Source organism: Pseudomonas entomophila L48 (assembly GCF_000026105.1).
GTDB lineage: Bacteria > Pseudomonadota > Gammaproteobacteria > Pseudomonadales > Pseudomonadaceae > Aquipseudomonas > Aquipseudomonas entomophila.
On the sequence record NC_008027.1, the window covers coordinates 3916268 to 3972827 of the forward strand.

The following is a 56560-nucleotide window of genomic DNA, read 5'->3' on the forward strand; positions in this document are numbered from 1 at the left end:
GGTCGTCGCCCTGGCGCTCGCACTCAATGCCGATCAACCCGGCATAGGGAATCAGCGCCAGCAAGGGCTGGTAGTCACCGCGTGCATGGGCGGCGTTCAATTGCTGACGGACGTCTGCGGGAATCATTCGCGCGGCTCCTTCAGGCTGTTGCCGAACCGAATGCCACCTTTGACCTCGGCCCCCAGGCGCATGAAGGTACCCACCACCTGGCAGATCGGCTGATCAGGGTCGTCCTGATAGGCGCTGCCACGGGTGAAGATCACATCGCGGGTGACCCGGTAGCACTTGGCGTGGCCATAGATGTCCTTGCCTGCTTCGGCCGGGTGCATGTAGTCGATGCGCAGGTCCAGGGTCGGGCATACCTCGAAGCGCGGCAGCGCGCACAGGGTGGCCATGCCGCAGGTGGTGTCCATCAGGGTGGTCAAGGCGCCCCCGTGCACGGCCCCGGTCTGCGGGTTGCCGACAATGGCCGGCGACCAGGGCAGTACCAGGGTCATGCCCTGCGCGTCGGCATGGTGCACGCGCATCTGCAGTAACTGGCAATGTTTCAAGGCTGAGAGAAAACGCTCGGCCATTGCCGTCAATGGAGTCTCGTTCATTGTCCACCGCTGCATAAATTCGGTAAAAAGTCTATATAGGTCGGGCAGTTATATATCTGTAACCTTTGTGGAACTTATCCGCCCGGGGTGAACTCGAAGGAACAAGTAAAGTTATTCCACCCAGGAGATACACCCCATGCGTAAACCTTTTGCTTTTGCTCTGATGCTGGCCGCTGCCATGGGCCTGGCTGCTTGCGACAAGGCGAGCGAAGACAAAGCCCAGGACGCACAGCAACACGCCGAGCAAGCCCAGGAAAAAATGGGCGAAGCTCAGGATAAGATGAACGAAGCCGCCAAGGAAAACGCCGAAGCCGCCAAAGATCAGGCCGAAGCGCAGCAGAAAGCCGCCGAGGAAGCCGCTCCGGCCGCGCCAACTGCCCCAGCCGAGCCGGCCAAGCAGTAATCGCCCCGAACGAAAAAACCCGACTTGCGTCGGGTTTTTTTATGCCTGTCACTTTTGATTGAAACGTTTCAGTTGGTCGCCCCCGAAGTGTCCCTGGGCAACTCGGTGGGGACATTTTCCGTTGGCGTGAACACCATGACTTCCAGCACACGAGAATGGAATTCACGGCGATAAAGAATAAACACCACGGCCACGCTCATGACCATGAACAACCAGGGGCTGATGAACCAGCACAACATGACCATGCCGAAGTAATAGGAACGCAGCCCAAGGTTGAACTGGTTGGCCGCCAGCGACAGCACCCCCGCCGCTCGCGAGGCGAATGCCCTGCGCTCCTGCTCGCTGACTTGACGCTCGCCGATCATCGGCGCCGACCCTACCAGTACCGCGGCGAAGTTGTATTGGCGCATGCACCAGCTGAAGGTGAAGAAGGCATAGACGAAGACCATCGCCAGGCATAGCAGCTTGATCTCCGACATGCCCTGGGAGGCCTGCTGCACCAACGGCAGGTCGGCCAGCAGCGACAAGGCGCGGTCGGACGCACCGAGCACGGTGAGAATGCCAGCCAGGATGATCAGCGTGCTGGACGCGAAGAACGAAGCATTGCGCTCGAGGTTGCCGATCACGCTGGCGTCGGCGATGCGGTTGTCGCGCAGCAGCATGCGACGCATCCAGTCCTCGCGATACAGGTGCAGCACACTGGCCAGGCAGGCCGTGTCGCGGCCCTTCCAGATGGCGTAGCGGGTATAGCCACCCCAGCAGATGGCGAACCATAGCGCGGCCAGCAGGTTGCCCAGGTTGTTTTGGATGAAGGTCATGCAGTTATCCCACAAAAGAGAAACAGACCGGTTTTCGACGCCGGGTAGCGCCAAAAGACACGCCGTCGAGTAAAAATCGCAAGGCACAGGCAACAAAAAACCCCGCTCCTCAAGGGAAGCGGGGTTTCGATATCCACCGTTGGTGGGCGCCCTTCGGCTTGTGGCCAGCGCCCTGCCCTTCAGGCTTCAATCCATCAAGCCAACGCCTCGCGTGGCTTGCCCAGCATACGATCGCAAACCACGGCGGCGGCCAGGGTGACCACCGAAGGCACCAGCCAGGCCATGCCTTCGTTGCTGAACGGCAAGTGAGCCAAGGCGTCAGGCAGCACATGGGCAAAGCTGCTGCCCTTGATCGCGTCGACAACACCGAACACCAGCGACACCAGCATGACCGGCGCCAGGATGCGGGTTGGCGAGTTCCACAGGTCCTTCACGAAGCTCAGGCCCACCACCACGATGCAAGGCGGGTAGATCGCCGTCAGCACGGGAATCGAGAACATGATCAGCTTGGTCAGGCCCAGGTTCGAGATCACCAGCGAGAAGCCAGCCAGGATCACCACCAGGGCGCGGTACGACAGCGGCAGGATCTGGCTGAAGTACTCGGCGCAGGCGCAGGTCAGGCCAACGGCGGTCACCAGGCAGGCCAGTGCGATCAGCACGGCCAGGAAGCCGCTGCCCAGCGAACCGAAGGTGTGCTGCACATAGGCATGCAAGACCATCGCGCCGTTGGTAGCGTCGGCTGCGATGTCATGGCTGCCCGCACCAAGGCGGAACAGGCTGACATACACCAGCACCAGGCCCACGCCTGCAATCAGGCCAGCGATGATGGCATAGCGGGTGATCAGCTTCGGCGACTCGACCCCACGCGAGCGGATGGCGTTGACGATGACGATACCGAAGACCAGGGCCCCCAGTGTGTCCATGGTCAGGTAGCCATCGGAGAAGCCTTTGGAGAACGCGGCGGCGGCGTAGGCCGGCTGAGCTTCGCCAATCGTGCCGGCCGGCAATGCGAACGCCGCGATGCCCAGCACCGCCAAGGCGATGATCTTCAACGGCGCGAGGAAACGGCCCACGGTGTCGAGCAGCTTGCCCGGGTACATGGACACGGCCAGCACCACGGCGAAGTACACCACGCTGTAGATGAGCAGCGCGGTCGGGCTTTCACCGGTCAGCGGTGCAACACCCACTTCGAACGACACGGTCGCGGTACGCGGGGTGGCGAACAGCGGGCCGACCGACAGGTAGCACACAGCTGCCAGCAGGCCACCGAAGAACTTGCCGATCGGGCTGCTCAGCGCGTCCATGCCACCACCGACCTTGGCCAGGGCGACCACGGTGATGACCGGCAGGCCCACGGCGGTGACCAGGAAGCCAAGCGCCGCCATCCACACGTGCGGACCGGATTGCAGGCCGACGATGGGCGGGAAGATGATGTTGCCGGCGCCTACGAAAAGCGCAAACGTCATAAAGCCAAGCGCCAGGATATCCTGGCCTTTTAACACTTTCATTTAAGGAAATACCACACTGCTGAAATCGGGAGTCGGAGGGGATTTCCCACAGGATTAAGGGAAATGCTGCCCGGCTTGGTAAGCCAGACCCGTTTAGCGTGTCGTTCCCTTTTGGGGTACGGGCACAGAGTGAACGCGTAGCCTACCTGTTTTGCCCGACAAACGCACTGGCCCAGTGCTGCTTGTCCGATGTGCGTATGTGTTTGTCGTCTTGTTGAATGTGCCAGGCGACAGTTTATTGCGCATTTGGGTGAATGTCTGGTTGAAAACCCTGATTGAGGTGATCGAATTTTCCTAGGCGTGGGAGCGGCCTTGTGTCGCGAAAGGGCCGCAGAGCGGCCCCAGGGTTCCAACGTCGATGCAACTGCCGCAGGGGCCGTTACGCGGCCCTTTCGCGACACAAGGCCGCTCCCACAAAAAAGCGCGAAGCAAAACGACAAAGGCCACCCGAAGGTGGCCTTTGTGCGCGTGGGGGGTACTACGTGTTACTTACTTCTTGACTTCCCAGCCAGTCAGCTCGGCCAGGGCCTTGCCGATGTCAGCCAGGGAACGCACGGTTTTCACACCGGCGTCCTGCAGGGCGGCGAACTTCTCGTCCGCAGTACCCTTGCCACCAGAGATGATGGCGCCAGCGTGGCCCATGCGCTTGCCAGCAGGTGCGGTAACACCGGCGATGTAAGACACGACAGGCTTGGTCACGTTGGCCTTGATGTAGGCCGCGGCTTCTTCTTCAGCGGAACCGCCGATCTCACCGATCATGACGATCGCTTCGGTCTTCGGGTCTTCCTGGAACAGCTTCAGGATGTCGATGAAGTTGGAGCCCGGGATCGGGTCACCGCCGATGCCGACGCAGGTCGACTGGCCGAAGCCGGCGTCGGTGGTCTGCTTCACAGCTTCGTAGGTCAGGGTGCCGGAACGCGAAACGATACCGACCTTGCCTGGCAGGTGGATGTGGCCTGGCATGATGCCGATCTTGCACTCGCCCGGGGTGATGACACCTGGGCAGTTAGGGCCGATCAGGGTCACGCCCAGCTCGTCGCACTTGACCTTGGCGTCCAGCATGTCGAGGGTAGGGATACCCTCGGTGATGCAGACGATCAGCTTGATGCCACCGAAGGCGGCTTCCAGGATGGAGTCCTTGCAGAAAGGAGCCGGTACGTAGATGACCGACGCGTCAGCGCCGGTGGCTTCTACAGCTTCTTTCACGGTGTTGAACACCGGCAGGCCCAGGTGGGTGGTGCCACCCTTGCCTGGGGTGACGCCGCCGACCATCTTGGTGCCGTAGGCAATGGCTTGTTCGGAGTGGAAAGTACCCTGCGAGCCGGTGAAGCCCTGGCAGATGACTTTGGTGTCTTTATTGATCAGGACGCTCATTACTTGCCCTCCGCAGCTTTGACAACTTGTTGAGCAGCGTCGGTCAGGCTGGTTGCCGCAATGATGTTCAAACCGCTTTCTGCCAGTACTTTAGCGCCCAGTTCGGCGTTGTTGCCTTCGAGGCGAACGACGACCGGAACCTTGACGCCGACTTCTTTCACAGCGCCGATGATGCCTTCGGCAATCATGTCGCAGCGAACGATGCCGCCGAAGATGTTGACCAGGACGGCCGCGACATTGCTGTCGGACAGAATGATCTTGAACGCTTCGGTAACGCGCTCTTTGGTAGCGCCGCCGCCCACGTCGAGGAAGTTGGCTGGCTTGCCACCGTGCAGGTTGACGATGTCCATGGTACCCATGGCCAGGCCGGCACCGTTGACCATGCAGCCGATGTTGCCTTCGAGGGCAACGTAGTTCAGTTCGAACTTGGCGGCGTGGGCTTCACGGGCGTCGTCCTGCGACGGGTCGTGGAAGGTCTTCAGCTTAGGCTGACGGTACATGGCGTTGGCGTCGATGTTGATCTTGGCATCGAGGCAGTGCAGGTCGCCGTCGGCCTTGATCACCAGCGGGTTCACTTCCAGCAGGGCCAGGTCGTGATCCTTGAACAGCTTGGCCAGGCCTACGAAGATCTTGGCGAACTGTTGTACTTGCTTGCCTTCCAGACCCAGCTGGAACGCCAGTTCACGACCTTGGAACGGCTGAGCGCCGACCAGCGGATCGATGGTGGCCTTGAGGATCTTCTCAGGAGTCTCGTGAGCGACCTTCTCGATGTCCACGCCACCTTCGGTGGAAGCCATGAACACGATGCGGCGGCTCGAACGGTCCACTACAGCGCCCAGGTACAGCTCTTTGGCGATGTCAGTGCAGGATTCGACCAGGATCTTGGAAACTGGCTGACCATTGGCGTCGGTCTGGTAGGTTACCAGGTTCTTGCCCAGCCACTGTGCAGCGAACGCCTTGGCGTCTTCCTTGCTGCGAACCAGCTTTACGCCGCCCGCTTTACCGCGACCACCGGCGTGGACCTGGGCTTTGACGACCCACTCCGAACCGCCGATCTTGTCGCAGGCTTCTGCCGCTTGCTCAGGGGTATCGACTGCGAAACCCTTGGAAACTGGCAGGCCGTATTCAGCGAACAGCTGCTTACCCTGATACTCGTGAAGATTCATGCTTTTTACCGTCTTCGTTAGGTACTGCGCTTCGGCGCTGCGCCATTACTGGCGCCGCACCACCTGTGACCGTTGACCCCGGGTTTTCCCGTGTGATCCGGTCCGGCGGACGTTCCGCGGTGAGTCTTGCACGCAAGACCCACGACGGGCAGACCGCCGTGGTTTCTTATAATTAACGCTTCTTACGGTTGGCGACGTGAATGGCACCGCCATTCACCGCCAGCGCTGCTTCATGCAGCGCTTCGGACAGGGTCGGATGGCTGAAGACCATCATGCCCAGGTCCTCGGCACTGGTGCCGAATTCCATTGCGATCGCGCCCTGCTGCACCAGCTCCGCAGCCGATGGGCCGATCACGTGAACGCCCAGTACGCGGTCGGTCTTGGCGTCGGCGATGACCTTGACGAAACCGCCGGTATCGTTGGCTGCCATCGCACGGCCGCTGGCCGCGAACGGGAAGGTGCCCACGTTAACCTCAACGCCTTCGGCTTTCAACGCCTGTTCGGTCTTGCCGACCCACGCGATTTCCGGGTGGGTGTAGATGACCGACGGGATCAGGTCGTAGTTCATCTGGGCTTTGTGGCCCTTGATGCGCTCGACGACCATGATGCCCTCTTCCGAGGCCTTGTGCGCCAGCATCATGCCACGCACCACGTCACCGATGGCGTAGACGCCCGGTACGCTGGTGGCGCAGTGATCGTCGACGAAGATGTAGCCGCGCTCGTCGATGGTCACGCCGCTGTCGGCGGCCAGCAGGTCGGTGGTCACCGGACGACGGCCGACCGCGACGATCAGCTTGTCGAAGGTGATCTTCTGCTCGCCTTCGGCGTTGGTGTAGGTGACTTCGACTTCGTTACCGTTGACTTTCGAGCCGGTGACGCGAGCGCCCAGCTTGATGTCCAGGCCTTGCTTGGTCAGGGTTTTCTGGGCTTCTTTCGACACAGCGGTGTCGGCAGCCATCAGGAAGGTGTCCAGGGCTTCCAGGACGGTGACTTCGGCACCCAGGCGAGCCCAGACCGAACCCAGTTCCAGGCCGATCACGCCAGCGCCGATGACGCCCAGGCGCTTGGGAACCGATTGGAATTCCAGGGCGCCGGTGGAGTCGACGATGACGTTCTGGTCGACCGGAGCCGGCGGAATGTCGATCGGACGCGAGCCGGAGGCCAGGATCACGTTCTCGGCTTCGATGATTTCAGTGGTGCCGTCAGCCTTGGTGACTTCGACTTTCTTGCCGGCCAGCAGCTTGCCGTGGCCCTGGATCGAAGTGACGCCGTTGGCCTTGAACAGGGTGGCGACGCCACCGGTCAGGTTCTTGACGATGCCAGCCTTGCGGCCAACCATCGCAGCCACGTCCATCTTCACTTCGCCAGTGGAGATGCCGTGCACGTTGAAGCTCTCTTTGGCTTCCTTGTACTTCCAGGAGCTGTCCAGCAGGGCCTTGGAAGGAATGCAACCCACGTTCAGGCAGGTACCGCCCAGGGCCAGCTTGCCCTCGGCGTCGGTGTATTTCTCGATGCAGGCGGTGCTGAAGCCGAGCTGTGCGGCCTTGATCGCGGCCACGTAGCCGCCAGGACCTGCACCAATCACTACCACGTCGAATTTCTGGGTCATAAACGATTCCTTTTTAGCTTCAAGCTACGAGCGGCAAGCCGCCAGGCGCACGTGCTTCGGGAGAAGCGCGGCGCCCGCGGCTTGCGCTGCGATTTAGATGTCCAGCAGCAGGCGAGACGGATCTTCCAGCAGGTTCTTGATGGTCACCAGGAAGGTTACCGCTTCCTTGCCGTCGATCAGGCGGTGGTCGTAGGACAGCGCCAGGTACATCATCGGGCGGATCACCACTTGGCCATTGATGGCCATCGGGCGCTGGATGATGTTGTGCATACCCAGGATCGCGGCCTGCGGCGGGTTGACGATCGGGGTCGACATCATCGAGCCGAAGGTACCACCGTTGGTGATGGTGAAGGTACCGCCAGTCATCTCTTCGATGGCCAGCTTGCCGTCACGGGCCTTCTTGCCGAAGGTGGCGATGCCGTTCTCGATCTCGGCCAGCGACATCGATTCGGCGTTGCGCAGTACCGGAACCACCAGGCCGCGGTCGCTGGAAACAGCGACGCCGACGTCAGCGAAACCGTGGTAGACGATGTCGTTGCCGTCGATCGAGGCGTTGACCGCCGGGAAGCGCTTCAGCGCTTCGGTGGCCGCCTTGACGAAGAACGACATGAAGCCCAGGCGCACGCCGTTGTGGGTCTTCTCGAACAGGTCCTTGTACTTCGAACGCAGGGCCATGACTTCGGTCATGTCGACTTCGTTGAAGGTGGTCAGCATGGCCATGTTCGACTGGGCTTCGACCAGACGCTCGGCGATCTTGGCGCGCAGACGAGTCATCGGTACGCGCTTCTCGGTGCGGTCGCCAGCGGCAACGACAACCGGAGCGGCGGCAGCAGCGGCAGGCTTGGCGGCCGGAGCAGGTGCCGATTTCTTGTTGGCGACAGCAGCGACGACGTCTTCCTTGGTGATGCGACCGCCCTTGCCGGTGCCGGCAACGGTAGCCAGGTCGATACCGTTCTCTTCAGCCAGCTTGCGCGCGGCTGGAGCGGCGACCGGGTCGTCTTCGCCAGCGTCGGCGGCAGCGGCAGCCGGCGCAGCAGCGGCCGGAGCGGCCGCAGGAGCCGCGGCGGCGGCGCCACCTTCAACGATCGAGCCCAGGACTTCGTCGGACAGGACGGTGTCGCCCTCGCCCTTGACGATGGCGCCCAGCACGCCGTCGGCGGTGGCCAGGACTTCCAGGACGACCTTGTCGGTCTCGATGTCGACGATCAGCTCGTCACGCTTGACGGCGTCGCCCGGCTGCTTGTGCCAGGTGGCAACGGTGCCATCGGCAACCGATTCCGGGAAGGTTGGGGCTTTGATCTCGATAGCCATTATCTGTGTTTCCTTAAATTCGGTTTCAGGTGCGCGAAGGCGTTAGACAGTGAACGCGTCTTGCAGCAGTTTTTCCTGCTGTTCGGCGTGCTTCGATGCGTAACCACAGGCTGGCGCGGCGGAAGCGTCGCGGCCGGCGTATTCCAGGACCAGCGCCTTGTTGTGGCGGCCCAGGATACGGCGCATGTGGTGCTGGCTGCTGTACCAGGCGCCCTGGTTCATCGGCTCTTCCTGACACCAGACCGCATGCTTGAGGTTGGTGTACGGGGCGAGGATTTCGACCAGGTCGTCCTCAGGGAACGGATACAGCTGCTCGATACGCACGATGGCGATGTCTTCGCGGCCTTCGGCACGGCGTTTTTCCAGCAGGTCGTAGTAGACCTTGCCGCTGGCCAGCACCAGGCGCTCGACCTTGGCCGGATCCAGGGTGTCGATTTCCGGGATCACGGTCTGGAACGAGCCTTCGGCCAAGTCTTCCAAGGTCGAGATGGCCAGCTTGTGGCGCAGCAGCGACTTCGGTGTCAGCACGACCAGCGGCTTGCGCAGTGGGCGGATCACCTGGCGACGCAGCAGGTGGTAGATCTGTGCCGGGGTGGTCGGTACGCAAACCTGGATGTTGTGCTCGGCGCACAGTTGCAGGTAACGCTCCAGACGTGCGGAGGAGTGCTCCGGCCCCTGCCCTTCATAACCGTGCGGCAGCAGCATGGTCAGACCGCACAGACGGCCCCACTTGTGCTCGCCGCTGGTGATGAACTGGTCGATCACCACTTGCGCACCGTTGGCGAAGTCGCCGAACTGGGCTTCCCAGATCACCAGCGCGTTCGGCGTGGTGGTGGAGTAGCCGTATTCGAAGGCCAGTACCGCTTCCTCGGACAGGAACGAATCGTACAGGTCGAAACGTGGCTGGCCTGGGAACAGGTTCTGCAGCGGGATGTAGGTGCTGGCGTCCTTCTGGTTGTGCAGCACCGCGTGACGGTGCGAGAAGGTGCCACGGCCGATGTCCTGGCCGGTCATGCGGATCGGGTGACCTTCGAACTGCAGCGTGGCGTAGGCCATGGTCTCCGCGTAACCCCAGTTGATCGGCAAGCCACCGGCCTGCATCTTCTGGCGGTCTTCGTAGATCTTCGCCACCTGGCGCTGGACGACGAAGCCTTCCGGCAGTTCCAGCAGCTTGGCCGAGAGGTCCTGAAGGGTCTTGAGGTCGAAGCGGGTGTCGTGGCGCGCGGTCCAGGCGTGACCCAGGTACGGACGCCAGTCGACGAACAGCTCGCGGTTGGGTTCCTTGACCAGGCTCTTCACTACGTGCAGGCCGTTGTCCAGCGCGTTGCGGTACTCGTCGATCTTGGCCTGGGCGCGCTCGGCATCGATGCGACCGGCCTGGATCAGCGCGTCGGCGTACAGCTCGCGGGTGGTGCGCTGCTTGCTGATCTGCTGGTACATCAGCGGCTGGGTGCCGTTGGGTTCGTCGGCCTCGTTGTGGCCGCGACGACGGTAGCAGACCAGGTCGATGACCACGTCACGCTTGAACTGCATGCGGTAGTCGACGGCCAGCTGGGTGACGAACAGCACCGCTTCCGGATCGTCGCCGTTCACGTGCAGGATCGGCGCCTGGATCATCTTGGCGACGTCGGTGGCGTACTCGGTGGAGCGCGCGTCCAACGGGTTGCTGATGGTGAAACCGACTTGGTTGTTGATCACGATGTGCACGGTGCCGCCGGTCTTGAAACCGCGGGTCTGCGACATCTGGAAGGTTTCCATGACCACGCCCTGGCCGGCGAACGCAGCGTCACCGTGGATCGAGATCGGCAGGACCTTGTCACCCACGGTGTCGTTGCGACGGTCCTGACGGGCGCGAACCGAACCTTCCACCACTGGCGAGACGATTTCCAGGTGGGAGGGGTTGAACGCCATGGCCAGGTGAACTTCGCCACCGGGGGTCATCACGTTGGAGGAGAAGCCCTGGTGATACTTCACGTCACCGGAGCCCAGCTCATTCATCTTCTTGCCTTCGAACTCGTCGAACAGCTCGCGCGGGTTCTTGCCGAAGGTGTTGACGAGCACGTTCAGGCGGCCACGGTGGGCCATGCCGATCACGACTTCCTTGGTGCCGTAGGAGCCGGAGCGCTGGATCATTTCGTCCAGCATCGGGATCAGGCTTTCGCCCCCCTCCAGACCGAAGCGCTTGGTGCCTGGGTACTTGGTGCCCAGGTACTTCTCCAGGCCCTCACCGGCCGTGACGCGCTCGAGCAGATGGGTCTGCACATCGGCGGAGAATTCCGGACGGCCACGCACGCTTTCCAGGCGCTGCTGGAACCAGCTGCGCTGCTCGGAATCGACGATGTGGGTGAACTCGGCGCCAATGGTGCGACAATATGTCTTCTGCAGCGCTTCGAAGATTTCGCGTAGGCTCGCTTCCTCTTTGCCGATGAACAGGTCGCCGGCACGGAAGGTCGTATCAAGATCGGCATTGGTCAAGCCGTAGTGATTGATCGACAGGTCTACAGGCGCAGGACGCTGCCACAACCCCAACGGGTCGAGCTTGGCAGCCTGATGGCCGCGCATACGATAGGCCTGGATCAGTCGCAGCACTTCAACCTGCTTCTTCTCGTGTTCACTGCTCACGCTCCCGGCGGAAACCGGTTGGGCGCGGCGCTGGTTCTTTGCCAGCAGTACGAAATGGTCGCGGATCGTCGAGTGCGATACATCGGTAGCGGTGCTGCCGTCGGCGGGCAACTTCTGGAAGTAAGTGCGCCACTCTTCTGGCACAGCGTTAGGGTCGTGCAGGTAGAGCTCATAAAGCTCTTCCACATATGCAGCGTTACCACCTGAAAGGTGGGCGCTATCCCACATGCGCTGCATCACGCTTTCTTGCATGCTTGGTCACCCTCGGTTAGGGGACTGATCGGCGAGAGCCACAGCAAACCTGGAAAAGTCCGAACACAGCGACTGAACCACGCCACCTGGATCCTGCTGATTTTCCGGGTACCAGCCCGGAAGCCCCTGCTGGTCTCATATCTTCATAGGTAATGAGCGCGGGCTTTGTGGGCCCTTGCTCGGGTTTTACCGCAGTGCGGACTCAGCGCCCGCACCTCGGCTTACTGCAGGTACAACGTTTGAATCAGGTGCCGCTTTGCAGCAGCATGTTACGTACGTGGCCGATTGCCTTGGTCGGGTTCAGACCCTTCGGGCAGACGTTCACGCAGTTCATGATCCCGCGGCAGCGGAATACGCTGAACGGGTCATCCAGGGACGCCAGGCGCTCCTGGGTCTTGGTGTCACGGCTGTCGGCCAGGAAACGATAGGCCTGCAGCAAGGCGGCGGGGCCCAGGAACTTGTCCGGGTTCCACCAGAACGATGGGCAGGAGGTCGAGCAGCAGGCGCACAGGATGCACTCGTACAGACCGTCCAGCTTGTCGCGATCTTCCGGCGACTGCAGACGCTCGATGGCCGGGGCCGGCGTGTCGTTCTGCAGGAATGGCTTCACCTTCTCGTACTGCTTGTAGAAGATGCTCATATCGACGACCAGGTCACGGATAACCGGCAGACCTGGCAGCGGGCGCAGGATCAACTTGTTACCTTTTACGACAGCGGACAGCGGCGTGATGCACGCCAGGCCGTTCTTGCCGTTGATGTTCATGCCGTCGGAACCGCACACGCCTTCACGGCAGGAGCGACGGTACGAGAAGCCCTCGTCCTGCTCCTTGATCAGCGCCAGCACGTCCAGGACCATCAGATCCTTGCCGCCAGTGTCGACCTGGAAGGTCTGCATCTTGGGGGCCGAATCGGTGTCCGGGTTGTAACGATAAACTTCGACTTGCAACATAGCGGCCACCCTTAGTAAGTCCGGACTTTTGGTTCGAAGGCAGGAACTGTCTTCGGCGCAAAGTTGACGCCACGCTTGGCGACGCGCTTCTCACCCGGGTAGTACAGGGTGTGGCACAGCCAGTTCTCGTCGTCACGGTCTTCGAAGTCTTCACGGGCGTGCGCGCCGCGGGACTCTTTACGGGCTTCAGCGGCAATCGCGGTCGCTTCGGCGACTTCCAGCAGGTTCTGCAGCTCCAGCGCTTCGATACGCGCGGTGTTGAAGGCCTGGGACTTGTCGTTGATCTTGACGTTGGCGATGCGATCACGCAGGCCGGCCAGCTGCTCGATACCCTTCTGCATGTATTCGCCGGTACGGAATACACCGAAGTAGTTCTGCATGCAGCTCTGCAGCTCGCGCTTGAGGCTGGCGACGTCTTCGCCGGTGGTGCGCTCGTTGAGCTTGTTCAGGCGGTTCAGGGCTACTTCGACGTCGGTGTCGCTGGCATCGCGGTACTCGACGCCGTCGCTCAGCGCCTTCTCCAGGTGCAGGCCGGCGGCACGGCCGAAGACCACCAGGTCGAGCAGCGAGTTGCCGCCCAGGCGGTTGGCACCGTGAACCGATACGCACGCCACTTCACCCACGGCGAACAGACCCGGGATGATGTGGTCGTTGCCTTCGGCGTCCATGGTGATGGCCTGGCCATGAATGTTGGTGGCAACGCCGCCCATCATGTAGTGGCAGGTCGGGATGACCGGCACCGGCGCGACCACAGGGTCGACGTGGGCGAAGGTCTTCGACAGCTCGCAGATACCTGGCAGGCGGCTGTGCAGCACTTCCTCGCCCAGGTGGTCCAGCTTCAGCAGCACGTGGTCCTTGTTCGGGCCCACGCCGTTGCCGGCGATGATCTCTTTGACCATGGAACGGGCAACCACGTCGCGGCCGGCCAGGTCTTTCGCGTTTGGCGCGTAACGCTCCATGAAGCGCTCGCCGTGGGCGTTGATCAGGTAGCCACCCTCACCGCGGCAGCCTTCGGTAACCAGTACACCGGCGCCGGCGATACCGGTCGGGTGGAACTGCCACATCTCGATGTCCTGCACCGGCACGCCGGCACGCAGGGCCATGCCGACACCGTCGCCGGTGTTGATCAGGGCGTTGGTGGTGGAGGCGTAGATACGGCCGGCACCGCCAGTGGCCAGTACGGTGGCCTTGGACTTGATGTACATGGTTTCGCCGGTTTCGATGCAGATCGCGATCACACCGACGAAGGCGCCGTCCTGGTTCTTGACCAAGTCAACGGCGTAGTACTCGTTGAGGAAGGTGGTACCCGCTTTCAGGTTACCCTGATAGAGAGTGTGCAGCAGCGCGTGACCGGTACGGTCGGAAGCGGCGCAGGTACGGGCGGCCTGGCCACCTTTACCGAAGTCCTTGGACTGGCCACCGAACGGACGCTGGTAGATACGGCCGGTTTCGGTACGCGAGAACGGCAGGCCCATGTGGTCCAGTTCGAAGACCGCGGCCGGGCCTTCCTGACACATGTATTCAATAGCGTCCTGGTCACCGATGTAGTCGGAACCCTTGACGGTATCGTACATGTGCCAGCGCCAGTCGTCGTTCGGGTCGGCCGAAGCGATGGCGCAGGTGATGCCGCCCTGGGCGGAAACGGTGTGCGAACGGGTCGGGAACACCTTGGTGACTACGGCAGTCTTGTGGCCGCCTTGAGCCAGTTGCAGCGCTGCGCGCATGCCTGCCCCGCCGCCACCGATGATGATGGCGTCGAAGGAAATGGTTGGAATGTTAGCCATGAATCAGATACCCCAGAGAATCTGCACACCCCAGACGAAGTAAGCGAACATTGCTACGCCGCATACCGCCTGGAACAGGAAACGAATTGCAGTCGCCGACTTGCCGAACGACATCGGCGTCAGGTAGTCGGTGGCAATGGTCCACATGCCGACCCAGGCGTGGGCGCCCAGGGCAACGAGGGCCAGCAGACTGAAGATACGCATCGCGTTGTTGGAGAACAGACCGTGCCACTGGGCGTAATCGATGCCCGGGTGCGCGGCGAGGTAGCCGATCAGGAAAATGAAGTAAGCCGCGAGAACGACCGCCGAGACGCGCTGCGCCATCCAGTCGTAGAGGCCCGAACGCGAGAGGTTCGTGACGTTAGTTACCATACCCAAACTCCTGCCAGAACGATCAGCACCACGGAGATGACGATCACGATTTTCGAGCCCAGCTTGCCGCCTTCCAGCGTCTCACCGATGCCCATGTCCATGATCAGGTGGCGCACACCTGCCACGAGGTGATACAGCAGGCCGGACAGCAGGCCCCAGGTCACCAGTTTGGCCAGCGGACTGGTCAGACACGCCTTCACCTCGGCAAAGCCTTCCTCGCTACCCAGCGATTTGCCCAATGCGTACAGCATGATGGCAAGGCCGAGGAACAGGATGACGCCGGAGATACGGTGAAGAATGGACGTGTACGCGGTGATCGGGAGTTTGATGGTCCTTAGGTCTAGGTTTACAGGTCGTTGGCTTTTCACGGCTTTTTTCACACTGAAGAGCCCCTAGCTAACAGGGCAAAGTTGTTGGTAAGTGTACTGGTCAGGTACCCACCACCCAGGAGAGCGACGACACCCAGCAGGACGGGCTTGAAAGCCCCTGGGAGTCGGCTGCCGAGTATAGACAGTTAGGCTGCTCATGACAACGTGAGGGACTCGCCCGAATAGCGCATTGCCTTTAATGAACAAAAGGCGTAAATGGGCGGGAATTTCGCGAAAAACCAGGCTCCAGAGGCTGTTTCAACCAGCCTTTAGGCAAATTGACATTCGAATTTATCCCTCTATAGTGGTGCGGGCCCTGCGTGGGGGGTCTGTCTGATGATTTCAAGCATTAATAGGAGGCCACATGGCTGACAAAAAAGCGCAGTTGGTCATCGAGGGCAATGCCCCCGTCGAGCTGCCCATTTTAACCGGCACCGTTGGTCCCGATGTTATCGACGTCCGCGGGTTGGGGGCATCCGGCCACTTCACCTTCGACCCCGGCTTCATGGCGACCGCCTCGTGCGAGTCGAAGATCACCTACATCGACGGTGACAAGGGCATCCTGCTGCATCGCGGCTACCCCATCGAGCAACTGGCCGAGCAATCGGACTACCTCGAAACCTGCTACCTGCTGCTGAACGGCGAACTCCCCAACGCCGAACAGAAAGCCCAGTTCGTCAGCACCGTGAAGAACCACACCATGGTTCACGAGCAGCTGAAATCCTTCTTCAACGGCTTCCGTCGCGATGCTCACCCGATGGCGGTGATGTGCGGCGTGGTCGGCGCGCTGTCGGCGTTCTATCACGACTCGCTGGACATCAATAACGCGCAGCACCGCGAAATCTCCGCCGTGCGCCTGGTCGCGAAAATGCCGACCCTGGCGGCGATGGTCTACAAGTACTCCATGGGCCAACCCATGATGTACCCGCGCAACGACCTGTCGTATGCGGAAAACTTCCTGCACATGATGTTCAACACCCCGTGCGAGATCAAACCGATCAGCCCGGTGCTGGCCAAGGCGATGGACCGGATCTTCATCCTCCACGCCGACCACGAGCAGAACGCCTCCACCTCCACCGTGCGCCTGGCAGGCTCCTCGGGTGCCAACCCGTTCGCCTGTATCGCCGCCGGCATCGCCGCACTGTGGGGCCCGGCCCACGGCGGTGCGAACGAAGCCGTACTGACCATGCTCGATGAAATTGGCGATGTCTCGAACATCGACAAGTACATCGCCAAGGCCAAGGACAAGAACGACCCGTTCAAGCTCATGGGCTTCGGTCACCGCGTGTACAAGAACCGCGACCCGCGCGCCACCGTGATGAAGAAGACCTGCGACGAAGTCCTGGGCGAGCTGGGCATCAAGAACGACCCGCAGCTCGAACTGGCCATGCGCCTGGAAGAGATCGCCCTCACCGATCCGTACTTCATCGAGCGCTCGCTGTACCCGAACGTCGACTTCTATTCGGGCATCATCCTGAAGGCCATCGGCATTCCAACCAGCATGTTCACCGTAATCTTCGCCCTGGCGCGTACCGTGGGCTGGATCTCGCACTGGAAAGAAATGCTCTCCGGCCCGTACAAGATCGGCCGTCCACGCCAGCTGTACACCGGCTATGAGCAGCGTGACATCGTCGAGCTGAAAGACCGCAAGTAAGCGCCCGTCGCTGTAACGCAAAAGCCCCGGCAGTGATGCCGGGGCTTTTTCATTTCACCCTGTAGGAGCCGGCCTTGCCGGCGAACCAGGCGACGCGGTGAATGGCACCGGCCATGCCGGTGTTCGCCGGCAAGGCCGGCTCCTACAGGCCTGCAACCCTCACGGCTTCTCAGCCTTCTCGCGCAACCCCTTGAGGGTATTGAACGGCGCATCCACCACGAACTTGTTGGCCACCATCGCCGGCACGCTACCACCCGGCTCGGTGTGCACCTGGTAGATCACCTCGGTGCTTTCACCCTTGGGTACCAGCTTCCAGAAGCCCTGCACCTGAGCCACACGCACGAAACCATCGGTCTCGGGCAGGTACTTTGGCTGCTCCTCAAGCTTGCGCGTCAGGCTGCCGTCAGCTTCCTGGACCGTGGTCACGTGCAGGATCGAGTCACGCGGCGTCACCGGCCATGGCGTGTTGAACTGGGTGTAGGTCCAGCTCTGGTCGCCTTCCTGCTTGAGCAGTTTCTGCGACTTGCACTCGTGAATCCAGGCACAGGCCCCCGCCACATCTTCCTGCAGCGCCCTGACCTTGGCCAACGGCGCCTTGATCACGGTCACGCCACGGTAGGCCTTGTACTTGGAGCCCGGCACTTCGCTCAGCGAGACCTTGATGCCCTCCTCGTCCTTGGCCACCTGCCAGTTCTCGGCCCAGGCGCTCGGCGCCAGCAGGACACCCATGCCACACAGCAGTACGATACGCTTGATCGATCTCATCATCTTTTTCCTTGTTGTCGAAGATCCAACCTGTCACGCCGCCGTCATTTGCTCCAGCCACCCGATGATGCGAATGGCGTCGTCACGATCATTGCCACAGATATCCACTTCCGCCTTGAAGCCACCGCACACCTTCGGCCGCTCGGGCCTGCCGAACAGTTCGCAGAGGTTTTCGACATTCAGGTGCAGGCAGCGCTCGCCCGCCGGCTTGCCCTGGGGCATGCCGGGGATCGGCGAACTGATGGACGGGGCGATGCAGCAGGCACCACAGCCCTCGCGGCATTTCATGACAACAGGACTCCCAGGAGCAAAACGGGACGAACGTCCCTGGATACTAACCGCTCAAACATACGTTTGAAATTGCCGAACGGATGAATTCACCCGTGACCCGGCAGTCAGTTGCGAAATTCGAAATCGATTGCGGCACCTTCCACGTCGTGGCGCGCGTCGTTGCGAAGCTGCAATTGCATTTCGTTGCTGATCAGCCGGCCATTGAGCTGGAACGGGCTGTCGTCGGACTCGGGCTTGGTCGGAAACATGGACGGCAGCAGCGCCTTGCGCGGCGGCGGCGGCACATCGCCGACATCGGGCTTGAGCTGACGAACCATGTCGACCGGCAGACTCAGGTCCAGCTTGGGCGCCGGCAGCGGCTTGGCGACAGCCTTGCTGACTGACTTGGGCTTCGCTTTGGGCTTTGGCTTCACGGCAGGCTTCGTGGCAGGCTTTGCCGGTTTGGCGACCTTGCCCGTCGCAGCCTGCGCCTTGGCCGCAGGCTCCGCAGCCTGGGCCATGCCCACTGACAACCAGGGCAATACGCAGCACAGGATGAGGGCAAACGGTCGAAGCGCTTTCATAGATACCGGGAACAGGCTGGAAAAGCGCGTATGCTCGCTGTTCCACGCGCGTCTGACAAGACTACAAAAGTGAGGCCGTCGATTCCCTGCACAATTGACTGGCCAGCAACCCTAGCGCAACCACCGCGCGCTCGGCCTCTTTGTTCCACGGGAAGCCGCAATTGAGACGAATACAGTGGTTGAACTGTTCGGTGTTGCTGAAGATCAGGCCCGGCGCAATGCTGATACCCTGCTCCAACGCTCGAACATGCAGTTCTTGCGTATTGACCCGCCCAGGCAAGCTGACCCAAAGAATGAAACCACCTGTTGGTCGCGTCATCTGCGTACCTTCCGGGAAGTGCTGCTGCACGGCCAACTGGTAGGCACTGAGGTTCTTACGGTACTCCTGGCGGATAAACCGCAGATGGCGATCATAGCCACCGTTCTCCAGATAGGCCGCCACCCCCATCTGGGTCACGCTACAGGCTGAATGCGTGGTGAAAGTCTGCAATCGCTGAATTTCATCCTGGTATCGCCCGGCAATCATCCAGCCAACCCGCACGCCTGGTGAAAGCGTCTTGGAAAAGCTCGAACAATAGATCACCCGGTCCAGGCGATCGAACGCCTTGAGTGCCTTGGTCCGGCCTTGCTCGAACATCAGCTCGCCATAGATGTCGTCCTCGACGATCTGGATGTCGAAGTCCGAGGCCAGGCGCAACAGTTGCTTCTGCCGCTCCTCGGGCATGGTGCCGCCCAGCGGATTGCTGAGGCGCGCGGTCAGGACCAGCGCCTTGATCGACCACTGGTTGGCCGCCAACTGCAAAGCCTCGAGGCTGATGCCGGTGGAGGGGTCACTGGGAATCTCGATGACCTTCAAGCCCAGCAGGTCGGCAAGTTGCAGCAACCCATAGTAAGTCGGCGACTCGGCGGCGATCAGGTCTCCTGGCCGGGTCAGCACCCGCAACGACATTTGCAGGGCATCGACACAGCCGTGAGTGACCACCACCTCGCGCGGATCGACCAGCACGCCTGCGTCGCGCATGCGTATCGCGATCTGCCGACGCAGCGGTTCGAAGCCTGGGCTGAACATGTAGCTGAAGGCACGCGGGCTATGGAACCGGGTGACCTTGGCCAATTGCTGGTGCAAGGCGCGCACCGGCAGGTAGTCCACATGGGGAACTGCTGCGCCAAAGGGGAACACACCATCACGACGCGCCTCGACCAGCACCTGCTGGATGATGCTGGCCCGCGTGACCAACCCTGGGCGTTCGACCCGGGCGATATCCGGAGTCTGGGCGGTCAGCGCCGGGGTCTGGTGCACGTAGTAGCCCGACTGCGGCCGCGCCCGGATCAGCCCCTGGTCCTCGAGGTTGGCATAGGCCTGCAGCACGGTGGCATGGCTGACATTCAGCTGCGCGCTCATCTTGCGCACCGAGGGCACGCGCTCACCGGGCTGGTAGACACCGCGACGGATATCATCGGCCAGTTGCTGGGCAATGCGCTGGTACAGCAGCAGATTGGTCATGGCATGTTCTCGAAGCGCGGACGGGATCGTTGTTCTTGTGCGACTCACTGCGGAGCCAGAATACCGTAACAGTTGAGAAGTGTACTGGGACAGATCGGAGAATAGTCAACAATACAGTTGCGTGACAGTGAAAAAGTGAGCGACTACGTCGAAGCGCCGACGAACGCGCAAAATGGCTTTGGCTTTGGCTTTGGCTTTGGCTTTGGCTTTGGCTTTGGCTTTGGCTTTGGCTTTGGTGATCAGGAGGTTAGCCGCACCGTCAGCTAGCGACAGCTGCGCCCGCCCAGGCGCCGCCCGTAACTTCGCGATTTCAGGAGGCTGAGCGCAGGCGTCTGGAGGGCCAGGTGCGCAGCACCCTTCGGCGTTAGCCGAAGGCGCGAGATGTAGACTTGCGCAGCAAGTCGTAGGCCGCGCGGGCCTGGAAGGCGCCGGAGCGAAGGGACCCGGAGCGTAGCGGAGGGCCGTATGAATGGAGCGCATGTACGGGTCACCCACATGGGTTACACAAAAGTTCACTCACATAGGTGACAACACCTTGAGTGTTACATAACCATCAGTGGCATCCCGCACATCGACCCGGCCAAGAATGATGGGACCGAAAATAACATCCCAAACGCCATCCCCGACCTGCTCCAGGCCAATGGTCTGGTGCTTGAGCACATAACCTACGTAGATCCTCAAGCCACGGCGGTTGATGATGCCGCAGCTATCCGCTGGCAAGCTCTCGATATGGCTGGGATAGGTCATCTCGGGGAGTTTTTCAGGGAATGGGCGTGGCGAGGGTTGGTAGCAAGACGCCGGTGTTTTCTGCTTCAACGCTTCATGCAAGCGCTCGTGATTATAGTGCTGCCGAAAGCGATCAAAGTGCCATTGTTGAGCCTCCCAGGCCACTGCCGGCGGCGATGGCAGCGTGCTCTTGAGCGTTCGATGCATGCGTTCGTGGCGGCCATTTTGCTCAGGCCGACCAGGCGCAATGCGCTCGGGAATGATGCCTAGACGCAGCCACCAGATCGACAACTGGGAAAGTCCCGCACGCCCCTTGCTGGCAAACGGCACACCGTTATCGGTACGAATCCGCTCAGGCAGGCCATTCTCCCGGAACACTTGGGTGAAAACGGCCTGCGTTTCCAGAAGATTGGTGTTGGGCATGCTGTGGCAGGCGAGCAGGAAGCGACTGGCGTGATCCATGATCGTCAGCGGATAGCACCAGACGCCTGCACCTGTCAGAAATTGGCCTTTGTAGTCCGCACTGAACAGTTGGTTAGGCAACTCTGCCTTCTCCAGGGGCTTGGGATAGACCGCTACCCGCTGACGTAAGCGGCGTGGTTTGACCAACTCGGCCTTCTTGAGGATGTTGTAGATCGCTGTCTTCGAGGGCGGCGCCTGATCAGGGAAACGCTCCTGCAGCGCCGCCTGGATCTTTTTCGGACCCGGTTCCGTTTCGCCTCGACTGCGCAGTTCGATGATAGCTTCGCGAACTGCAGCGGGTACAACCCAGTCCTGGGTCAACCGGCGGCGGCTGCGTTCTTCCAGCCCCGAAGGCCCCTCTTTCTCATATCGCTCGACCCATTTGTAGCCGGTCTTTCGGCTGATCTCGTAGGCCTGGCACAGGGCACTGAAACTGGGTGCCCCCTGCAGGTAATCCGCGATGAAAAGCATTTTCAGGTCCATAGGTTTCAGCTCTCGCCAAGGCATGGTCAGATCCTCGAAAACCGACCCTGCCAGTTAAAGACTGTTACCTATGTGCATGAACTGATTTGTAACCCATGTGGGTGAGTCATACCCGCAGCGTTTTTTGGTTACTTTTTGTCGCGTTTGACAAAAAGTGACCCGCCGTAAGGGCGGAAAGGTGACTGCGAGTCGCTATAGCAAATGGATATGCACATGGCTGTAGAGACCTACTTGGTTTTGACTTTGACTTTGACTTTGAATTTGACTTTGACTTTGACTTTGACTTTGACTTTGACTTCCAGAGTATTGGCCTGAAGTCTGCGAGCATATCCATTGACGATAGAGACGCTGACTCACCTTTTCGCCTTTACGGCGACCTTCTTTTGCACGCGGGCAAAAGAAGGCAAAAACCGCTGGCTCCGTTCATACGGCCCCTACGCTTCGCTCCGGGGTTCCCTCACTCCGGCCTTGCTCCCGCGTGGACGCACTGAAGGGCCATCCATGGCCCATCAGTGCTCGACGGGCATCCATGCCCGTCGCCCCGCTACGCAAGTCCTACGTTCGGCCTCCTGAAGTCGCATTTGGCGGCGCCTGAACTATCGCGCACTTAGAAGCAAGATCAAGATCAAGATCAAGATCAAGATCAAGATCAAGATCAAGATCAAGATCAAGATCAAGATCAAGAAATCTAAAGTTACTTTTCAGACTGGTAGTTATCTATTGATTATTCCAGCCCATTCACGGGCAAACCCGTTCCCACAGGATGTGCGTAGTTTCTGTGGGAACGGGCTTGCCCGCAAATGAAAAGCCTGGACTCAACGCGCCGGAGCGAGCTTGCCCTTGTCATCGGAAAAGACGATCTCAACCCGACGGTTCTGCGCCCTGCCCCGCTCCGAGGCATTGGCCTCAACCGGATACTGGTCACCATACCCCTCAACCTGGATACGCTTCTCATCAACCCCCAGGTCGACCAGCATGTCAGCAACCGCCTGGGCACGATCACGGGACAGTTTAAGATTATCTTCCGGGTTGCCAGTGCTGTCGGTGTAACCCTCGATACGCACCACGCGACGCGGATTGAGTTGCAGGAACTGCACCAGCTTGAGTGCGGTACGGCTCGCCGAGTTCTTGAGGTCAGCCTCACCGGTGTCGAACAGCACATCACCCAGGGTCATCACCAACCCACGGTCAGTCTGCTCGGAAGCCAACGCAACAATCTGCGCCTCGACCCATTTACCCTGCTGCTGAACACTGGCGAGCTTGGCTTCACGCAACCCCAACTGCAGGCGCTGACGCTCAAGATCGAGCTTGGCCAGACGCTCCTGGTTCAGCGCCAGCTTGGCATGCTCACTGGCAATTTCGCTGTAGCGCTGGCTCAGATAGGCATAGTGACGCACGTCGCTGCCCGTGCCGATATAACCGGCCAGGCGCTCCGCACGCCCCAGCGACTCACCCGCGCGAATCACATCGCGCGGTGCGCTGCGCAGCACATTGGAATCGTCCTTGACCTTCTGGAACGCTGCGCTGGCGTCATCCAGCGCCGACTCGCTGCGCTGGCTGGCGCAGCCCTGCAATCCGACCAGCGCCAGCAAGGCCAGCGCAGCCATGGGCTTCAGGCAATTCATGGCTGCACCTCCAGTTGCTTGCGCAGACGCTTGATACGCGACTGCATCAACTGCAGCTGCTCCTCGCTCTTCTGGGTCAACACGCGCGCCTCGGCCAGGCGGGCATCGAGCTCGGCCTGCTCGGCGCGCATGCGCGCATCCCGGTAGCTCTCGGTGGTCATGTTGACCTTGGCGCGCGTCAGTTTGTCTTCGGCCAGCTTGTACTCCGGCACCTGCTCAGTGGCGCCGACTGCCTTGGCCTGCTCCAGCGCCTGCTCGGAAAGCCGCAGTTGCTCGTTGGGCGCCGGGTCGTTGGCGCAGCCGGCCAGGCCGAACACGACCAGGGCAAGAATAAGAGGTTGGATTCTCACGCAATCTTCCTACTGTTTAGGGTCGTCCAGCGGCGCCTGCATCTGCGCCTTCCAGCGCTCGACATTGCGCTGCAGCACGGCCTCGGTCGCCCCGGAGATCGGCAATTCTGTCAGTTTTTTTGCCAGTTGTCCGCGTAACCAGCTGTCGTTGCAAGCCGAGTTGTGCGACACCGCCAGGTAAAGGCCCGGGCGGTCCACCGGCAGCCCCCGGGCGACCAGGTCATTACCCACCCCCAGGCTCTGGGCCATGGCCATGCCGGAATACCGCCCCGCCAGCACATAGTCGACCTGGCCAAGCACCAGTTTCTGGAATGCCTGCGTGAGATTCTGCGCCGGCTCCAGCTTCAGTTGGGCCTTGGCGAACGCTTCGAATGCCGGCGTCAACCGAGCCTTTTCCGACAGACTTCCCTGGTAGCGGGCCAGATCCGCCGGCCCCTCGAACGCAAGCGTCGCGTCATGCCGGGTCCATACCAGGTACTCGTTGAGCTGCAGTGCCGGGTGGATATAGTCCAGTGCAGTCAGCTGGGCAACCTGCATGGGGGTGTCGAGCAACAGGTCCATGCGCCCACTGCGCACCTCCTCCAGCGCCTGGTCACGCCTTCCGGCATGCAGCACCTCCACCTTCACCCCCAACTCGCTCGCCGCCTGGCGCAGCAGGTCGACGTTGGCGCCAATCAGGTGCTTCGGATCGTTCGGGTCCTGCCAGGAATACGGCGGCGCATCCGGGCTGCCCGTGGCCACCAGCCGCTCGCATTTGCCCACCGCCCACACCGAGGTCGACAGCAGTGCCAGCGCACAGGCCAGCATCCCCTTGCTCGAGCGCAACGCCATGCAACACTCCTTGCATCCATAAAAAAAGCCCGGCCCTCAACAAGAGGGCCGGGCTTCTTTATAAGTGAAGCCGCCGGATCAGACCAGCTTTTCCAACTCCGGAACCGCTTCGAACAGGTCGGCGACCAGGCCGTAGTCGGCCACCTGGAAGATCGGCGCCTCCTCGTCCTTGTTGATCGCAACGATCACTTTCGAGTCCTTCATACCGGCCAGGTGCTGGATCGCGCCGGAGATACCGACGGCGATGTACAGCTGCGGCGCGACGATCTTGCCGGTCTGGCCGACCTGCATGTCGTTCGGCACGAAGCCTGCGTCGACTGCGGCGCGCGAGGCACCAACGGCGGCGCCGAGCTTGTCGGCCAGGGCGTACAGGTGCTTGAAGTTGTCACCGTTGCCCATGCCGCGACCGCCGGAAACGACGATCTTGGCGGCGGTCAGCTCAGGGCGGTCGGACTTGGCCAGCTCTTCGTTGACGAAGGCCGACTTGCCGGCATCGTGAGCAGCAGCGACCGCTTCGACGGCGGCCGAGCCACCTTCGGCGGCCACGGCGTCGAAGCCGGTGGTACGCACGGTGATGACCTTGACCGCGGCGCTCGATTGCACGGTGGCGATGGCGTTACCGGCGTAGATCGGGCGCTTGAAGGTGTCGGCGGATTCGACCGAGATGATCTCGGAAATCTGGTCGACGTCCAGCAGCGCGGCAACGCGCGGCAGGATGTTCTTGCCGTTGGTGGTGGCCGGAGCCAGCACGTGGCTGTAACCCTTGGCCAGCTCGGCTACCAGCGGCGCGACGTTTTCCGGCAGGGCGTGGGCGTAGGCAGCGTTGTCCGCGACCAGCACCTTGGCCACGCCAGCGATCTTGGCAGCGGATTCAGCGACGCCACCGACGTTCTGGCCAGCGACCAGCACGTGCACATCACCGCCAATCTTGGCGGCGGCAGCGACAGTGTTCAGGGTGGCCGGGGCTACGGCACCGTTTTCGTGTTCAGCGACAACCAGGATAGTCATTTAGATTACCTTCGCTTCGTTCTTCAGCTTCTCGACCAGTTCGGCCACCGACTTGACCTTGATACCGGCGCTGCGGGCAGCAGGCGCTTCGACCTTGAGGGTCTTGCTGGTGGAGGCGAGGGAAACGCCCAGCGCGTCTGGAGTAACGGTCTCCAGCGGCTTCTTCTTGGCCTTCATGATGTTCGGCAGCGACGCGTAGCGTGGCTCGTTCAGGCGCAGGTCGGTGGTGACGATGGCTGGCAGGTTCAGCGCAACGGTCTGCAGGCCGCCATCGATTTCACGGGTGACATTGACCTTGTCGCCGGCGACTTCGACCTTGGAGGCGAAGGTGCCTTGGGCGTAGCCGGTCAGCGCGGCCAGCATCTGGCCAGTCTGGTTGTTGTCGCTGTCGATGGCTTGCTTGCCGAGGATGACCAGCTGCGGCTGCTCTTTATCGACAACGGCTTTCAGGGCCTTGGCTACGGCCAGGGAGCTCAGCTCGTCGGCGGCTTCGACCAGGATGGCGCGGTCGGCGCCCAGGGCCAGGGCGGTACGCAGTTGTTCCTGCGCGGCGGTCGGGCCGATGCTGACGACGACGATTTCGCTCGCCACGCCCTTTTCTTTCAGGCGGACGGCTTCTTCCACGGCGATTTCGCAGAAGGGGTTCATGGACATCTTGACGTTTGCAAGGTCAACGCCGGAGTTGTCCGCCTTGACGCGAACCTTGACGTTGTAGTCGACCACTCGTTTGACAGCTACAAGAACCTTCATGGATTCCTCGTTACTCTCCGGTGAAAAGAAGATCGCCTGGGGGCTGCCCGGCGAATGCGCGTGGGTACAAGGGCACCTCTAAAAACGTTCCGGGGCGGGAAAATTTCAAGTGACCGATCAGTCCTGTCACGACCTTGGGTTCGAAAACCCTCGGGTCATTTCCTGTCGTGGCGTGTAGACTCCACTACAAAGCCTGATTCGGCCCGCAAACCCTGCTCCACGCCTGGTCTTTAGGGGTGCACCTGCGCCCGACGGTCAGCCTACGGCGAGCGTAAAAGCGCTCGTATCTTGACCGTAACACCCAATCCGGTCAATACGGCAAATTGGCCACCCTCCAGCCGCGTACCTTTGATTTTACTGGGCTCCGGCAAATTCAAACAAACGTTTGTATTGGACCCGCCAAGTGGTGTAGATATAATGCGCGGCCAAGACAAGACGGTGTAGTCCGTCATCCACGAAGCTACAGCAGCCGCACGCCGTGCATGACCGTCAAGCACCCATAAGACAAGCAACAGCGATGAGCCTTGAGTAGGAGAGAACCAGTGGAACGCGAATACATGGAATTCGACGTGGTCATCGTCGGCGCAGGCCCGGCGGGCCTGTCCGCCGCCTGCCGCCTGAAGCAGAAGGCCGCCGAAGCCGGTAGCGAGATCAGCGTCTGCGTGGTCGAGAAAGGCTCCGAAGTCGGCGCCCACATCCTCTCCGGCGCGGTGTTCGAGCCCCGCGCCCTGAACGAACTGTTCCCCGACTGGAAGGAGCTCGGCGCGCCGCTGAACACCGAAGTGAAACGCGACGACATCTATGTGCTCAAGGATGCCGGCAGCTCGACCAAGGTCCCGGACCTGTTCGTACCCAAGACCATGCACAACCAGGGCAACTACATCATCTCCCTGGGCAACCTGTGCCGCTGGCTGGCCCAGCAGGCCGAAAACCTCGGCGTGGAAATCTACCCGGGCTTTGCCGCGCAAGAAGCGCTGTTCGATGAAAACGGCGTGGTCCGTGGCATCGTCACCGGTGACCTGGGCGTCGACCGCGAAGGTCAGCCGAAGGATGGCCTGTACACCCCGGGCATGGAACTGCGTGCCAAGTACACCCTGTTCGCCGAAGGCTGCCGCGGCCATATCGGCAAGCAGCTGATCAAGCGCTTCGACCTGGACAACGAATCCGACGTCCAGCACTACGGCATCGGTCTCAAGGAAATCTGGGAAATCGACCCGGCCAAGCACGAGCAAGGCCTGGTGGTGCACACCGCCGGCTGGCCGCTGGACGTGATGAGCAAGGACAACACCGGTGGTTCGTTCCTCTATCACCTGGAGAACAACCAGGTGGTGGTCGGCCTGATCGTCGACCTCTCCTACGCCAACCCGTACCTGTCGCCATTCGACGAGTTCCAGCGCCTCAAGCACCACCCGGTGATGGCCCAGTACCTCGAAGGCGGCAAGCGCATCAGCTATGGCGCCCGCGCCATCTGCAAAGGCGGCCTGAACTCGCTGCCGAAGATGGTCTTCAATGGCGGCGCGCTGATCGGCTGCGACCTCGGCACCCTGAACTTCTCCAAGATCAAGGGCAGCCATACCGCGATGAAATCCGGCATGCTCGCCGCCGAGGCGGTGGCTGACGCATTGATCGCCGGCAGCGAAGGCGGTGACCAGCTCAACGGCTATGTCAGCGCCTTCAAGGCCAGCTGGCTGCATGAAGAGCTGTTCGCCAGCCGCAACTTCGGCCCGGCCCTGCACAAGTTCGGCCCGTTGCTCGGTGGCGCGTTCAACTACATCGACCAGAACTGGTTCGGCGGCAAGCTGCCGTTCACCCTGCACGACACCAAGCCGGACTACGCTTGCCTCAAACTCGCGGCCGACTCGCAGAAGATCGACTACCCGAAGCCGGACGGCAAGCTCAGCTTCGACAAGCTCAGCTCGGTATTCCTCTCCAGCACCAACCATGAAGAGGAACAACCCTGCCACCTGAAGCTAACCGACCCGAACATCCCGATCGCCAGCAACCTGCCGCTGTACGACGAGCCGGCGCAGCGCTACTGCCCGGCCGGCGTGTACGAAGTGGTCACCCAGGAAGACGGCAACAAGCGCTTCCAGATCAACGCGCAGAACTGCGTGCACTGCAAGACCTGCGACATCAAGGACCCGGCCCAGAATATCACCTGGGTCACCCCTGAAGGCGCCGGCGGGCCGAACTACCCGAACATGTAAGCCCTGCCCTGGCGGCAAGAAAAAGCCCCCTGGCCGTGAGGCCCGGGGGCTTTTTCATGATTGATGGCGTCAGGCAGTTCTGACTTCCTCGAACAACCCAGGATGGCGGTCGAGCAACTTGAACAGCTTGATCAGTGCCAGCGGCGGTTACGGCCTCATTTGTCACCACACATGATCGGCATCGACTCCGCACCGAACACCAACGGTTCCCGACGCCCGAAATACAGTGCCGTCAGCAGCCCCACCACGCCCATGGCCAGACAAAAACCGACACACACCCACGGGCTCCAAGGCATCAGCGCAATCAACGCCAGCGGCGTGGTGCTCGCCCACAGCGCGTAGGCGACGTTATAGGTGAAGGAAATCCCCGAAACCCTGATCTCGGCCGGGAACAAACCGACCATCACCGACGGCACCACCCCCACCACGCCACAGGACAATCCAGCCAGGGCATAGGCCAGCCAGGTAATGCCCCACTGCCCTACTAGGCTTGCATAGAGTGCACCAACACCCAACGGCAGCAGCAGGCTGTAGATCATCAGCGCGCGCCAGGCGCCGATACGATCGACCAGCAAACCGGCCAGCACGCAACCGATGTTGAGAAAGACGATGCCCACGCTGCTCAGGGCGAACGTGTGCCCAGCGCTCATGGCGAAACGCTGCTGCATCACCGTGGGCGTGATCACCACCAGCACCACCACCGCCGACGTCAGCACGCAGGTCAGCAGCGCAGCGGGAATCAACGAGCGGCGATGTTCGCCCAGCACCCTGCGCAATGGAAACGTCACCGGACGTTCCTGGCGCTCGCGCAACGCCAGGAACACCGGCGTCTCGCTGAGCCAGCGGCGCAGCCAGACACCGATCACACCGAACACGCCCCCCAGCAGGAACGGATAGCGCCAGGCGTAGTCGAGGATTTCCTGGGGCGTGTAGAGCTGCGCCAGCAGGGTCGCGGTCAGCGCCCCGAGCAGGTAGCCGAAGGTCAACCCGGCTTGCAGGAAGCCCAGCGCGTAGCCACGCCGCCCAGCCGGAGCGTGCTCGGCGACGAAGGTCCAGGCGCTGGGCACCTCCCCGCCCACGGCGGCGCCCTGGAGAATGCGCAGGGCCAGCAGGATCAGCGGCGCGGCGTAGCCGATGTCGGCGTAGGTCGGCATCACACCGATCAACAGGCAGGGCAGCGCCATCATCAGGATGCTCAGGCTGAACACCCGCTTGCGCCCCAGGTGGTCGGCGAAGTGGGCCATCAGGATCCCACCCAGCGGCCGCGCCAGGTACCCCGTGACGAAGATCCCGAAGCTCTGCAGCAGGCGCAGCCACTCCGGCATCTCGGGCGGGAAGAACAGCTGGCTGAGGGTCAGGGCGAAGAACACGAAGATGATGAAATCGTAGATTTCCAGGGCGCCGCCCAGCGCCGCCAGGCCCAAGGTCCGGTGGTCGCCGCGGCTGAACCGGGGCGCGCGGGCGGTATCGATGGCAGTCATGGCAGGTTCCGCAACTTGGCAAAAGGCCAGAGGATAGCAAATGCCGAGGGCGCGGGATTGCTGATGGGTTCAAGAAGAGCGGCTGAACACCGTCTGGGCGAAGTTCATCCGTCGCTTGGGGTAACCGTTGCCGCCGGCCAGGCTCGGCGGCAACGGTATTTCACCGACCTTCAGCGGCATGTCGATGATCGCCATGAACGTCTCCATGGCCTGGTTGTCGGGCACCCCGGGCAGACTGACGCTCACGGCCTGGCGCTCGCCCGCCGGCACGGCCGGGATCTTCAGCTTCAGGGAGTGGTAGAGCAAGGCATGCTGGATCTGCGCGCTGACCCGGCAAAAGCGCGCCAGGTCGACACCCGCATGGCTGGCCAGTTCGATGTTGCCAACCAGCAGATTGAAAGGCTGCAGGGCACTGTGCACCAGGCGCTGCAGGTCCTCGAAGCTCTCCACGGGGGCAATACGGTAGTAGCCCAGGCCATTGAGCAATTTTTCCAGCTGCAGGCGCTGGTCAGGGTGCTCATCCGCGATGAGGATGCGCAAGGTCTTGTTTGGCATCGTCCGGGCCCAGGCAGCAAGGTTATGAAAGTGGCTCCATGACCAAACTGCGCCCGTGAAGGCAAACGTCAGGCGCAGCGCCTGAGCGGGGTCTTTATTGATAGTTGTCTTGAAACATCCAGAAATCAAGTTGCCACTACAGGAAATTTTCACCCGTACTTCACGGCATGTTCAGGATTCCCAGAGGCGCATGCGCACGCGGCAGTGCTTCATGGCATTGACAATGTGCTTTTCCACCAGGCTGCGGGAGATGCCCAGGCGCTCGGCGATCTGCTGGTGCGACAGGCCATCGATCTTGCGCAGCAGGAAGCTGTCGCGGCATTGCGCGCTCAGCTCACCCAGTGCGCGCTGCATCAGGGCCAGGCGCTGGTCAAGTTGCATGCTCTGCACAGGGGCCGGGCTGTGCCAGCGCTCATCGCTGTCGAGCACTTCCAGCGGCTCGACCTGGCGGATCTGATGGCGGCGATGGCGATCGACCACCAGGTTCAGGGCGGTGCGATAAAGGAAGGCGCGCGGATGCTCGATCTGCTCGCCTTCGGTGCGCTCCAGCACCCGTAGATAGGCGTCATGGGCCACATCCTCCGCGGCCTGGCGATTGCCCAGGCGTGCGGAGAGGAAACTCACCAATTCGCGATAGTAATGTTCCACGACGGCACCTGGCGTTCCCCTGCACACGCACTGACCTGCAGGGCTGCGGGTCTGGATGATATCAGCGTGCGATCTTACAAATTATAATTATTCTCAGCAACACGGAGTTCAGCCACCGTCCTGGTTAAATCGCCTTGCCTGGCATTCGTTTAACTGGCACCCCCGGGAACGTGCCCCTGCCGTCCTCGGCCACTCCCCTCGGCTGGAAGTCCGCATGACTCGCACATCCAACACTCGCCGCCTGGCCTGCGCCACACTGGGCCTGCTTGGCCTGGGCTGCCTGCTGGCCTGGAAAGCCCTGCCCTTCGGCGGTGCCACCGTCAGTACCGTGCCGGTGACCCGCGCCGACATAGAGAGCAGCGTCACTGCACTGGGCACCCTGCAACCCAGGCGCTACGTCGATGTCGGCGCCCAGGCGTCCGGGCAGATCCGCAAGCTGCATGCCGAAGCCGGCGATGAAGTGCGCCAAGGCCAACTGCTGGTCGAGATAGACCCCTCCACCCAGCAGGCCAAGCTGGATGCCGGGCGTTTCTCGATCGAAAACCTCAAGGCCCAGCTTGCCGAGCAACGCGCCCAGTTCGTCCTCGCCCAGCAGCAGTACCAGCGCCAGCATGACCTGGCCGCCGCCGGTGCCACGCGCCAGGAAGACCTGCAGGCAGCCCAGGCACAACTGAAAGTGACCCAGGCGCGCATCGACATGTACCAGGCCCAGATCCGTCAGGCCCAGGCCAGCTTGCGCAGCGACGAGGCGGAGTTGGGCTACACCCGCATCTATGCCCCCATGGACGGCACCGTGGTGGCGGTGGACGCCCGCGAGGGGCAAACCCTCAATGCCCAGCAGCAGACGCCGTTGATCCTGCGCATCGCCAAACTGTCGCCCATGACCGTCTGGGCCCAGGTCTCCGAGGCGGACATCGGCAAGGTCAAGCCCGGCATGACGGCCTACTTCACCACGCTGGCCGGCGGCAAGCGGCGCTGGAGCAGCACCGTCAGGCAGATCCTGCCGATCCCGCCCAAGCCGCTGGAACAATCCAGCCAGGGCAGCGGCAGCCCGGCCAGCGCCACGGCCGGCACCAGTGGCAGCAAGGTGGTGCAGTACACCGTGCTGCTGGATGTCGAGAACCCCGATGGTGCCTTGATGGCCGAGATGACCACCCAGGTGTTCTTCGTCGCCGGCCAGGCCAACCAGGTGCTCAGCGCCCCGCTGGCGGCGCTCGACGAAACCCCCGGCGGCGAGCTGCGCCTGGCCCAGGTGCTCAACGCCGATGGCAAGATCGAGGCGCGCCAGGTGCGCACCGGGCTGAGCGACCGGCTGCGGGTGCAGATCCTAGACGGCCTGCGCGAAGGCGAACGCCTGATCATCGGCGCGCCCACCGCCAGCGGAGGCTGACATGAGCGCTCCCCTGATCGAGCTGTGCGATATCCGCAAGGCATATGGCGGCATCGACTCGCCCAAGGTGGAAGTGCTGCGCGGCATCAGCCTGAGCATCCACCCCGGCGAGTTCGTCGCCATCGTCGGCGCCTCGGGTTCCGGCAAGTCCACGCTGATGAACATCCTCGGCTGCCTCGACCGCCCCACGTCCGGCAGCTACCGTTTCGCCGGCCGTGATGTGGCGGAGCTGGACAGCGACGAACTGGCCTGGCTGCGCCGCGAAGCGTTCGGCTTCGTGTTCCAGGGTTACCACTTGATCCCCTCGGGCTCGGCCCAGGAGAACGTCGAGATGCCGGCGATCTATGCCGGCACGCCGCCCGCCGAGCGCCACGCCCGTGCCCTTGCCCTGCTCGACCGCCTGGGCCTGGCCAGCCGCACGGGCAACCGTCCGCACCAGCTTTCCGGTGGCCAGCAACAGCGTGTATCGATTGCCCGAGCCTTGATGAACGGCGGCCATATCATTCTCGCCGACGAACCCACCGGCGCCCTGGACAGCCACAGCGGCGCCGAGGTCATGGCCCTGCTCGACGAACTGGCCAGCCAGGGCCACGTGATCATCCTCATCACCCACGACCGGGAAGTGGCGGCGCGCGCGCAGCGCATCATCGAGATTCGCGATGGGCAGATGGTCAGCGATTCAGCTGCCTCACAACCTTCACCGGCGCAACCCGAGCAGTTGCAGGCCAACGACCTGCGCCAACGCCTGGACCGCGGCGCCATCCTCAAGGGCGCCTGGAAGGGCGAGATGATCGAGGCCTTGCAGGCCGCCTGGCGGGTCATGTGGATCAACCGCTTCCGCACCGCCCTGACCCTGCTCGGCATCATCATCGGCGTGGCCTCGGTGGTGGTCATGCTGGCGGTGGGCGAAGGCAGCAAGCGCCAAGTGATGGCGCAGATGGCCGCGTTCGGCTCCAACATCCTCTACCTCAATGGCAAGCGCGCCACCGCCCAGGAACCTGGCGGCATCGTCACCCTCGACGACGTAGCGGCGATCGGCGAACTGCCGCAAGTGCTGCATGTCATGCCGGTGATCGGTGGCCAGCTGATGGTGCGCCAAGGCAACAGCAGCCAGAAGTTCTACGTGGGTGGCAACAACACCTGGTTCCCCGCCATCTTCAACTGGCCGGTGGTCGAAGGCACATTCTTCAGCGAGGCCGACGAAGCCAGCGGCGCCGCGGTGGCAGTGATCGGCCAGAAGGTGCGCAGCAAGATGTTCGGCGAAGGCAGCAACCCGCTGGGGCAATACCTGTTGATTGGCAACGTGCCGTTCCAGGTGGTCGGCATCCTCGCGGCCAAGGGCGCCAGCTCCGGCAGCGAGGACAGCGACGAGCGCATCGTCGTGCCCTACTCCGCCGCCTCGATTCGCCTGTTCGGCAGCCACGACCCGGAATACGTGGCTATCGCCGCCATCGACTCGCGCCGGGTCAACGAGACCGAAGCCGCCATCGACCGCCTGCTGCGCCAGCGCCACCAGGGCAAGCACGACTTCGACCTGACCAACGACGCGGCACTGATCCAGGCCGAGGCCCGCACCCAGAACAGCCTGTCGCTGATGCTCGGGGCGATTGCCGCGATCTCGCTGCTGGTCGGTGGCATCGGGGTGATGAACATCATGCTCATGACCGTGCGCGAACGCACCCGTGAGATCGGCATCCGCATGGCCACCGGCGCCCGCCAGCGCGACATCCTGCGCCAGTTCCTCACCGAGGCGGTGATGCTGTCGATGGTCGGCGGCGTCACCGGCATCGTCATCGCCCTGCTGGTTGGCGGCGGATTGCTGCTGGCCGATATCGCCGTGGCCTTCGCCCTGCCCGCCATCCTCGGCGCCTTCGCCTGTGCGGTGATCACCGGCGTGGTGTTCGGCTTCATGCCGGCACGCAAGGCCGCCCGCCTCGACCCGGTCAAAGCCCTTACCAGCGAATAGCCCATGACGATTCCCAGCCGTATCAGCCTGTTGAGCCTCAGCCTTTGCCTCGCCGCTTGCAGCACCCCGCCGCCACCTGCGGCGGACATCGACGCGCCGCCCACCTGGCAAGGCATGACCGACCCGACGCAGCCCTTGCCGGACCGGCAATGGTGGCAGGCGTTCGCCAGCAACGAGCTGGATCGCCTGGTGGAGCGTGCCCGCCAGAACAGCCACGACCTTGCTGCCGCAGCGGCGCGGGTGCGCCAGGCGCAAGCCAGTGCGGTGATTGCCGGGGCGCCGCTGTTGCCCGAGGTGCAGTCTGGCCTGGATGGCTCACGCCAGCGCTTGTTGCGTGGCGAAGGCAACGACCAGCTCGACGCCAGCAGCCGCGAGCGCACCAGCACCTCGTTCGGTGCTCGGTTAAGCGCCAGTTACGAAATCGATTTCTGGGGCGGCCTGCGCGCCGCCCGCGACAGCGCCCTGCGCAACCTCGACGCCAGCCGCTTCGATCGCCAGACCGTGGAGCTGACGCTGGTCGGTGCCGTGGCCGACAGCTACTTGCAGGGCCTGGCCCTGGAGGAGCAGTTGCGCATCGCCCGCCTTAACCTGGAAAACGCCCGGGATGTGCTCGGGCTGGTCGAGGCCCGTGAGCGCTCGGGCTCGGCCACGCGCCTGGAACTGGCCCAGCAACGCAGCCTGGTGGCAGCCCAGGAACGCCAAGTACCGCTGCTCGAGCAACGCCGGCAGGACAACCGGGTGACCTTGGCCACACTGCTGGGTGAACCGGTGCAAGCCCTGCCCACCAGCGCCGAGACAATCGACGCGCTGCGTTGGCCCGGCATCGGCAGCGGCGTACCCAGCGAACTGCTCGGGCGGCGCCCGGACATCGCCGCCGCCGAGGCGCGCCTGGCGGCAGCCAGCGCCAACGTCCAGGTGGCCAGGGCCGCCATGCTGCCGCGCCTGGTGCTGGGGGCGACCCTTGGCAGTGGCGCGCGCACCTTCGCCAACCTCGGCGACAGCCCCTACTACACCCTCACCGCCGGCCTCACCGCGCCTATCTTCAACAATGGTCGCTTGAGCGCGGCCCGGGACCTTGCCGGCGCCGAACAAGAAGAGCTGCTTGAGAAGTACCGGACCAGCATTCTTGCGGGCTTCGCCGATGTGGAAAAAGCCCTGAACGCCATCGATGGCGTGGAGCGCCAGCGCCAATGGCAGGACCAGGAAGTGGAGCAGGCACGCCTGGCCTTCGACTTGGCCCAGCGACGCTATGCAGCCGGGGCCGAGACCCTGCTGACGGTCCTCGAGACCCAGCGCACGCTCTACCTGGCGCAGGACCAGCAGGCGCAACTGCGCCTGGCGCGATTGCAGGGGAGCGTGGCGTTGTACAAGGCGCTGGGGGGAGGATGGCAGGCGTCGAAGGCGTGAGAATCCGCAGCGCCCTCCTGTGAGGGCCTCGCCTTCTTGTAGAGCAATGTTCGCCGGCAAGCCGGCTCCTACTGGGATCTGTAGGAGCCGGCTTGCCGGCGAATGGGCCCTCAGGAAAGGATGTTCTTCATCGACAGGTGCCGCGCATACCACGGCCGCTGCGGTACCTTGCGCAGGAAGCCGTCGATCTTGTCGTCCTCGCCAAAGGTGATGCGCAAGGCCAGTTTCATGGTCTCGACGTCCATCTCCACCGACTTGCCCGGGCGCGTGCCCGGCTGAGTGCTGCAACCGTGGGTGTCCGGCCCCAGCCAGGGGTCGTCGACCTCCACCCAGTGCCCCGGCGCGAACCAAGGCACGCCATTGACGTCCTGGCGCCGCACCTGGCCCGGATGGAAGCGCTCGTGAGCGCGGAACCAGTCATCGATGCGGTCGTCGATCCAGCCATGGAACCCCCAGAACACCGGGTTGACATGCGAGGAGAACGGGTCGCCGAGGAAATCGTTCTCACGTTCGAACCAGCGCGCGGCGAAATCCGCCTGGTCGCGGGCGAACGGCACCGGCGCGGCATTGTTCGGGTCGCGCGGCACCGACGCCCAGCACATGTGCAACCAGTCGTGCAGGGTCATCTCCAGCTCCGAACCGAAAGCCCCCAGCGATAGCTTCGACAAGTACACCGGGTCCTGGTACTGCGACTCCCAGACCTGGAAGTTGCCGCAAAAAGTCTCGTTGGCCTTGATTGCCGATACCCACTGGCCATAGGCATCGTCGCCCGGCGCCTGCCAGGCCGGCGGCACGCAATAGCCATCGTGGTTGTCGTGGTAACGGGCAAAGCCCTGGCGATCGAACTCGACGTTCGGTTGCGGCAGCGGAAAGCGCGGCCAGGAAGGCAAATCCTGCAAGGTACGCGCGTACATCAGCATGTGCCGGTGCATGAACAGGAAGTCGATGCCGGAACCATTGCGGTGCTTGCGCGGGCCACGGGCGTCACGCTCGCGATCCCTTGGGCCGGGCTGCCAGCCCAGGCCGCGCAGGGCATTCTGTTTCTGCGCCGACAGGCGATGCCATTTGTCCCGGGTCGCGTGCCACAGCTGGTGGAACAGACGGTGTTCGGCGCCAATCACCCAGGCCTGCATCTGCGGGGTATAGGGCAGCCGCTCGCGGGCCTCGGGGAACAGACGCTTGACCGCGACGAAGCGGTTGTCCAACAGGGGCATGGTCAGCGGGCGGTCCAGGCGCTGCAGGCGCCCGCTCAAGGTACCCGTGCCCGCGTTGGCGAAACGGCCCCACACCTCGTCCAGGCTGGCCACGCACTCGTAGACCGAACGGCCGCGCGTGTCGACCAGGCGCCAGCGCACTTCACGCGAGCTGGCGCCGACCAGGTCGCCCAGCACACGGTAGGCGGGCTCCCCGTCACCGCGCAGACGCTCACCGGTATCGATGTAACCGCGCAAGCCGCGCCCCTTGGTGGCCACATCGAAAAACACTTCCAGGCCCTTGGCGGGCAACCCCTCTATGCCGGCGTCGACGCCTTCGAGGCGCAGGTCCCAGACACCACGCAAGCGATCCGCCAGCACCTGGCCGGAATAATCGGCCAGCTCGACGCTCGCCTCACCGGGCGTGACGATGTCGTCCTCCGGGTCATGGGTCAGCTTCTTGTGCGCGTAGTAGGCAGCCGTACCCGTGGCGCCCGCCACGGCCAGGCCCGCGATGAATCCTCGTCGAGAAATTGTCATTGCGCCTCAGTCCATTCCCGCCATGCTGCGGTGTCTATCCAAGCTAGGACGTAGGCTGGGGCTGAAAATTTAGCGTCAGCCGGGCAAGCCTAATTCAAGCCCGCGCGGACTCGTCTGATCAGTACCCCCTACCGACAGAGGTACGACCATGACCTCCCTGCTCTCCCGGTTGACTCGCCCCACCAAGGCGACCCCCTACCGGATCTTCGATGTCGACCTGAAAGCCATCGAGCCCCTGAGCCCGTCCCTGTGCCGCTTCGTCTTCGGCGGCCCGGAAGTGGCGCAGATGACCACCCTGGCTGCGGACCAGCGCATCAAGCTGTTCTTCCCAACGCCCGCCGGGCAACCGCCACGCCTGCCCAAGGACGGCCAATGGCAACAGGCAAGGCGCGACCTGGCGCCGCAGGACACACCACCGATGCGCACCTACACCATCCGCGCCCTGCGCCGTGAGGCTGGCGAGGTGGACGTGGACTTCGTGTTGCATGGCGTGAACGGGCCGGCGTCGGCCTGGGCGACCCAGGCCAAGGTCGGCGACCGGCTGCAGATGGTCGCGCCGAACCTGGCCTATACCGAAGATCCGGGGGGTTACGAATGGAAGCCTCCACGCAGCGCCCAGCGCATCCTGCTGATTGGCGACGAAACCGCGCTGCCGGCCATCGCCGGCATCCTCGAGCAACTGGCGCAGGATGCTGCAGACCTGCCCGTGGAGGCGTTCATCGAGGTGCCGCTGGAAGAGGACTGCCTCTCCTTGCGCCACAGCCCCGCCACTCGCCTGCACTGGCTGCCCCGCGACCTGCTGCGCTGCACGCACGGCCACGGCATGCAGCATGCGGTGCGTGAACTGGCCAGCCTGCCCGTCATCCGCGCCAACGCTTCGGTGGAACTGGAGGATGTGGACATCGACCAGCGCATTCTCTGGGAGCTGGCGAGTGGCGAGAGTGGCGACTTCTACGCCTGGATCGCCGGCGAGTCGGCGACGGTGATGGACATCCGCCGCTTCTTGATCAAGGAGCGCGGGCTACCCCGGGAAAACCTGACATTGATGGGCTACTGGCGCGACGGCCGCACATTCGATTGATGCGCCGCTTCCTGTAGGAGCCAGCTTGCTGGCGAACCGCGGTGTGACGGTTCGCCAGCAAGCTGGCTCCTACAGGGAAGGGTGTGCGGCGTCAGCCGACTGCGGCCGCCACGGCCTCGGCGAACCGCCCGGCAACATCGTCGATCTGCTCGGCACTGATGATCAACGGCGGCAGGAAGCGCACCACCGCACCATGCCGGCCGCCCAGCTCGAGAATCAAGCCACGGCGCAGGCATTCGCGCTGCACCTTCGGCGCCAGGGTCCGGCACGCCGGCGGATGACCCAGCGCATCGGCCTCGCCCGCCGGGTCGACCAGTTCGACCCCCAGCATCAACCCGCGCCCACGGATATCACCCAATTGCGGATAGTCCCGCTGCAAGCGCTGCAGATGCCCACGCAGACGCAGCCCCATGGCCTCGGCATGCTCACAGAGGCGGTGTTCGACCAGGTAGTTCATCACCGCCGACCCCGCCGCCATGGCCATCTGGTTACCCCGGAAGGTGCCCGCGTGGGCACCCGGCGACCATGTGTCGAGCCAGTCGCGGTAGACCATCACCGCCAGCGGCAGGCTGCCACCGATGGCCTTGGACAAGGTGACCACATCCGGCACGATCCCGGCGTGCTCGAAGGCAAACATCTTCCCGGTACGGGCGAAACCGCTCTGGATCTCGTCGACTATCAGCGCCACGCCGGCCTGCTCGGTGATCCGGCGCAGTCCGCGCAGCCACTCGATATCAGCCGGGATCACCCCGCCCTCGCCCTGCACCACCTCGACAATCACCGCCGCCGGCAAGGCCACGCCGGCCTCGGGGTCGTTCAGCAGGTTCTCCAGGTAATGCAGGTTGGCGCGCACGCCGGCCTCGCCACCCAGGCCGAACGGGCAACGGTAGTCGTAGGGGTAAGGCAGGAACTGCACGCCGTTGCTCAGCAACGCGCCCAGCGGCTTCTTCGGCCCCAGGCTGCCCATCAGGCTCAGGGCGCCCTGGGTCATGCCGTGGTAACCGCCCTGGAACGCCAGCACGGTGCTGCGCCCGGTGGCAGTGCGCACCAGCTTGAGCGCCGCTTCCACGGCATCGGTACCAGTGGGGCCGCAGAACTGGATCTTCGCTTCGCGGCGCAGGGCCTCGGGCAGCAGGCCGAACAGGTCCTGGACGAACTGGTCCTTGACCGGCGTCGTCAGGTCGAGGGTGTGCAGCGGCAGCTCATCGGCCAGCACGCGCTGGATCGCCTCGACCACCACCGGGTGATTGTGGCCCAGGGCCAGAGTGCCGGCGCCGGCCAGGCAGTCGATGAACTGACGGCCCTCGACGTCTTCCACATGGATGCCACGGGCGCGTTTGAGTGCCAGCGGGATACGCCGGGGGTAGCTGCGGGCGTTGGACTCCTGTTGCTGCTGGCGCAGCAGCAGCGGCGAGTCCGCGAATTCGTACAGGGCCTGGGGCGCGGAGGCCGGCAGCGCCTGGGCAAGGCTGGAAACGGTCGACATCGGAAAAGTCCTCGCAAGCAAGCGAAAGTGCCCGCCACGCGCCCTTTAACCGGATGTGTGTCGGGTGGTCATCGCTTGGAAAACGCTTCAGCGAGGGAAGGATTTAGCCGCTGGCGTGGGATTTGTGACGCCTTTGCCCACCTGGTGCCCGCCCATACCTGTAGGAGCCGGCTTGCCGGCGAATGGGCCAGAGCAAGCAGCACCGCTCAAGCGCCCGAACGCGCCGGCACCTGCAACCTCACCCGCAAACCATCGGCCTGGCTGTCGAAGCGCAGGCTACCCGCGCAACGTTGGACAATCGCCTGGACAATCGCCAACCCCAGCCCACACCCGCCACTCTGGCCATTGCGCCAGAAACGCTCGGTCAAATGCTGCAAGTCCTCCTGCGCGATCCCCGGCCCATGGTCGCGCACCAGGAAGTCCACCTGCCCATCCAACGCCTGCACCTCCAACTCCACCGCCGCATCGCCACCATGGCGCAGGGCGTTGTCCAGCAGGTTGCGCAAGGCCGCCACCGCCAGTGGCGCCGGCATCCCCAGGTAGACCTTGGCGGCATCCTCCGGCAAGCGCAGAAGAATGCGCCGGTTGTCGCCCCCACCGGCATCCTGGATCGCCTGCAGCGCCACCTGCTCGGCACTGCACTGCACGCCATCGTCGAACGACAGGCTGCCCTCGACCCGCGCCAGCATCAGCAACTGCTCCAGCGTGCGGTGCATCCGATCAGTCCCCTGCTCGGCATGCTCCAGGGCCTGCTCGCGCACCGCGCCGTCGGTCATCCGCGCCACCTGCAGGTGGGTCTTGATCGCGGTCAGCGGGCTGCGCAGTTCGTGGGCGGCATCGTCGGTGAGCCGACGCTCGCGCTCGATGGTCTGGGCGATGCGCAGGAACAGCTGGTTCTGCGTATCGAGCAACGGTTGCAGCTCGCTGGGCAGGCCGGCCACCTGCAACGGCTCGACACTGTCGGCGCGCCGCCTGCGCAAGGCGTCGCGCATGCGGTTGAGCGGCTCCAGGCCCTTGCCCAGGCCGATCCACAGCAACCCCAAGCTACCCAGCAGCGCCATCAGCACCGGTGCCGACGCCGCCAGCAGGATCGACTGGTTCAGCGCCTCGCGTTCCTGGTGACGGTCGGCGGTGGTGATGCGCACATCGCCATGGTTGTAGGTGAAGGTTCGCCAGGAGGCGCCGTCGATGGTCTGGTCGCGAAAGCCGCTGCGCTGGTCGTCCATCGTGCCGTCATGCTTGTGGTTGCTGGCCAGGATCTCACCGCGCAGGGAACTCACCTGGCAGGCCATGCCATCCGGCACGCTGAACTGGTCCGCAGAAAAATGCGCATCCTGTCCCTTGGCCGTCAAAGGTTGCGGCAACTGGTCGATCAGCCCGGCCACCATGCGTGCCGACGCCACCAGGCGCTGGTCGAGGGAGAACATCATCTGCTGGCGCAGGTCGCGCAGCATCCACGCCGCCGCCAGCACCCAGATTACGATGAAGGCGCTGCCGAGGATCAGCGACAGGCGAACGCGCAAGCTCACGACGATGCCTCCTCAGGAGCCTGCGCCGGCCCCAGGCGATAGCCCAGGCCACGCACGGTCTCGACGATGCCGTTGCCCAGCTTGCGCCGTAGATGGTGGATATGCACGTTGAGGGCGTTGCTCTCGACTTCGTCGCTGAAACCGTACACGCAGTCTTTCAACTGCTCGCTGGACAGCACCCGCCCCGGGTTCTGCAGCAACGCCTGGAGCAACGCCTGCTCGCGCCGCGACAGGTCTACCGGCGCGCCAGCCAAGGTGGCCACGCAACTGCTCGGGTCGTAGCACAGCGGCCCATGCTCGATCACATTGACCGCCCGCCCCGCCACCCGGCGCAGCAAGGTGTGCAGGCGCGCCGCCAGTTCGCGCAGGTCGAAGGGTTTGAGCAGATAGTCATCGGCCCCCGCCTGCAAGCCATCGACCCGATCGGTGACTGCGTCGCGCGCGGTCAGCACCAGCACCGGCAACGTCTCGCCCTGCTGACGCAGGCGGCGCAGCAGTTTCAGGCCATCTTCGTCGGGCAGCCCCAGGTCGAGGATCATCACGTCGAACTGCGCGGCCTGGAGCATCTGCCGCGCCTGCGACGCGCTCGCCACCCGGTCCACGGTCAGGCCCTGGGCCGAGAGCCCGGCGCAGATGCCGCTGGCGATCAGGTCGTCGTCCTCGCAGAGCAGAACGTGCATGGGGAAGTCTCCTGGGGTGGGGAAGCTGGCATTGCACAGGATGGTGATTAAGGGGGGATTATGAGCCTTGGCGCGGGATTCGTCGTGGGCAGGTGGCGGATCGACGGTTGGTGGGTGGCTCGTTAAGCTGGGCGATTTCAGGGACAGGCTTTTCACGGTATTGGTGAGCAGCCTCCGATATTGCTCGAAGGCAGGGCATGCCGGGACCGCTTTGCGGTCCTTTCGCGACACAAGGCCGCTCCCACAGGAATATGCGATCCCCTGTGGGAGCGGCCTTGTGTCGCGATTGGGCTGCAAAGCAGCCCCGGCGAATTCAAATTGAGCAAAAACGCCAAGGGCCTTCAAAGGGCTGGCTTTCAGGGAGGGGTCATCAAATGAGCGATATCTATCAAGGCAGCTGCCTGTGCACGGCGGTACGCTATGAATTGCAGACCGCGCCAAAGGCGGTCAGCCATTGCCATTGCAGCCAGTGCCGCAAGGGCCACGGCGCGCTGTTCGCCACTTACGGTAGCGTGCCTCGCGGCGCACTGCGGATACTGGAAGGGGCTGACTATCTCACCGAATACCCCTCTTCCGAGTCGGTACTGCGCGCATTCTGCGCACGGTGCGGCTCCTCCTTGTTCTGGTCCCGCTCGCAGGGCGAGTTCGCCGACTGGATTTCCGTGGCGTTGGCTACGCTCGATACACCGTTCACGCCGCAGAAGCACAAACACATCCATCTCGACTCAGCGGTTCACGGGTACCCACACACCTGAGCGCAAATCACCGGACAAGGATGAACGACATGGTTTCGCTGACTCACGAGCGTGTATTGGCAATCGCACTGGAAAACGCCACCAATCGCGCATTACTCGCACTATTGCCTAAGCTGGACCTGCCCAATTGCATGCTCACGGCGGGCTGCCTGTTCCAGACATTCTGGAACGTCCGCTCGGGTCGAGCAGCCGAATGGGGCATCAAGGACTACGACATCGCCTACTTCGATGAAGACCTGTCGTGGGAGGCCGAGGACCGGGTGATCGCCCGGGTGCGTGACGCTTGCCGGCACCTTGGGGTCAATGTGGAAGTGCGCAACCAGGCCAGGGTTCATCTCTGGTATGAAGCCAAGTTCGGGGCGCACTATCCGCAGCTGAAGTCGGTGACCGAGGGGATAGACCGCTACCTCATCAACTCCACTTGCCTGGGCGTGGATGTCGTTACGGGTGAGCTGTACAGCACCTATGGCCTCGAAGACCTGCAGAACGATGTGCTGAGCATGAATGCCCGGAACCCGCAGCCGGTGCTGTTCAGGCGCAAGGCCGACAGCTATCGGGAGCGGTGGCCTTGGTTGAAGGTCGCTGGCTAGGCGAGTGCCTGGTGCCGCCAATATCCCTTCGCCGCCAGCGCTTCGCACAGATAGGCCAGCGCTCGCTGGAAGACGGGATGACACTCCGCGTAGGGCAACTGATCGAGTGGTGCCCAGAAGAAATCGAAAACATGGCCATGGTCGTCCAGGGTCTGGTGAGACCACTGCTCGGGCAGTGCCGCATGCACCTGACACAGGTGGAACGACCAGACCTGATCAAGGTGTCCGGATACCCAGCAGCCCAAGTCATCCATGATCGTTGCGCCATGGATACCCGACTCCTCCGCCAACTCGCGCACAGCCGCCTCACGCGGCGCTTCGCCCTGTTCGAGGGTGCCTTTCACCAATTGCACCCCGGCCAGGGGATGGCGGAACAGAAGGATTCGCGGCTGCGGTGTGGATGAGAGCACTACGGCACAGGCTTTGTTTGGCAGCATGGCGATGTCCTTTTCGAGAATGACCGCTGGTTATCTTACCTTTGCAGGCCGTAGAGAAGACTCCCCAAGTGAAGTGACCACGGTTTATACCTGGCGAAAATCAGATTTAACCGCTTTCTTGTAGTCCATTTCCCAAACATACTGCTGCCGCCTTTTTCCCGTTGCGGCAGCCCAGGCAGGGCTCTAGTCTCGGCGAGTCGCTGGTGTTCAGCGACCGGCTTTGACAGGCCGCGACGGTATTAAGCATGCGGCTAGCCCTCGATGGCGGCTGTACGTGCGGGCACGCTCGCGTGCGCCGGAACTTTGCTTATTCCGCCGGTCTGTCAACCCGCGTACAGCTGCCACCCTTCTGTTTGACAGCAGACAGGTGGCTGCCCTCAAAGGAATAAGAAGATGCTAAAGATCGTCCCCGATCCACCCCACAACCACCACTCCCTCGAAGACACCATCATCCAGGCCACCGAGTACGCCCTGTGCGCGCAGACCGTGGCGCATCAGGCTGTTCTACTGCATCCCAAGTCGCCCGTGTCGATTCTGGTCATGGCTGCGATGCATGAAATGGAGGCGCTGCGGGTGCTGCTTGAGTCGGCGTTGATTCAGGTGCAGATGCCGCAGGTGGAGCCTCGGACGTTGCATTAAGTCGGTATGTATGGAAAAGGTAGTGTGATAGAGAATTCATCGAAGATACTTGCTTGTTACTGTACAATCGACTGTTCTGGAGCATTAACGAAAACGCACCCAAGCCACACATATGTAGGGCCTGGGCGCTTTTTTGCGTCAAAATTTTGGCTGAGGATGCAGGCCGCCAATTTATCAGACCAATTAATCCGCAATATCAGAACTTTGATATCACAGAATAAACTCACACTCACGACAAGGTAGTTTATTGTTTTACCCACAACCAACCGCACATGCTAATGATGCGGAAACATATGAGTGAAATTCGATGAGCTTCGCGCCTTTTGAAACTCTCTAATTTGAAAATCAGAAATCTGCTCATAATCGGAATATGCCGTTTCCATATAGGTGGCTGACCACTCCCAAGAAACCTGTAGAAAACCACCCTTATCCATATGCTTTAAAAGCGAATACTTTTCAACATAGTACTTTAAGCCATGCCCATCACGCATAAGGCAATTAAAGTAAAGCACCTTTAATTCATCATCAGAAATCTGCGCCCTTAAAATATTACAATATTGGCGCCGCTGAAAATACTCCATACGAAGCTGCCGCTTCGACTTTTTACCTTTCTCAGAACCTTCCTCATGCACTTCCAATTTAAAATTATCGATCAACTTTAGAATTTGATACATATTCCTAAAGTATTGTGAGAGCAATATCTTGCAATCATTGCCAATTACAATTTTTACTGACTCAATCAACTTACCTAGACCATCAGCATTCAACCGCTCTTGCTGCGCCCTGTGCTCCACCCAACTATCAAACCCCAACAAATCAGATCGCTTAACTTTTAACGCAGCTTCACTTTCATTTACCAAATCAAGTACGCCATCAACTACAATCTTGAAAAGATCTCCCTCCCCCTTATTACGGGCACGCATCCTTTCCGCCAGCCGACCATGCACATCTAGCAATCGAAAAAGTACAGATTCAAAATTCTGCCGCTCAAATACAGCCGTCTGCTTGTCCTGAATGCGATTCGCAATACGAGTCTCTTCTTTTGCCTCCTTAAGCTCCTTGCTTTGCATTTTTATTGTAAATAAAACTGCAATCAGCGCCATAAAACTAAGAAGTGGATTCAATACTCCACCAAAGAAGTCTCCTATTTGCCCCATGTACCCGAGCTGAGTAACATTCGCAAACCCCAGGAATGGAAAATCAACATTAACGGCAATCTTCAACCACAAAATAAAAGCAACAAAAAGGATCAAGAAAACACTAACCGCTAGAAATGTCGGCCCGAATCGCATCCACGAGCATTTATCGTAGATACTCATCCAGATCTTGCGAAAGAAAATAGATATCCTTTCATTACGAAGCTGCTTCCTATACTCGGCGCCCAACCTTTTTTCAAGCAACACAATAACTCCTGTAATTTAGCTTCAGCTGGCGATCGATAATACGTCCAATAAAAATCAATGCATGCTACCCAAAAGCCACTACCCAGTCCATATCTGCACGCATCCGCAGATGCTTCAACCCGTAGCTGACATAACGCACCCAATATTTGACATTCGTCTCACTCTTCCACCACAGAGCCAGGCAATACCTGCACGCCACAGCAACCCTACACGCTCACCCGGCTACTGATCCATTCTGTACCTTTGAGATCCGCCGCCTGGCCCGTGAGGCCGGGTGCGAGTTCGCCGTCAGCAAATACACGCAGAAAACCCGCACGGCCCCTTCTTCAGCCCAAAAGCTGAGGGCATACGATATGAGCAAGCACATCCTCGACAATCGGACCCTGCCCCTCCTCCAGGTCCAGGTCAGCCTTTACCCTCATGCACCGCTCTACTCCGCAGCGTGATGTGCCGTCGTTCCGCCTGAAGGTTGAGCGCAGCCAATTCGATGCGCTCTTCTCCGTCGAGCAGGGAAGCGAACGCCACACGCTGATCCTGCCGAACGAAAAAAGAAGCACCTCAAACTGGCTAATTTCATCGAGGCGATTATTAATGAACCCTTCGAACCAAGCAGCCCAGCCGATCTACCGGCACTTCCACACGCAAGCCGACGCTTCGGCACCTTTGAAACAGAGCAACGGCAGCAGGTGTTCGAGCCAGGCCAAGTCGCTCCCGAGCTAGCCGATTTCAAAGCGCCTATAAATGCCACTATCTAGCTTCAGACCGAGTCCTTACGCCACCAGCCAGCAAGGGTTCATAGCACTCAACTGCATGCGACGCCATAGCGGGCGACTGCAACACTCCCACACACTACCTCTTACAGAAATCTCAGCTGAAGGCCTTGTGATATCACGAAATTTGAAGGATGATCGAACGCTTATGTTTGCCAGAAGGAACTCCTTAATGAAAAGTATCGCTTTTTTCAACAACAAGGGAGGAGTGGGGAAAACAACCCTCCTGTGCAACCTTGCCGCTCACTTCGCCTTACAAGAAGGAAAGAAAGTACTAATCATTGATGCCGACCCTCAAAGCAACGCCACTGCTTACCTACTGCCAAACGCCCAAATTCAGAATATTTATTCTGACCAGACACTCCCAAATCTTTATGAGTATTACGAACCAATTGCACGTGGCAAGGGGTTCCCCGAGCAGCAACCACTTATAGTTAAGTCCCCAAGATTCGGAGTCGATTTAGTACCTGGACATCCAAGATTTGCGCTTCGGGAAGACCTGCTAGCTAAAGACTGGGGAGACACGCTTATTGGCGATGATCGAGGCCTACAAACCACCTTTACCTTCGCCCACCTATTAAATAAATCAGCCAAACACTACGATTATGTATTCATAGATATGGGACCGTCGCTAGGCGCAATAAATCGATCAATCTTACTTGCCGCCGACCACTTCTTAACACCCATGTCAGCCGACCTTTTTAGCCTGATGGCTATCGAAAATATAATCCTTTCGTTAAAAACCTGGCGCGATGAACTTTCTGCCGGCCTAGACTTCTTCGAAAGAAAGAATAAATATAGATACGAGCAAGATAGCTCCGAGATCAAGTGGAAGATATCATTCCTTGGATATGTTATGCAGCAATACAAAGCCAAAAGCGTGCGAGGCGAGCTACGGGCAGTTGCATCTTACGACAAAATAATACAAAAATTCCCTGCTGACATTTCCGAACTTGAGATGGCATTTGGCCTGAAGAGCCCTGAAACAGCTGACCTTGGAAAGTTTCCGTCTCTCTACAGCCTCGTGCCAATGTCTCAAACTGCTAACGCGCCTATTTTCTCATTGGGATCGAGTGATGGCGTGGTCGGTGCTCATTTTGCAAAAGTTGACGAATCAAAATACATGTTTGCCGAAATTGCAAACAGAGTGAAGGCCCGCTTAGCATTGGCGGAGAACTTCAAATGATCAACTGGCCAGAAACGCTACTGAAAGACATCGAATCTAGACGCGTAGTTATTTTCTTGGGCTCAGGAGTCTCGAGAAACTCAACAGGAGAAGACAACAACACAAGGCCAAAAACTTGGGAAAGCTTCTTGACAAATGCTGCCACCAACGCCGGCATCTTGGATGTTGTAAATCCCTTCCTAGCCACGAAAGACTACCTAACCGCACTAGATTTAATACGAAATCACTGCTCGCGAGACGCTTATGCTGAGCTTGTAAAAAAGGAGTATCTTGACCCAAGATACTCAGAAGCCCCGATTCATGAGGCAATTTACAAACTTGACAGCAACATTGTCCTAACACCTAACTTTGACAAAATATACGACGTCTACGCAAGCGCCAAATCTCGCGGCACGACCACCATCAAACAATACTACGAACTAGACCTTGCAAGATACATACGAGGCGATCGCCGAGTAATTGTAAAGATTCACGGATCCGTTGACTCTCCAGAAAACATGATCTTCGGAAGAAGAGATTATGCCGAAGCACGGGTAAAGCACAGCTGGTTCTACGACATCCTAAAATCATTGATACTCACCCATACATTCCTATTTATAGGGTGCGGTACAGACGACCCAGACATTCGACTATTACTTGAAGACGCCAAATTTAGTGCAGGCTTTGCGCGCGAGCACTATTTTATCTCAGCAAAAGGTTCCATAAGCACAGGCTTCAAAGAAATTTTGGAAAGCACCATGAATCTCCGTGTGCTCGAATATGACTATGAGGATTTAATCGGAGACCATTCAGATCTCACCGCCTCCTTAGAAGCGCTTGCTGATTCGCTAAGCTGGAACTCATAAGAACGTCTGCCGAGACTGAGCGCAAAATTCGCTGGCGCATAGGCTATGCTATGCCGCCAGCGCTACCTCTGTTTGCCAACACATGAGTATGGTGGGTGTTCAGTCCCAGAGGGTCATGGTGCATCCTCAACTCCTCATGAGGAGGATGCATTTTGGAAGGACGTATTCATGACTCAGCCTACACGACGCCGCGAATCCGAGCCGAGCTCCAAGCGTCGAAAGAATCGAATCGAAAGCTCGCTGCCTGCTACCGGCTGAGCGTGAAGTCCGTCATTGAATGGCGTTCACTAACCACTACACAGAATGCTCGGATGGGACCTGCCAAACCATGGTAAGCGATTCAACAAAGATGGCTCTTGAATGAAGGAGATATCCCGGCAAAGACATTCTGGACCGTAGATTGGCTCCAAGCCAGCACTGCAAAAGTTCTGACTTGCCGCGAAGTGCCTACTGCTGCGAAAGCAGCTCAGCAGGGCAGCTCCAAGTGTGTACTTTCTCTTCCTCACCCAGAGAAACCACTCTCAGACAGCCGTCAACAGGTGGGTTCTTGTCGAGGGCGGTTTCGATGTAGGTGATTGCAGCCGGCCCCTTGTCAATCTGCTCCTGACATCCCTGCGCTTCCTTCACGTAGGCATTCAACACGTCTTCTGGTTTTTGCGTTCGGATAGTTCCTGCCACTGTCAACCAGTACTCTTGAGCTTTGTATCCTGCACCACGACACTGGGACAGCGGAGACAGGATACCGAACGCGTCCGCTTCAGATTTGAGAGCCAGCATCTTTTTACTCTGGGCAACCAACTCCGGCCCTACCGGTAGAGCAGAGAGGACTCGAATTTCACCGACATAGACTGTCGTTTTCAGGAGATAGGCAATCGCGTCCCCGCGTTGCTCCTGGTATTGACCAATCTCTTTTTTGTTGTCGCCGGTGACCTTGTAGCCCTTGTCATTGCAACCGACTAAAATCGATGCTGCCAAGAGGACGGCAGCGCCCCCAAAAACAGGACGTTGAAGCTTCTTCACATTCCCTACCTTTTTCTGGTTATCCCTAAGCTCAAGGTGATGCCCTTGAGGCGGCTCATCGTACAAGACACCACTATCACGAACCAAACCCAGCTCACTCTAGTTACTGCATGGACGTACGCCTGACAGGCGTTCAGCGCGATCAGTCCTCAATCACCTTAATCGGTGATGGCGATAATTCACCGAGCATGCGCTCGACCAAATTGGGCGCTTACGGCTCCATCCTCTACATCTCTGCTGCCGGTGAACGCTCGCACGCCACCGTCATCCAAGGTGGCAATGGTTTCGGCGTCAAATTGGGCCGCCCGCGCAGATTAGCAGTGGCCACCGGCTGTTTAGGCGACACTGCGCTCTGAAATATCGTTGACTTCCTTCAAAGATGCTCACTTGCCTCTGACGAAAATCAGACTTAACCACTTCCTTGTAGTCCATTTCCCAAACATACTTCTGCGGCCTTTTTTCCGTTGCGGTCGCCCTGGCGGGGCTCTAGTCTCGGCCTGTCGTTGCACATCAACGACACAGCTTTGACAGGCTGTGACGGTACAATCACGCTGGCAGTCTCCGTTTAATGGTGGCTGTACGTGTGGGCACGCTTGCGTGCGCCGGAACTTTTGTGTGATTTACCGCCGGTCTGTCAACCCACGTACAGCTGCCACCCTTCTGTTTGACAGCAGGCTGGTGGTGGCACCGTCAACGGTAAATCACCATGCTAAAGATTGTTCCCGATCCACCCCACAACCACCACTCCCTCGAAGACACCATCATCCAGGCCACCGAGTACGCCCTGTGCGCGCAGACCGTGGCGCATCAGGCTGTTCTACTGCATCCCAAGTCGCCCGTGTCGATTCTGGTCATGGCCGCGATGCATGAAATGGAGGCGCTGCGGGTGCTGCTCGAGTCGGCGTTGATTCAGGTGCAGATGCCGCAGGTGGAGCCTCGGCCGTTGCATTGAGCCGGTATGTCGTGAGTTGCCTGGAGGGCCCTGTTCGCCGGCAAGCCGGCTCCTACCTGGGGCGCGAATCGCCTGTAGGAGCCGGCTTGCCGGCGAATGGGCCAGGCCAGGCACCAAGCCTTTCAGGGAGATTGAGCCATGAGCACAGACGACACCACGCCCCACACCACCGTGGGCAAGACCAAGTTCTACCAGGGTGAAAAGCATACCGACCCGCTGTTCTGCATCGAACCCGGCATCCCTTGCCAGCACGCACGGGAACAGGCCTCGGAGTTGATGGGCTGCGTGTGCGACCTGACCATTACCGGGATCATGGAAGACAAGCCTCAGCTGATCTGGGCGTCGTATTACCTGAGCGCGCTGGCCAAGGCGCTGATGGATGATGCGGAGTTGGGGATGAAGCATTAAAGGGCCGCCCTCTCGAGCGTTTGAAGAAGGCGTTGCAGCGCCTGTCAGAGCGAGCATGCCGGGGCAGAGCTCGTTCTCCAGGCGCGACAGGAAGTCAATTATGAGTCTGGATGCCAGGTGTTGCCGTGGTGTGCACGCACTCCGTCGGACCATGAGAACTTAGGGCACGGCCCCAGGTCTGATCAGCACCCCAACCCCTCGCCCCTCGGAGGCGTACAAAACCATGAAACATAAACTGGTGGCCATCTTCGCTTGTACATTGGCGCTTGGCGCTACTGCGTTGTTGCCTGCGGATGTCTCACCCATTGGCTCAGCCTATGCCAAAGGCGGTGGCGGTGGCGGTGGCGGTGGCGGTGGCGGTCATGGTGGTGGGAACAGTGGCGGCCACGGCGGCGGCATGGGTGGGCACGATGGTGGCCGTTCCGGCTTTGGTGGTGATCACGCAGGCAAGGCCAGTCGCGATCACGGCGTCAGCGGCAACCGATACGGCAGCCTGCGCAATGATGACAATGGCCATGGCGCCGTTACCTCAGGCGTAGCCCACTCCAAGGATACCCGCGGCCTGTCCAAATCCACCGCCGTCTCGCAGACAACCCCTGGGGATCATAACCAGAAGGGCCTGAGCAACGCGGTCCGGTCTTCGTCCAAGAACGATCGGTAAGCTCAGCATTCCCATGGTTCCAAGCCCAGCCTCGTGCTGGGCTTTTTGCATTAGCTTCAGAGCATTTATGGCGTCGGGGCGCCCAGCCGGGTAGCGCTTCGAATGTTGAAGCAGGCTGTTATGGAATGAATTGCCTGGTCGGGCCCTGTTCGCCGGCAAGCCGGCTCCTACGGGAGACAGGAATAGCGCCCTTGGCACCAGCCAGCACCTTATCGCCAATCAGACCGGACGAATCCCGCCATGCTTGGTAAACTGGCGGCCATCAACCTTTCCATCGCCTGCCAGCGGGACTCGCCGCCTGGCTTCGCTGAGTTCGTGCCCCAGACTTATGCAATCTCAAGCCGCTTCCTCCTTGCGCCCCGAGCCGTCCCGCCGCTTCAGCGTTGCGCCGATGATGGACTGGACAGACCGTCACTGTCGCTTCTTCCTGCGCCTGCTCTCCAAGCACGCCCTGCTCTACACCGAAATGGTCACCACCGGCGCCCTGCTGCACAACGACGCCCACCGTTTCCTGCGCCACGACGACAGCGAGCACCCGCTGGCCCTGCAACTGGGCGGCAGCGTGCCGGCGGACCTGGCGGCCTGCGCACGCCTGGCGCAGGAAGCCGGCTACGACGAGGTCAACCTCAACGTCGGCTGCCCCAGCGACCGGGTGCAGAACAACATGATCGGCGCCTGCCTGATGGGCCACCCGGCGCTGGTGGCCGATTGCGTCAAGGCCATGCAGGACGCCGTGAGCATTCCGGTCACGGTCAAGCACCGCATCGGCATCAACGGCCGCGACAGCTACGCCGAACTGTGCGACTTCGTCGGCCAGGTGCGCGATGCGGGATGCCGCAGCTTCACCGTGCATGCGCGTATCGCCATTCTTGAAGGCCTGTCACCCAAGGAGAACCGCGAGATACCGCCGCTGCGCTATGACGTGGCGGCGCAGTTGAAGGCGGACTTCCCGGACCTGGAACTGGTGCTCAACGGCGGGATCAAGACCCTCGAGGAGTGCCGCACGCACCTGGAGACCTTCGATGGCGTGATGCTGGGGCGCGAGGCGTATCACAACCCCTACCTGTTGGCCGAGGTCGACCAACAGCTGTTCGGCAGCAGCGAGCCAGTGATCAGCCGTGCCGAGGCGATGGCCAAGCTGCGCCCGTACATCGTCGCGCACATGGAAAGCGGCGGCGCGATGCATCACATCACCCGGCATATCCTTGGCCTCGGCCAGGGCTTCCCGGGGGCGCGGCGCTTCCGTCAGTTGCTGTCGGCGGACATCCACAAGACCGACACGCCGTTGGCGGTGCTGGACCAGGCTGCGGAGCTGCTGCAGGGGCGCTGAGCCTCCCTGGCTTGCACTGCTTCCTGTAAGAGCAATTGTCTTGTGCTGGCTGTAATGGCCCATTCGCCGGCAAGCCGGCTCCTACGGGTGCAGTCCTGATCTTGAGGCAGGCGCGGCCCCTGTGGGATGATCTCGCCGGGAACCTCTACCGCGCATTCGACTCGAACCCTCACCTTCCACGCAGCCCCACACGCATCAGGCCCGTTGCCGGGCCGCCGGGGCTCGGGTAATGTCGAGTCATTGCACAGGACAGAGCACGCCCATGACCTCCAAGCTGGAACAACTCAAGCAGTTCACCACCGTGGTCGCCGACACCGGCGACCTGGACGCCATCACCCGCCTCAAGCCGGTCGACGCCACCACCAACCCGTCGCTGCTGCTCAAGGCCGCCGCCATCCCGGGCTACGCCGACCTGCTCGAGCAGGTCAAGGCCGACACCAAAGGCAATGTCGACCTGGCCTGTGACAAGTTCGCGGTCTCGGTGGGCGCGGGTATCCTCAAGGTCATTCCAGGCCGGATTTCCACCGAAGTGGATGCGCGCCTGTCGTTCGACGAGCCGGCGCTACTGAAGAAGGCCCACCAGCTGATCGAGCTGTACGAAGCCGCCGGGATCAAGCGCGACCGCGTGCTGATCAAGCTGGCCTCCACCTGGGAAGGCATCCGCGCCGCCGAGAAGCTGGAGAAGGAAGGCATCCAGACCAACCTCACCCTGCTGTTCTCCTTCGCCCAGGCCCAGGCCTGCGCCGACGCCGGGGTGTTCCTGATCTCGCCGTTCGTGGGGCGTATCTACGACTGGTACAAGAAGAGCACCGGCAAGGAATACATCGGCGCCGAGGATCCGGGCGTGCAGTCAGTCACGCGCATCTACGACTACTACAAGGCCAACGGCTACAACACCGTGGTCATGGGCGCGAGCTTCCGCAACATCGGCCAGATCGAGCAACTGGCCGGCTGCGACCGCCTGACCATCAGCCCCGAGCTGCTGGTGCAGCTGTCCGATGACCAGGGCGAATTGCCACGCATCCTCAAGCCGGGCAATGCCGGCGAAGCGAAGCAGCAACTGAACGAAAGCCAGTTCCGCTGGGCGATGAACGAGGACGCCATGGCCACCGAGAAGCTGGCCGAGGGTATTCGCCAGTTCGCCCGGGACCAGGAGAAACTCGAAGCCTTGATGGCCGACAAAGCCTGATACATATTCGGGTTGATCGACGGGCGGTAAATGCAGAGCATTTCCCGCCCGTTTTCCGTTGGGGTGGCCGATGCCGCCACACCCAATAAAGCCGAGCCTTAGATGACTCTCAGTGCCACCCTCCCCCTTGTCCTCGCCGGCCCCGTACTTCGCCGCCTGGAACCCCAGCGCCTGGCCATCTGGCTGGTCGGCTCGCAACCATTGCGCCCAGAGTTCATCCTCGAACATGAGGGCATCATCGCCAATGTAGGCGTTGAAGTGATCCCAGTCGGCACGCACGCCTTCATCCACCTGCTGGACATTCACTTCGACAAACCACTGCCCAGCAATACGACCCTCGAATACGACCTGTGCCTGGACAACGGCCAAGGTATCGCCGACTGGGCAGCGCACCTGCTCTACCCCGGCGCCAGCCGCCCCAGCTTCGTGCTGCGCGACCGCCTCGACCAACTGCTCCACGGGTCCTGCCGCAAACCCCATCACCCGGCCGCTGACGGCCTGCTCTGCGCCGACCGCCTGCTTTTGGCGGGACCGCGACCGGAAGAGCGCCCGGCTATGCTGCTGATGACCGGCGACCAGGTCTATGCCGATGACGTTGCCGGCCCCATGCTGCGCGCCATCCACGAACTGATCGAGTGCCTGGGCCTGTTCGACGAGACGCTGGATGGCGCCTTGGTAGACAGTGGCGCCGCGCTCTACCGCCACCCGGCCTGCTACTACCACCGTGCCGACCTGCTACCGGCCCAGGAAAGCAACGAAACCCTGCGTGAGCGCTTCTTCGGCGGCAAGCGCAAGCCGATCTTCTCCTCCAGCAACGCCGACAACCACCTGGTGACCTTCGCCGAAGTCATGGCCATGTATCTGCTGGTCTGGTCGCCCGTACCTTGGGCGTTGGTGCATTTGGACATGCCGCCCGGCCTGACAGACAAACGCCAGGCCCGCTATTGCCACGAACTGCCGCTGATTGAGGCTTTCCGTGGAGGGCTCGGACAGGTGGCGCGGGTAATGGCCCACCTACCCTGCCTGATGATCTTCGACGACCACGACATCACCGACGACTGGAACCTCTCGGCGCAATGGGAGCAGACCGCCTACGGCCACCCGTTCTCCCGGCGCATCATCGGCAACGCCCTGCTGGGCTACCTGCTGTGCCAGGGCTGGGGCAACGACCCGGATGGCTGCGCGGCGCTGGTCGGGCGTTGCCGGCAGTTGGGCAAGGCGCGGGACGAACTGATCGGCGAACTGCTGCGTTTCCAGGGCTGGCAGTACGCGTTGCCCACGGAGCCGCCACTGCTGGTACTGGACACGCGTACCCGGCGCTGGCGCAGCGAAAACAGCCTGCAGAAGCCCTCCGGCCTGCTCGACTGGGAGGCCCTGTGCGAACTGCAACAGGCGCTGCTGGACCACCCTTCGGCGATCATCGTGTCACCTGCGCCGATCTTCGGGGTCAAGCTGATCGAGACCGTGCAACGGGTGTTCAGCGCGCTGGGCTACCCGCTGCTGGTGGATGCCGAGAACTGGATGGCCCATCGCGGCGCAGCGCAGGTGATCCTCAATATTTTCCGCCACTCGCGCACGCCGGGGCATTACGTGATCCTCTCCGGGGACGTGCATTACTCGTTTGTCTATGAGGTGCTGATCCGCCATCGCCAGCGCAGCCCGCACCTGTGGCAGGTGACCAGCAGCGGGATCAAGAACGAGTTTCCCCGGCGCCTGCTGGATGTGCTGGACCGGCTCAACCGTTGGCTGTATTCGCCGCGCTCGCCGCTCAACTGGTTCACCCAGCGCCGGCAGATGGAAGTGGTGCCGCGCACGCCCAGCCATAGCAAGGCGGGTGAGCGACTGTGGAACAGTGCGGGGTTGGGGTGGGTGTTCTTCGACGGCGAGGGGCGGCCGGAACGGGTGTATCAGCTGAACGCCGATGGGCGTGAGACAACCGAGTTTGCTCGGCGAATGGGTGTTGGCGGCTAGGGCTTACGGTGGCTTTCCGGGCCCAATCGCGGGTAAACCCGCTCCTACAGGGCTTTCATCGGCCTGCGAAGCGGTGTAACACCCGCAAATAGC

At 61.4% G+C, this 56560-nt stretch carries 53 protein-coding genes and 2 pseudogenes (1 of these 55 only partly in view); 21 read left to right on the forward strand and 34 right to left on the reverse strand.

All coding sequences use genetic code 11. The annotated features are described in order from the left end of the window. Both PSEEN_RS16780 and PSEEN_RS16785 read right to left on the reverse strand, forming a co-directional pair. Positions 1 to 127: the beginning of a PaaI family thioesterase gene (locus tag PSEEN_RS16780; protein WP_011534743.1), read on the reverse strand. Its footprint begins 332 nt before the window's first position; the window shows 127 of its 459 coding nt (coding positions 1–127); it begins with the start codon at positions 125 to 127; its stop codon lies off the left edge, out of view. Then, positions 124 to 600 carry a PaaI family thioesterase gene (locus tag PSEEN_RS16785; RefSeq protein ID WP_011534744.1) on the reverse strand — a complete coding sequence of 159 codons (477 nt, stop codon included), beginning with the start codon at positions 598 to 600 and terminating at the stop codon, positions 124 to 126. The genes PSEEN_RS16780 and PSEEN_RS16785 overlap by 4 nt, the downstream gene beginning before the upstream one ends. Before the next feature lie 136 nt (positions 601 to 736). On the opposite strand from PSEEN_RS16785, the gene PSEEN_RS16790 reads away from it, so the two are divergent. After that, positions 737 to 1003, forward strand: coding sequence for a hypothetical protein (locus PSEEN_RS16790; protein ID WP_011534745.1), 267 nt, complete (start codon positions 737 to 739; stop codon positions 1001 to 1003). Between the two features lie 68 nt (positions 1004 to 1071). On the opposite strand, the gene PSEEN_RS16795 is transcribed toward PSEEN_RS16790, so the two are convergent. The 11 genes from PSEEN_RS16795 to sdhC form a co-directional block, all read right to left on the reverse strand. Further along, entirely contained in the window at positions 1072 to 1821 is a 750-nt protein-coding gene (locus PSEEN_RS16795; protein ID WP_011534746.1) for a DUF599 domain-containing protein, read from the reverse strand. Positions 1822 to 2015: 194 nt separating this feature from the next. Then, the gene (gene brnQ, locus PSEEN_RS16800) at positions 2016 to 3329 is read right to left on the reverse strand and encodes a branched-chain amino acid transport system II carrier protein (protein WP_011534747.1); all 1314 of its coding nucleotides are present in this window, start codon (positions 3327 to 3329) and stop codon (positions 2016 to 2018) included. 489 nt (positions 3330 to 3818) lie between these two features. Further along, positions 3819 to 4703, reverse strand: a complete 885-nt coding sequence (gene sucD, locus PSEEN_RS16805) for a succinate--CoA ligase subunit alpha (RefSeq protein WP_004376004.1) — start codon at positions 4701 to 4703, stop codon at positions 3819 to 3821. Further along, on the reverse strand, positions 4703 to 5869 hold the full coding sequence (gene sucC / locus PSEEN_RS16810) for an ADP-forming succinate--CoA ligase subunit beta (protein ID WP_011534748.1): 1167 nt from the start codon (positions 5867 to 5869) through the stop codon (positions 4703 to 4705). Before sucC ends, sucD begins: the two co-directional genes overlap by 1 nt. 172 nt (positions 5870 to 6041) lie before the next feature. Beyond that, positions 6042 to 7478 carry a dihydrolipoyl dehydrogenase gene (lpdA, locus tag PSEEN_RS16815; RefSeq protein WP_011534749.1) on the reverse strand — a complete coding sequence of 479 codons (1437 nt, stop codon included), beginning with the start codon at positions 7476 to 7478 and terminating at the stop codon, positions 6042 to 6044. A gap of 93 nt (positions 7479 to 7571) precedes the next feature. Next, the gene (odhB, locus tag PSEEN_RS16820; RefSeq protein WP_011534750.1) at positions 7572 to 8789 is read right to left on the reverse strand and encodes a 2-oxoglutarate dehydrogenase complex dihydrolipoyllysine-residue succinyltransferase; all 1218 of its coding nucleotides are present in this window, start codon (positions 8787 to 8789) and stop codon (positions 7572 to 7574) included. A 42-nt stretch (positions 8790 to 8831) separates the two neighbouring features. Continuing rightward, positions 8832 to 11663, reverse strand: a complete 2832-nt coding sequence (locus tag PSEEN_RS16825; protein ID WP_011534751.1) for a 2-oxoglutarate dehydrogenase E1 component — start codon at positions 11661 to 11663, stop codon at positions 8832 to 8834. Positions 11664 to 11907: 244 nt separating this feature from the next. Then, complete coding sequence (locus tag PSEEN_RS16830; protein WP_011534752.1) at positions 11908 to 12612, reverse strand: succinate dehydrogenase iron-sulfur subunit; 705 nt, start codon at positions 12610 to 12612, stop codon at positions 11908 to 11910. Between the two features lie 11 nt (positions 12613 to 12623). After that, positions 12624 to 14396, reverse strand: coding sequence for a succinate dehydrogenase flavoprotein subunit (gene sdhA, locus PSEEN_RS16835; protein WP_011534753.1), 1773 nt, complete (start codon positions 14394 to 14396; stop codon positions 12624 to 12626). 3 nt (positions 14397 to 14399) lie between these two features. Then, complete coding sequence (gene sdhD / locus PSEEN_RS16840) at positions 14400 to 14768, reverse strand: succinate dehydrogenase, hydrophobic membrane anchor protein (protein ID WP_011534754.1); 369 nt, start codon at positions 14766 to 14768, stop codon at positions 14400 to 14402. Further along, positions 14762 to 15148, reverse strand: coding sequence for a succinate dehydrogenase, cytochrome b556 subunit (gene sdhC, locus PSEEN_RS16845; RefSeq protein ID WP_011534755.1), 387 nt, complete (start codon positions 15146 to 15148; stop codon positions 14762 to 14764). The genes sdhD and sdhC overlap by 7 nt, the downstream gene beginning before the upstream one ends. A gap of 352 nt (positions 15149 to 15500) precedes the next feature. Between sdhC and gltA the strand changes: the two genes are divergently transcribed. After that, complete coding sequence (gene gltA, locus PSEEN_RS16850; protein ID WP_011534756.1) at positions 15501 to 16790, forward strand: citrate synthase; 1290 nt, start codon at positions 15501 to 15503, stop codon at positions 16788 to 16790. Between the two features lie 159 nt (positions 16791 to 16949). On the opposite strand, the gene PSEEN_RS16855 is transcribed toward gltA, so the two are convergent. The 4 genes from PSEEN_RS16855 to PSEEN_RS16870 all read right to left on the reverse strand — a co-directional run bounded on the left by PSEEN_RS16855 (position 16950) and on the right by PSEEN_RS16870 (position 19913). Further along, positions 16950 to 17558, reverse strand: coding sequence for an START domain-containing protein (locus PSEEN_RS16855; RefSeq protein ID WP_373694286.1), 609 nt, complete (start codon positions 17556 to 17558; stop codon positions 16950 to 16952). 30 nt (positions 17559 to 17588) lie between these two features. Next, complete coding sequence (locus PSEEN_RS16860; protein ID WP_011534758.1) at positions 17589 to 17843, reverse strand: zinc/iron-chelating domain-containing protein; 255 nt, start codon at positions 17841 to 17843, stop codon at positions 17589 to 17591. A 107-nt stretch (positions 17844 to 17950) separates the two neighbouring features. Next, entirely contained in the window at positions 17951 to 18409 is a 459-nt protein-coding gene (locus PSEEN_RS16865; RefSeq protein ID WP_011534759.1) for a hypothetical protein, read from the reverse strand. Between the two features lie 61 nt (positions 18410 to 18470). Beyond that, complete coding sequence (locus PSEEN_RS16870) at positions 18471 to 19913, reverse strand: aminotransferase-like domain-containing protein (protein WP_011534760.1); 1443 nt, start codon at positions 19911 to 19913, stop codon at positions 18471 to 18473. Between the two features lie 135 nt (positions 19914 to 20048). Here PSEEN_RS16870 and PSEEN_RS27115 point away from each other — a divergent pair, with 135 nt between their 5' ends. Continuing rightward, positions 20049 to 20180 carry a hypothetical protein gene (locus PSEEN_RS27115; RefSeq protein WP_269446430.1) on the forward strand — a complete coding sequence of 44 codons (132 nt, stop codon included), beginning with the start codon at positions 20049 to 20051 and terminating at the stop codon, positions 20178 to 20180. Positions 20181 to 20429: 249 nt separating this feature from the next. Here the strand turns inward: PSEEN_RS27115 and PSEEN_RS16875 are convergent, their stop codons facing one another. The 6 genes from PSEEN_RS16875 to PSEEN_RS16900 form a co-directional block, all read right to left on the reverse strand. Next, the gene (locus PSEEN_RS16875; protein WP_011532562.1) at positions 20430 to 21608 is read right to left on the reverse strand and encodes an integrase core domain-containing protein; all 1179 of its coding nucleotides are present in this window, start codon (positions 21606 to 21608) and stop codon (positions 20430 to 20432) included. 791 nt (positions 21609 to 22399) lie between these two features. Beyond that, positions 22400 to 23209, reverse strand: a complete 810-nt coding sequence (locus tag PSEEN_RS16880; RefSeq protein ID WP_011534761.1) for an OmpA family protein — start codon at positions 23207 to 23209, stop codon at positions 22400 to 22402. Beyond that, positions 23206 to 23559 carry a DUF4398 domain-containing protein gene (locus tag PSEEN_RS16885; protein ID WP_011534762.1) on the reverse strand — a complete coding sequence of 118 codons (354 nt, stop codon included), beginning with the start codon at positions 23557 to 23559 and terminating at the stop codon, positions 23206 to 23208. The genes PSEEN_RS16880 and PSEEN_RS16885 overlap by 4 nt, the downstream gene beginning before the upstream one ends. 9 nt (positions 23560 to 23568) lie before the next feature. Beyond that, positions 23569 to 24390 carry a substrate-binding periplasmic protein gene (locus PSEEN_RS16890; RefSeq protein WP_011534763.1) on the reverse strand — a complete coding sequence of 274 codons (822 nt, stop codon included), beginning with the start codon at positions 24388 to 24390 and terminating at the stop codon, positions 23569 to 23571. A gap of 78 nt (positions 24391 to 24468) precedes the next feature. Then, entirely contained in the window at positions 24469 to 25398 is a 930-nt protein-coding gene (locus PSEEN_RS16895; RefSeq protein ID WP_011534764.1) for an electron transfer flavoprotein subunit alpha/FixB family protein, read from the reverse strand. Further along, a complete protein-coding gene (locus tag PSEEN_RS16900; protein ID WP_011534765.1) occupies positions 25399 to 26148 on the reverse strand; it encodes an electron transfer flavoprotein subunit beta/FixA family protein in 750 nt (249 codons plus the stop codon). It lies immediately after the preceding gene. Between the two features lie 542 nt (positions 26149 to 26690). On the opposite strand from PSEEN_RS16900, the gene PSEEN_RS16905 reads away from it, so the two are divergent. Further along, a complete protein-coding gene (locus tag PSEEN_RS16905; protein WP_044488267.1) occupies positions 26691 to 28355 on the forward strand; it encodes an electron transfer flavoprotein-ubiquinone oxidoreductase in 1665 nt (554 codons plus the stop codon). A 155-nt stretch (positions 28356 to 28510) separates the two neighbouring features. Here PSEEN_RS16905 and PSEEN_RS16910 read toward each other — a convergent pair whose 3' ends face one another. The 3 genes from PSEEN_RS16910 to PSEEN_RS16920 form a co-directional block, all read right to left on the reverse strand. Next, positions 28511 to 29836 (reverse strand): MFS transporter, encoded by a 1326-nt coding sequence (locus tag PSEEN_RS16910; RefSeq protein WP_011534767.1) that lies wholly within the window; start codon positions 29834 to 29836, stop codon positions 28511 to 28513. Between the two features lie 69 nt (positions 29837 to 29905). Then, a complete protein-coding gene (locus tag PSEEN_RS16915) occupies positions 29906 to 30391 on the reverse strand; it encodes a response regulator (RefSeq protein ID WP_011534768.1) in 486 nt (161 codons plus the stop codon). 171 nt (positions 30392 to 30562) lie between these two features. Next, a complete protein-coding gene (locus tag PSEEN_RS16920) occupies positions 30563 to 31039 on the reverse strand; it encodes a sigma-70 family RNA polymerase sigma factor (RefSeq protein ID WP_011534769.1) in 477 nt (158 codons plus the stop codon). Positions 31040 to 31253: 214 nt separating this feature from the next. On the opposite strand from PSEEN_RS16920, the gene PSEEN_RS16925 reads away from it, so the two are divergent. Genes PSEEN_RS16925 through PSEEN_RS16935 form a run of 3 tightly spaced genes read left to right on the forward strand, consistent with a single transcriptional unit; the run spans position 31254 to position 35802 of the window. Beyond that, positions 31254 to 32429, forward strand: a complete 1176-nt coding sequence (locus PSEEN_RS16925) for an efflux RND transporter periplasmic adaptor subunit (protein ID WP_011534770.1) — start codon at positions 31254 to 31256, stop codon at positions 32427 to 32429. Between the two features lies 1 nt (position 32430). After that, positions 32431 to 34395 (forward strand): MacB family efflux pump subunit, encoded by a 1965-nt coding sequence (locus PSEEN_RS16930; protein WP_011534771.1) that lies wholly within the window; start codon positions 32431 to 32433, stop codon positions 34393 to 34395. A gap of 3 nt (positions 34396 to 34398) precedes the next feature. Then, entirely contained in the window at positions 34399 to 35802 is a 1404-nt protein-coding gene (locus PSEEN_RS16935; protein ID WP_011534772.1) for an efflux transporter outer membrane subunit, read from the forward strand. Positions 35803 to 35912: 110 nt separating this feature from the next. Here PSEEN_RS16935 and pvdP read toward each other — a convergent pair whose 3' ends face one another. Beyond that, a complete protein-coding gene (pvdP, locus tag PSEEN_RS16940; protein WP_011534773.1) occupies positions 35913 to 37535 on the reverse strand; it encodes a pyoverdine maturation tyrosinase PvdP in 1623 nt (540 codons plus the stop codon). A 148-nt stretch (positions 37536 to 37683) separates the two neighbouring features. Between pvdP and PSEEN_RS16945 the strand changes: the two genes are divergently transcribed. Beyond that, positions 37684 to 38616 carry a siderophore-interacting protein gene (locus PSEEN_RS16945; RefSeq protein ID WP_011534774.1) on the forward strand — a complete coding sequence of 311 codons (933 nt, stop codon included), beginning with the start codon at positions 37684 to 37686 and terminating at the stop codon, positions 38614 to 38616. A gap of 91 nt (positions 38617 to 38707) precedes the next feature. On the opposite strand, the gene PSEEN_RS16950 is transcribed toward PSEEN_RS16945, so the two are convergent. From PSEEN_RS16950 to PSEEN_RS16960, 3 genes are all read right to left on the reverse strand, one after another. Beyond that, entirely contained in the window at positions 38708 to 40102 is a 1395-nt protein-coding gene (locus PSEEN_RS16950) for an aspartate aminotransferase family protein (RefSeq protein ID WP_011534775.1), read from the reverse strand. A gap of 206 nt (positions 40103 to 40308) precedes the next feature. Beyond that, positions 40309 to 41631 (reverse strand): ATP-binding protein, encoded by a 1323-nt coding sequence (locus tag PSEEN_RS16955; protein ID WP_011534776.1) that lies wholly within the window; start codon positions 41629 to 41631, stop codon positions 40309 to 40311. Then, the gene (locus tag PSEEN_RS16960) at positions 41628 to 42311 is read right to left on the reverse strand and encodes a response regulator (RefSeq protein WP_011534777.1); all 684 of its coding nucleotides are present in this window, start codon (positions 42309 to 42311) and stop codon (positions 41628 to 41630) included. Before PSEEN_RS16960 ends, PSEEN_RS16955 begins: the two co-directional genes overlap by 4 nt. 374 nt (positions 42312 to 42685) lie before the next feature. Here PSEEN_RS16960 and PSEEN_RS16965 point away from each other — a divergent pair, with 374 nt between their 5' ends. Beyond that, entirely contained in the window at positions 42686 to 43066 is a 381-nt protein-coding gene (locus tag PSEEN_RS16965) for a GFA family protein (protein ID WP_011534778.1), read from the forward strand. Positions 43067 to 43095: 29 nt separating this feature from the next. Continuing rightward, entirely contained in the window at positions 43096 to 43656 is a 561-nt protein-coding gene (locus PSEEN_RS16970) for a nucleotidyltransferase family protein (protein WP_011534779.1), read from the forward strand. Here PSEEN_RS16970 and PSEEN_RS16975 read toward each other — a convergent pair. Next, positions 43653 to 44093 carry an NUDIX hydrolase gene (locus PSEEN_RS16975; protein WP_011534780.1) on the reverse strand — a complete coding sequence of 147 codons (441 nt, stop codon included), beginning with the start codon at positions 44091 to 44093 and terminating at the stop codon, positions 43653 to 43655. The two genes, PSEEN_RS16970 and PSEEN_RS16975, sit on opposite strands and share 4 nt — an antisense overlap. A gap of 393 nt (positions 44094 to 44486) precedes the next feature. On the opposite strand from PSEEN_RS16975, the gene PSEEN_RS16980 reads away from it, so the two are divergent. Further along, positions 44487 to 44732 carry a hypothetical protein gene (locus tag PSEEN_RS16980; protein WP_011534689.1) on the forward strand — a complete coding sequence of 82 codons (246 nt, stop codon included), beginning with the start codon at positions 44487 to 44489 and terminating at the stop codon, positions 44730 to 44732. 275 nt (positions 44733 to 45007) lie between these two features. Here PSEEN_RS16980 and PSEEN_RS16985 read toward each other — a convergent pair whose 3' ends face one another. Continuing rightward, the gene (locus PSEEN_RS16985) at positions 45008 to 46135 is read right to left on the reverse strand and encodes a putative phage abortive infection protein (protein ID WP_044488270.1); all 1128 of its coding nucleotides are present in this window, start codon (positions 46133 to 46135) and stop codon (positions 45008 to 45010) included. Positions 46136 to 47077: 942 nt separating this feature from the next. Between PSEEN_RS16985 and PSEEN_RS16990 the strand changes: the two genes are divergently transcribed. From PSEEN_RS16990 to PSEEN_RS27030, 3 genes and pseudogenes are all read left to right on the forward strand, one after another. After that, positions 47078 to 48091, forward strand: coding sequence for a ParA family protein (locus PSEEN_RS16990; RefSeq protein ID WP_044488272.1), 1014 nt, complete (start codon positions 47078 to 47080; stop codon positions 48089 to 48091). Continuing rightward, the gene (locus PSEEN_RS26240; protein WP_083789189.1) at positions 48088 to 48936 is read left to right on the forward strand and encodes an SIR2 family protein; all 849 of its coding nucleotides are present in this window, start codon (positions 48088 to 48090) and stop codon (positions 48934 to 48936) included. The genes PSEEN_RS16990 and PSEEN_RS26240 overlap by 4 nt, the downstream gene beginning before the upstream one ends. A 152-nt stretch (positions 48937 to 49088) precedes the next feature. After that, positions 49089 to 49265, forward strand: a pseudogene (locus tag PSEEN_RS27030) (IS481 family transposase); the annotation flags it as partial. Between the two features lie 118 nt (positions 49266 to 49383). On the opposite strand, the gene PSEEN_RS16995 reads toward PSEEN_RS27030, so the two are convergent. Next, the gene (locus tag PSEEN_RS16995) at positions 49384 to 49956 is read right to left on the reverse strand and encodes a hypothetical protein (RefSeq protein WP_158020263.1); all 573 of its coding nucleotides are present in this window, start codon (positions 49954 to 49956) and stop codon (positions 49384 to 49386) included. Between the two features lie 110 nt (positions 49957 to 50066). Here PSEEN_RS16995 and PSEEN_RS26700 point away from each other — a divergent pair, with 110 nt between their 5' ends. The 4 genes and pseudogenes from PSEEN_RS26700 to PSEEN_RS27355 form a co-directional block, all read left to right on the forward strand. Beyond that, the gene (locus PSEEN_RS26700) at positions 50067 to 50312 is read left to right on the forward strand and encodes a hypothetical protein (RefSeq protein WP_011534787.1); all 246 of its coding nucleotides are present in this window, start codon (positions 50067 to 50069) and stop codon (positions 50310 to 50312) included. A 350-nt stretch (positions 50313 to 50662) separates the two neighbouring features. Then, entirely contained in the window at positions 50663 to 50908 is a 246-nt protein-coding gene (locus PSEEN_RS17000) for a hypothetical protein (RefSeq protein ID WP_011534788.1), read from the forward strand. Positions 50909 to 51046: 138 nt separating this feature from the next. Next, positions 51047 to 51316, forward strand: a complete 270-nt coding sequence (locus tag PSEEN_RS17005; protein ID WP_011534789.1) for a DUF3077 domain-containing protein — start codon at positions 51047 to 51049, stop codon at positions 51314 to 51316. A gap of 223 nt (positions 51317 to 51539) precedes the next feature. Beyond that, a pseudogene (locus PSEEN_RS27355) lies at positions 51540 to 51704 on the forward strand (hypothetical protein); the annotation flags it as partial. On the opposite strand, the gene PSEEN_RS27360 reads toward PSEEN_RS27355, so the two are convergent. Next, on the reverse strand, positions 51627 to 51833 hold the full coding sequence (locus tag PSEEN_RS27360) for a hypothetical protein (RefSeq protein ID WP_044488274.1): 207 nt from the start codon (positions 51831 to 51833) through the stop codon (positions 51627 to 51629). The pseudogene PSEEN_RS27355 and the gene PSEEN_RS27360 sit on opposite strands and share 78 nt — an antisense overlap. A gap of 472 nt (positions 51834 to 52305) precedes the next feature. Between PSEEN_RS27360 and dusA the strand changes: the two genes are divergently transcribed. The 3 genes from dusA to PSEEN_RS17025 all read left to right on the forward strand — a co-directional run bounded on the left by dusA (position 52306) and on the right by PSEEN_RS17025 (position 56467). Then, a complete protein-coding gene (gene dusA / locus PSEEN_RS17015; RefSeq protein ID WP_011534791.1) occupies positions 52306 to 53307 on the forward strand; it encodes a tRNA dihydrouridine(20/20a) synthase DusA in 1002 nt (333 codons plus the stop codon). A gap of 262 nt (positions 53308 to 53569) precedes the next feature. After that, positions 53570 to 54496: a transaldolase gene (gene tal, locus PSEEN_RS17020; RefSeq protein WP_011534792.1), complete on the forward strand. Its 927-nt coding sequence runs from the start codon at positions 53570 to 53572 to the stop codon at positions 54494 to 54496. 102 nt (positions 54497 to 54598) lie between these two features. Continuing rightward, complete coding sequence (locus tag PSEEN_RS17025) at positions 54599 to 56467, forward strand: alkaline phosphatase D family protein (RefSeq protein ID WP_011534793.1); 1869 nt, start codon at positions 54599 to 54601, stop codon at positions 56465 to 56467. The last annotated feature ends 93 nt before the right edge of the window (positions 56468 to 56560 follow it).

Coding starts and splice junctions, on each gene's coding strand:
- sucD (WP_004376004.1), bottom strand. CDS start 4,703: ATGAGCGTCCTGATCAATAAAGACACCAAAGTCATCTGCCAGGGCTTC.
- PSEEN_RS16870 (WP_011534760.1), bottom strand. CDS start 19,913: ATGACCAATCTGCTGCTGTACCAGCGCATTGCCCAGCAACTGGCCGAT.
- PSEEN_RS17000 (WP_011534788.1), top strand. CDS start 50,663: ATGCTAAAGATTGTTCCCGATCCACCCCACAACCACCACTCCCTCGAA.
- PSEEN_RS16875 (WP_011532562.1), bottom strand. CDS start 21,608: ATGCCTTGGCGAGAGCTGAAACCTATGGACCTGAAAATGCTTTTCATC.
- PSEEN_RS16785 (WP_011534744.1), bottom strand. CDS start 600: ATGAACGAGACTCCATTGACGGCAATGGCCGAGCGTTTTCTCTCAGCC.
- PSEEN_RS16790 (WP_011534745.1), top strand. CDS start 737: ATGCGTAAACCTTTTGCTTTTGCTCTGATGCTGGCCGCTGCCATGGGC.
- sdhD (WP_011534754.1), bottom strand. CDS start 14,768: ATGGTAACTAACGTCACGAACCTCTCGCGTTCGGGCCTCTACGACTGG.
- PSEEN_RS16795 (WP_011534746.1), bottom strand. CDS start 1,821: ATGACCTTCATCCAAAACAACCTGGGCAACCTGCTGGCCGCGCTATGG.
- PSEEN_RS16860 (WP_011534758.1), bottom strand. CDS start 17,843: ATGAAATGCCGCGAGGGCTGTGGTGCCTGCTGCATCGCCCCGTCCATC.
- PSEEN_RS16825 (WP_011534751.1), bottom strand. CDS start 11,663: ATGCAAGAAAGCGTGATGCAGCGCATGTGGGATAGCGCCCACCTTTCA.
- PSEEN_RS16895 (WP_011534764.1), bottom strand. CDS start 25,398: ATGACTATCCTGGTTGTCGCTGAACACGAAAACGGTGCCGTAGCCCCG.
- PSEEN_RS17025 (WP_011534793.1), top strand. CDS start 54,599: ATGACTCTCAGTGCCACCCTCCCCCTTGTCCTCGCCGGCCCCGTACTT.
- PSEEN_RS16935 (WP_011534772.1), top strand. CDS start 34,399: ATGACGATTCCCAGCCGTATCAGCCTGTTGAGCCTCAGCCTTTGCCTC.
- pvdP (WP_011534773.1), bottom strand. CDS start 37,535: ATGACAATTTCTCGACGAGGATTCATCGCGGGCCTGGCCGTGGCGGGC.
- dusA (WP_011534791.1), top strand. CDS start 52,306: ATGCAATCTCAAGCCGCTTCCTCCTTGCGCCCCGAGCCGTCCCGCCGC.
- tal (WP_011534792.1), top strand. CDS start 53,570: ATGACCTCCAAGCTGGAACAACTCAAGCAGTTCACCACCGTGGTCGCC.
- PSEEN_RS16855 (WP_373694286.1), bottom strand. CDS start 17,558: ATGATGAGATCGATCAAGCGTATCGTACTGCTGTGTGGCATGGGTGTC.
- PSEEN_RS27360 (WP_044488274.1), bottom strand. CDS start 51,833: ATGGCCATTGTCATCATTGCGCAGGCTGCCGTATCGGTTGCCGCTGAC.
- PSEEN_RS16970 (WP_011534779.1), top strand. CDS start 43,096: ATGGTTTCGCTGACTCACGAGCGTGTATTGGCAATCGCACTGGAAAAC.
- PSEEN_RS16945 (WP_011534774.1), top strand. CDS start 37,684: ATGACCTCCCTGCTCTCCCGGTTGACTCGCCCCACCAAGGCGACCCCC.
- brnQ (WP_011534747.1), bottom strand. CDS start 3,329: ATGAAAGTGTTAAAAGGCCAGGATATCCTGGCGCTTGGCTTTATGACG.
- PSEEN_RS16990 (WP_044488272.1), top strand. CDS start 47,078: ATGAAAAGTATCGCTTTTTTCAACAACAAGGGAGGAGTGGGGAAAACA.
- PSEEN_RS16900 (WP_011534765.1), bottom strand. CDS start 26,148: ATGAAGGTTCTTGTAGCTGTCAAACGAGTGGTCGACTACAACGTCAAG.
- PSEEN_RS16915 (WP_011534768.1), bottom strand. CDS start 30,391: ATGCCAAACAAGACCTTGCGCATCCTCATCGCGGATGAGCACCCTGAC.
- PSEEN_RS16890 (WP_011534763.1), bottom strand. CDS start 24,390: ATGGCGTTGCGCTCGAGCAAGGGGATGCTGGCCTGTGCGCTGGCACTG.
- PSEEN_RS16930 (WP_011534771.1), top strand. CDS start 32,431: ATGAGCGCTCCCCTGATCGAGCTGTGCGATATCCGCAAGGCATATGGC.
- PSEEN_RS16910 (WP_011534767.1), bottom strand. CDS start 29,836: ATGACTGCCATCGATACCGCCCGCGCGCCCCGGTTCAGCCGCGGCGAC.
- gltA (WP_011534756.1), top strand. CDS start 15,501: ATGGCTGACAAAAAAGCGCAGTTGGTCATCGAGGGCAATGCCCCCGTC.
- PSEEN_RS16965 (WP_011534778.1), top strand. CDS start 42,686: ATGAGCGATATCTATCAAGGCAGCTGCCTGTGCACGGCGGTACGCTAT.
- PSEEN_RS17005 (WP_011534789.1), top strand. CDS start 51,047: ATGAGCACAGACGACACCACGCCCCACACCACCGTGGGCAAGACCAAG.
- PSEEN_RS16830 (WP_011534752.1), bottom strand. CDS start 12,612: ATGTTGCAAGTCGAAGTTTATCGTTACAACCCGGACACCGATTCGGCC.
- PSEEN_RS16980 (WP_011534689.1), top strand. CDS start 44,487: ATGCTAAAGATCGTCCCCGATCCACCCCACAACCACCACTCCCTCGAA.
- PSEEN_RS16925 (WP_011534770.1), top strand. CDS start 31,254: ATGACTCGCACATCCAACACTCGCCGCCTGGCCTGCGCCACACTGGGC.
- PSEEN_RS16865 (WP_011534759.1), bottom strand. CDS start 18,409: ATGAAAGCGCTTCGACCGTTTGCCCTCATCCTGTGCTGCGTATTGCCC.
- PSEEN_RS16975 (WP_011534780.1), bottom strand. CDS start 44,093: ATGCTGCCAAACAAAGCCTGTGCCGTAGTGCTCTCATCCACACCGCAG.
- PSEEN_RS26700 (WP_011534787.1), top strand. CDS start 50,067: ATGGACGTACGCCTGACAGGCGTTCAGCGCGATCAGTCCTCAATCACC.
- sdhA (WP_011534753.1), bottom strand. CDS start 14,396: ATGGCTAACATTCCAACCATTTCCTTCGACGCCATCATCATCGGTGGC.
- lpdA (WP_011534749.1), bottom strand. CDS start 7,478: ATGACCCAGAAATTCGACGTGGTAGTGATTGGTGCAGGTCCTGGCGGC.
- odhB (WP_011534750.1), bottom strand. CDS start 8,789: ATGGCTATCGAGATCAAAGCCCCAACCTTCCCGGAATCGGTTGCCGAT.
- PSEEN_RS26240 (WP_083789189.1), top strand. CDS start 48,088: ATGATCAACTGGCCAGAAACGCTACTGAAAGACATCGAATCTAGACGC.
- PSEEN_RS16880 (WP_011534761.1), bottom strand. CDS start 23,209: ATGAATTGCCTGAAGCCCATGGCTGCGCTGGCCTTGCTGGCGCTGGTC.
- sucC (WP_011534748.1), bottom strand. CDS start 5,869: ATGAATCTTCACGAGTATCAGGGTAAGCAGCTGTTCGCTGAATACGGC.
- PSEEN_RS16950 (WP_011534775.1), bottom strand. CDS start 40,102: ATGTCGACCGTTTCCAGCCTTGCCCAGGCGCTGCCGGCCTCCGCGCCC.
- PSEEN_RS16960 (WP_011534777.1), bottom strand. CDS start 42,311: ATGCACGTTCTGCTCTGCGAGGACGACGACCTGATCGCCAGCGGCATC.